Raw genomic sequence first — 55,942 nt, 5'->3', positions numbered from 1 at the left:
GACGGAAAGCTCTGCTCGGCCGGCATCTCGCACTTCTCCCAGCTGGACGACCCGCGCGGCGGCAACTGGCCCGCCACCCAGGTCACGGCGGGTCAGAGCTACAGCTTCCGCTGGCAGTTCACCGCCCGCCACCGCACCACCGATTTCCGGTACTACATCACCAAGAACGGCTGGGACCGGACCAAGCCGCTCACCCGGGCGGCGCTCGACTCCCAGCCCTTCCTGACCGTCCCGTACAACAGCCAGCAGCCGCCGGCCACGCTCTCGCACTCCGGGACCATCCCGGCGGGCAAGACCGGCAAGCACCTCATCCTGGCGGTCTGGACGGTCGCCGACACGGCGAACGCCTTCTACGCCTGCTCGGACGTTCAATTCTGACGCTTAGTCAGTTATGGTCCGGCCCATGAGGGGCGCGGAGACCGTGGCGGAGCTCGTACGGCGCCAATGGGGCGACCACAGGACCGGGCTGAGGGACGAGCACCACACCCTCACCCACCACCAGGTCGCCGCGGGCGCCGCCGCGCGGGCCGCGCTGCTCGTGGACCTGTTGCCTCGGGGTGTGGAGCCGCACCTCGGGGTCCTGCTCGACAACTCACCGGAGTTCCCGCTCTGGCTGAGCGCGGCGGCCCTCGCGGGGGCCGCCGTCGCCGGGATCAACCCCACCCGGCGCGGCGCCGAACTGGCCCGCGACATCGTGCACACCGAGTGCCGGATCCTGGTCACCCGGCGCGCGTACCTTCCCCTGCTCGACGGCATCCCCCTGCCGGGCGTACGTCTGCTGGTGACCGACACGGAGGCCTACCGCGCCCTCCTGGCGCCCTACGACGGTGCCAAGCCGGGCGAGGCCGTGGCCCGCCCGGTCCGGCCCGGCAGCAGGATGCTGCTCTACTTCACCTCCGGCTCGACCGGAGCGCCGAAGGCGGCGATCTGCACCCAGCGGCGGCTGGCGGCCGCCGGCGCCTCCCTCGTCGCCCACTTCGGCGTGCGGCCCGACGACGTCCACTACGTCTGCATGCCGATGTTCCACGGTAACGCGGTGATCGCCGACTGGGCCCCTGCGCTGGCGGCCGGAGCGGGGGTGGCGCTGCGGGCCCGGTTCTCGGCCTCCCGCTTCCTGCCCGACGTACGGCAGTTCGGCGCTACCTACTTCACCTATGTCGGCCGGGCGATCCAGTACCTCCTGGCCACGCCCGCCGGGCCCGACGACCGGGCCCACGGGCTGCGCCTCGGGTTCGGTACGGAGGCGGGGGCCGTGGACGCCGCCCGTTTCGAGGCGCGGTTCGGGGCGCGGCTCGTGGAGGGGTACGGCTCCTCGGAAGGCGGGGCGGCGATCCAGCGGACCCCGGACACCCCGGCGGCGGCCGTCGGGCGCGCCGCGCCCGGAGACGACCTCGCCGTGGTGGACCCGGCGACCGGAGAGGAGTGCGCGCCGGCCGTCCTCTCGCCGTCGGGCGGCCTGCTCAACGCCGGGTCGGCGATCGGCGAACTGGTCAACCGGGGGCCGAGCCCCTTCGAGGGGTACTGGCGCAACCCGGAGGCGGACGCGGCGCGTCGGCGCGGCGGCTGGTACTGGACGGGGGACCTCTTCTACCGGGACGCGCGGGGCTTCCTGTACTTCGCGGGGCGCACGGACGACCGGCTGCGGGTCGACAGCGAGAACCTGGCGGCCGCGATGATCGAGGGCATCCTCTCCCGCTGGGAGCGGGCGGCCGGGGTCGCCGTCTACGCGATACCCGACCCGGTCGCCGGGGACCAGGTGATGGCGGCGATCGCCCTGCGGGGGAGCGGGGCCGGCGCCGTCACCGGCCCCGAGGGCGCGGCCGCCTTCGATCCGGCCGCCTTCGATCCGGCCGCCTTCGATCCGGGCGCCTTCGAGGACTTCCTCGCCGCGCAGCAGGACCTGGGGACGAAGATGCCTCCCCGCTTCGTCCGCGTGGTGCCCCGGCTCCCGCTGACGGCCACGAACAAGATCCACCGCGTGGCCCTGCGCCGGGAGTCGTTCCTCTGCGAGGACCCGGTCTGGTGGCGCCCGTCGCCCGGAGCCCCGTACGAGCGCCTGACCTCCGCCGCCGTGTCGGAGCTCCGCACCCACTACGCCGCCCACGGCCGCCATCTGCCGGACCGCCCCGCAACGTAGGGTTTTCGGGCTCTCTTCGGCTCGTAACGTTCGGTTCACCCTGCAAACGACTTTGCCAGGCTATGGTCTTCCTTGACTCATCGTTGACCAACTGTTGGCATGCGCCGGATGTCGCGAACCGCAGGGAGGGGGCGTATGCGCCGAGGTCCGACGGCCCGGAGCGCCTTCCCGCTCCTCGCGGCCGTCCTGGTCGCCGTCCAGCTCCTCACTTTCGCGGCGTCCTTCGCATATGCGCATACGCCACGTCATGCCATGGCCAATGATCAGGTCGCGCCGGTCATCTCCGAGGCGACGCCGAGCGACACGATCGTCACCTGTCACGACGCCCGTCACCCCGGCGACCCCACCGGCCCCCTGCGCACCCGGGACCGTTCGCGCGCCGCCGACCACGCGGGGATATCCGAGCGGCCCTCGCCGGCGCGACCCGCCTCGGTCGCGCCCGAACCGGCCGCACCCGGAACCCCGCACCCCACCTCGGCGAGGCCGTCGAGAGCCCATGCTCCGGCCGTGCTCCAGGTGTTCCGCTGCTGATCGGCGCAAGCAGCCCCCACACACATCTGCCCGCACCGACGCGTCCCCCACGACGCGCCAGGAGGAATCACCACGTCATGCAGCCCCTCATCGACAACGCCCGCACGTTCGGACAGCGCCCTGAGGAGTTCGCCCGGCTGGCCCAAGGCCAGTCCCCCGAGGTCCTCTTCATCACCTGCGCCGACTCCAGGGTCGTGCCCGCCCTGATCACCGGCGCCCGGCCCGGCCAGCTCTTCGAGCTGCGCACCGCCGGCAACATCGTCCCGCCGTACGGCTCCGCGGCTCCCTCGGGCGAGGCGGCCACCATCGAGTACGCCGTGGAGGTCCTCGGCGTCCGGCACATCGTGGTCTGCGGTCACTCGCACTGCGGCGCCGTCGGCGCGGTCGTGCGCGGCGACGACCTGGACGCCGTCCCCGCCGTACGCGACTGGCTGGCGCACGCCGCCGAGGAGCCGGTGTGCTCCGATCCGGCCGATCCGACGGTCGCGGAGGCCGTCCAGCACCACGTCCTGACGCAGCTGCTGCGGCTGCGCTCCTACCCCTGCGTCGGCAAGCGCCTGGACTCCGGCCGGCTGCGACTGCACGGCTGGTACTACGAGGTCCACACAGGCGCCGTACGCGAGCACCGCGCGGCCACCGACTCGTTCGAAGCGCTGTGAGGGAGGACCGCGTGACCGCCTTCCCCCACCTCCGCCGGGACTTCGCCGCCTCGCTCGTCGTCTTCCTGGTCGCCGTGCCGCTGTGCGTGGGCGTCGCCGTCGCCTCCGGCGTCCCCGCCGAACTCGGGCTCGTCACCGGCATCGTCGGCGGCATCGTCACCGGTCTGATGCCGGGCAGCAGCCTCCAGGTGTCCGGGCCGGCCGCCGGCCTGACCGTGCTGGTCTTCGAAGCGGTCAGCGAGTTCGGCCTGCCCGCCCTCGGTGTGATCGTGCTGGCCGCCGGACTCTTGCAGCTCGCCATGGGCGCCCTCAAGCTGGGGCGCTGGTTCCGCGCGATCTCCGTCTCGGTCGTCGAGGGCATGCTCGCCGGCATCGGCCTGGTGATCATCGCCGGCCAGATGTACGCGGCCGCCGGCCTCAAGGCCCCCGCCTCCGGGCTCGACAAGATCCTGGGTCTGCCGGGCGCGGCCGCCGACGCGGTCGGCAGCCCCGAGGCGCTGGCCTCGCTGGCGCTCGGTGCCGGGACCGTCGCGGTCCTGGTCGGATGGAAGAGGCTGCCGGAGAAGGTCCGGGCCGTGCCGGGCGCGCTCGCCGCCGTCATAGTGGCGACGGTGGCCGCGTCGGCGCTCAGCCTGCCGGTGGCCACCGTCGAGGTGAAGGGCCTGATCGACTCCCTGAGCCTGCCGGGCGCCGACGCCTTCGGCGGCCTGGCCACACCGGCCGTCATCGGTACGGTCCTCGCCTTCACCCTCATCGCCTCCGCCGAGAGCCTCTTCAGCGCGGCCGCGGTGGACCGGCTGCACGACGGACCGCGCACGCGGTACGACAAGGAGCTGATGGCCCAGGGCACGGGCAACGCGATCTGTGGCGTGCTCGGCGCGCTGCCGATGACCGCGGTGATCGTGCGCAGCTCGGCCAACGTCGCGGCGGGCGCCCGGACGAAGGCGTCGCGGGTCCTGCACGGCGTGTGGCTGCTGCTGTTCGCGGCGCTGCTGCCGTCGGCGCTCGCGCTCATCCCGCTGCCCGCCCTCGCCGGGATCCTGGTCCACGCGGGCTGGAAGCTGATCCCCTTCCGCGGGCTCGTCGCGCTGTGGCGGTCGCACCGGGGCGAGGCGGTGATCCTCGTGGTCACGGCCGTGGCGATCGTCGCGGTCAACATGTTCGAGGGTGTGCTCATCGGCCTCGCGCTGTCCGTGGTCAAGACCGCGTGGGAGACCTCGCACATACGACTGGAGGTCATCGACAAGGGCGCCGGACCGATCCAGGCGTACCTGACGGGGAACGCGACCTTCCTGCGGCTGCCGAAGATACTCGACAGCCTGGAGGCGCTGCCCCAGGACCGGCCGGTCGAGCTGGACACGTCCGGCCTGCACCACCTCGACCACGCGTGCCGCACCGCTCTGGAGTCCTGGGCCGAACGCCACAGCACGGCCGGCACGGAACCGGTGAAGGTCACCGCTCTGACGAAGGCCGCCGCCCCCGAGCCGGTCTGAGCCGGAGAACCCACACCACCGCCGGGGGTCCGGGAACCCCGGGCCCCCGGCACCGGCCCGTGCGGAAGGTAGGTCCAGCCCTACCTTCCGGACACCCTTCACCACCATGGCCCGGTCCTCCGCCCGGCCCCTACGGTGGGGCGCATGCAGCCCCGCACCCCCTGGCAGGCCCTGACCCGGCGCCGATACCTCCGTACCGCGTGGCCCTGGCGGTCGGCCGGCTACCTGGCGAGCGGGGTCGCCACCGGTGTCCCCGCCCTCCTCGTGCTGCTCCTGCTCGTCGGTTCCTCCGTCGTCCTCGTCGGCCTCCCGCTGCTCCTCCTCGCCGGCGTCGCCCTCGGCGGCATCGAGCGCCGCCGGCTCCGCCTCGTCGAACTCGACCCCGCCGTCGACCCGCACCGCGTCCCCGACGCCCCCGGTCTGGCCGCCTGGCTCCGGCTGAGGGCGCGGGAACAGGCCACGTGGCGGGAGCTCGCGTACGCCGTGCTGCACGCCACCGTCCTGTGGCCGCTGGACGCGCTCGTCCTCGCGGTGGGCCTCGGCCTGCCCGCGGTCCTGATGAGCACGCCCGTCCAGCTCGCCGTCGACGGAGAAGAGGCCAAGGCCGTCAAGGCGTACCTCGTCACCTCCTATCCGGAGGCGTTCGCCGCCGCCCTCCTCGGCCTCGTCCTCCTCCTCGCCCTCCTCCACCCCCTCGCCGCTCTCGCCGGGGCCCGCGCCGCCCTCAGCCGGGCGCTGCTCGCGCCCCGCGAGACCGAACTGCGGGACCGTATCGGCGAGGTCACCGCCTCCCGGGCCCGGCTCGTCGACGCCTTCGAGGCCGAGCGGCGGCGGATCGAGCGCGATCTCCACGACGGAGCGCAGCAGCGCCTCGTCGCCCTGACCATGACGCTGGGGCTCGCCCGCCTCGACGCCCCGCCCGGACCGCTCGCCGAGCAGCTGGCCCGGGCCCATGCCGAGGCCGGGCACGTCCTCACCGACCTGCGTGAACTCATCCACGGCATCCACCCGCAGGTCCTCGCCGACTACGGCCTCGGCGCCGCCCTCGCCGACGCCGCCGACCGCTGCGCCGTCCCGGTGGACGCGGACATCGACGTGCCCCGCCTGCCCGCACCCGTCGAGAGCGCCGGTTACTTCGTCGTCTGCGAGGCCCTCGCCAACATCGGCAAGCACAGCGGCGCGGGCCGGGCCCGGATCACCGCCCGCTGCGAGCACCGCACGCTGCGGATCGAGGTGGACGACGACGGCCGCGGCGGCGCGGACCCGGCGCACGGCACCGGCCTCACCGGACTGGCCGACCGGCTCGCGGTCCTCGATGGCACACTGACGATCATCAGCCCGCCGGGCGGACCGACCATCCTACGAGTGGAGATCCCGTGCCGACCGCTGCCCGACCCCTCCGCGTCGTCCTCGCCGAGGACAGCGTCCTCCTCCGCGAAGGGCTGATCGGGCTCCTGGCCCGTTTCGGCCACGAGGTCGTCGCCGCCGTCGGCGACGCCGAAGCCCTGCGCGACGCCGTCGCCGCGCACGATCCGGACATCGTCGTCACCGACGTGCGGATGCCGCCCGGCTTCCAGGACGAGGGGCTGCGCGCGGCCGTCGCGCTGCGCGCCGAGCGCCCGGCGCTGCCCGTCCTCGTGCTGAGCCAGTACGTCCAGCGGACCTACGCCGCCGATCTGCTCGACGCGGGCGACGGCACCGGCGTCGGGTACCTGCTGAAGGACCGGGTGGGCCAGGTCGAGGAGTTCCTCGACGCCGTCACCCGGGTCGCGGCCGGGGGGACGGTCGTCGACCCCGAGGTGGTGAGGCAGCTGCTGCGCCGCCACCGCGACCCGCTGGCGGCGCTGACCCCGCGCGAGCGCGAGGTGCTCGCCCTGGTCGCCGAAGGCCACTCGAACGGCGAGACGGCCCGCCGGCTCGTCGTCACCGAGGCCGCCGTCGGCAAGCACATCGGCAACATCCTGGCGAAGCTGAACCTCCCGCCCGCCGAGGACACCCACCGCAGGGTCCTCGCCGTCCTCACGTACCTGCGGGCGTGAGGGGGAGGGAGCGCACGAAGAAGCCCCCCGCTTCCGCGAGGGGCTTCCTCCGTCTGTGCGCCGCCAGGGACTCGAACCCCGGACCCGCTGATTAAGAGTCAGCTGCTCTAACCAACTGAGCTAGCGGCGCCTGCTGACAGAGAAAATACTACCTGGTCCCCAGGGGTGCTCATGACCACGCCGCACCGCAGCCCCTGACGGGACCCGACGGCTCCCGGGGACGCGGGTCGCGCCGGGCCCGGCCCAAGGCCGCACCCGGGGGATCGCTCCCTAGATCGCCAGCGAGAGCACCACCGGAGCCGCTCTTCGGTTCAGCGTGTCGGCCGCCGAGCGCAGCCGGTGGGCGTGCTCGATGGGCAGGGAGAGCGCGAGGCATCCCACGGAGGCGCCCGCCGTCAGCGGAACCGCCGCGCACACCGTGCCCACGGCGTACTCCTGGAGGTCGAGCACCGGAACGGTCGGCGGCTGGCTGTCCAGCTTGGAGAAGAGCACCTTCTCGTTGGTGATCGTCCGGGAGGTCAGCCGGGCGATCTTGTGGCGCGAGAGGTGGTCCCGGCGGCCGTTCTGGTCGAGCTGCGTGAGCAGGCACTTGCCGACCGCGCTGGCGTGCGCGGCCGATCGGAAGTCCACCCACTCGTTGACCTTGGGCGTGCGCGGACCGTCGGCGAACTGGGTGATCTTCACCTCGCCGTCGATGTACCGGCTGATGTAGACCGCGGCGCCGACGGAGTCGCGCAGCTCGGTCAGCGTCTCCTGGAGCTTGCCCTCCAGGGCCTTGCGGCGGGTCATGCCCGAGCCGAGGAGGACGAGCGAGTCGCCGATCACATAGGCGCCGTCGGCGACCTGCTCGACGTACCCCTCGCGGCGCAGCATCAGCAGCAGGGACGTCAGATGGGCGACGGGCAGACCGGTCTCACGCGCGATCTGGACGTCCGTCACCCCGCCACCGTGCCGTGAGACCGTCTCGAGGACGCGCAGGGCGTATTGCACCGAGTGGAACGGCGCGGTGGGCTCGGGCTTCAGCGCCACGGTTTCCCCCTACCAGGTTGTGACCGCAAGCTTCCGTACCACGATAGCCGTCAAGCGCCGTTTGCGGGGCGGCTGTTGGCGAGTTTGATGCGGTGCCCCAGCGCCATGCGCTGGGGCGCACCACCCTGGCATATGTCAGGGGCACACCTAACCGACAGAGGCTCAGGTCAGAGCACCGCACCGAGGAACTCGCGCGTACGTTCGTGTGCCGGTTCCGAGAAGATTTTTTCCGGAGAACCGGACTCGATCACCTTTCCGCCGTCGAACATCAGCACCTGGTCGGAGATGTCCCGGGCGAAGTTCATCTCGTGCGTCACGCAGATCATGGTGATGTCCGTCGTCCGCGCGATGTCCCGCAGGAGGTCGAGCACGCCGGCCACCAGCTCCGGGTCCAGCGCGGAGGTCACCTCGTCGAGCAGCAGCACCTTCGGCTCCATCGCGAGCGCCCGCGCGATCGCCACCCGCTGCTGCTGTCCGCCGGACAGCTGTGCGGGTCTGGCCTCGCACTTGTCGCCCAGACCGACCATGTCGAGCAGCTCCCGGCCGCGCGCCTCGGCCTCCTCCCGGCTCTTGCCGAGGCTCCGGACCGGCGCCTCGGTGATGTTGCGCAACACCGACATATGGGGGAAGAGGTTGAAGTGCTGGAAGACCATGCCGATCTTCTTGCGGACCTCGCGCCGGTGCTTCTCGTCGGCCGGGTACAGCTTGCCGCCGTTCACCCGGATCGTTCCCGCGTCCGGCTTCTCCAAGGTCATCAGGAGCCGCAGGATCGTCGTCTTGCCGGAACCGGAGGGTCCGATCAGCGTGACGTGCTCGCCGGCCCGGACCGAGAAGCAGAGATCGTCGAGGACGGTGTTGTCCCCGAACCGCTTGGTGACGTTCTCGAAGCGGATCAGGTCATGGTCGTGGTCAGTGGGCAAGGCGGCGCTCCAGGGTGCGGACGAGCAGGGAGGCGGGATAGGCGATCAGGACGAATGCCACACCGACGACCGTGAGCGGCTCGGTGTACTGGAAGGTGGCCGCGCTCTCCAGGCGGGACTGCTGGAGGAGTTCCAGCACGCTGATCCCGGCGAGGAGTGGGGTGTCCTTCAGCATCGCGATGACGTAGTTGCCCAGCGCGGGCGCGATCCTGCGCAGCGCCTGCGGCAGGATCACGGTCAGCCAGGTGCGGTGGCGCGGCAGGCTGAGCGCGGTCGCGGCCTCCCACTGGCCGGCCGGTACGGCGTCGATGCCGGCCCGGTACACCTGCGCGGTGTACGTCGAGTAGTGCAGTCCGATCGCGAGCGTGCCGGTGGTCAGGGCGGAGAACTGCACGCCCCACTCCGGCAGGACGAAGAAGAGGAAGAAGAGCTGCACGAGCAGCGGGGTGGTGCGGACGAACTCGGTGACGGCGTGAACCGGCCACCGCACGAACCGGCTGCGGGCCCGGAAGCCCAGCGCCCACACCAGGCCCAGCGTGAACGAGATCAGCGAGCCGAGGACGAGCACCTGGAGGGTGACGAGGAGCCCTTCCCAGAAGCGCGGCATGAAGTCCGCCACCGCGGACCAGTCCCAGTTCACTTGGCCACCACCCCCAGGTTCGCCTTGGTGCGTCGCTCCAGGGCCTTCATGGAGCGGGTGATCACCAGCGCGATCACGAAGTAGACGAGGAGGGTGACGGTGTAGATCCCGCCGCTCTCCTGGGTCGCGAGCCGCACCAGGTACGCCGCGAAGGACACGTCGCCGACGCCGAGCAGCGAGACCAGCGCGGTGCCCTTGAGCAGCTCGACGAGCAGGTTGCAGAAGGACGGGATCATCTCGGGCACGGCCTGCGGGAGCAGGACGAGCCGCAGCCGCTGCCAGGGCGTGAGGCTGAGCGCGATGCCCGCCTCCCGCTGCGCCTTCGGTACGGCGTTCAGCCCGCCGCGCACGATCTCGGCGCCGTAGGCACCGTAGGAGAGTCCGAGCGCGAGGATCGCCGCCCACATCGGGACGAGCTGCCAGCCGATCAGCGGCGGCAGCACGAAGAAGAGCCAGAACATCAGGATCAGGGCGGAGGTGCCGCGGAAGACCTCGGTGTAGAGCCCGGCGAGGAAGCGCACCGCGCGGCTGCGGTGGGTGCGGGCCGTGCCGACGGTGAAGGCGACCAGCGCGGCGAGCGCGGCGGAGGCGATCAGGAGCTGGAGGGTGATCCAGATGCCGGGCAGGACCCAGTTCTGCCAGAGTCCCGCGGTCATCGGCACAGCTCCTCGGCGGTCAGGGTGGTCATCTCGGCCTCGGTGAAGCCGAAGCGCCGCAGGATCCGGAAGAGTTCGCCGCTCCTCTTCATCTTGTGCAGCTCGACGTTGAAGGCGTCCCGCAGGGTGACGTCCGTGGGGCGGAAGGCGAAGCCGCCGCCGTCGATCTTCTTCTCGCCGTCCACGACGGCGGCGAAGGGCTCGGTGGCCTCGGCCTTGGCCGATTTGCGCACCACGGAACGGGCGGTGAGGGCCGTGCCGGCGAACACGTCGACACGGCCGGACTCGACCGCGTTCAGCCCGGCGACCTGGTCCTGGAGGATCACGATGTCCTTCTCCGGGTACCCGGCGGCGACGGCGTAGGCGATCTCGGCGTACCCGCTGCCGGTGGCGAAGCGAGCCTTCGAGCGGACGACGTCCTCGTACGACCGCAGACCCTTCGGGTTGCCCTTGCGGACGATGAAGGAGTCGAGCATCTGGTACTCGGGGTCGGCGAAGATGACCTGTGCGCAGCGCTCCTTGTTGATGTACATCCCGGCCGAGACGACGTCGAACTGCTGGGAGTTGAGCCCGGGGATGAGGGAGGCGAAGTCGGTCGCCACCGGCTGGACGTTCTCGATGCCGAGCCGCCGGAAGATCACCCGGGCCAGCTCGGGGGCCTCACCCGTGAAAGCGCCCTGCTCGTCGACGTAGCCGTAGGGCACCTCGCCGGCGATGCCGAGGCGGACCGTGCGCTGGGATCTGAGACGGCCGAGGGCGTCGCCGGAGGCGACCCGCGCGCAGCCGGCCGCGCCGAGCGCCGCTCCGGCGCCCGCGGCGGTGCCGAGGAGCAGGGTACGGCGTTTCATGCGATATGTCCTGCTGGGTAGACCTATTCGAGCCATGGGCGCGCGGCTACCCGAAGCCGGACATGTCAATCCTGCGGAATAAGCGGAGACAGCCTCCTGTTGTCTCGCTCGTACGTACGTCTTTGCGCAGAAGGGCCGTCAACGGTGAGCGACGCGATTCGGGGCACGGCACACGGGGACTCGCCCGTGCCGCTGTCCGTACTGGACCTGGTGACCGTCGGCAGCGGGCGGACCGCGACGCAGGCCCTCGCCGCCAGCGTCGGGATCAGCAGGCTCGCCGAGCGGCGCGGGTACCACCGCCACTGGGTCGCGGAGCACCACTCCATGCCCGGCGTCGCCTCCTCCTCGCCGGCCGTGATCCTGGCCCACCTCGCCGCGCACACCCGCCGCATCCGTCTCGGTTCGGGTGGCGTGATGCTGCCCAACCACGCCCCGCTGGTCATCGCCGAGCAGTTCGGGACGCTGGAGGCCCTCGCTCCGGGCCGGATCGACCTGGGCCTCGGGCGGGCGCCCGGTACGGACGGGGCCACGGCCGCCGCCCTGCGCCGTACGGACCGGCTGAACGAAGGCGCGGACGACTTCCCGCAACAGCTCGTCGAACTCACCCGGTTCCTGGACGACGACTTCCCCGACGGGCACCCCTACGCCCGGATACACGCCGTGCCCGGCCCCGTGCAGGGCCCGAAGGGGCGTCCGCCGCTCTGGCTGCTCGGCTCCTCGGGCTTCAGCGCGCGGCTCGCCGGCATGCTCGGCCTGCCCTTCGCCTTCGCCCACCACTTCTCCGCGCAGAACACGCTGCCCGCGCTCGACCTCTACCGCGACTCCTTCCGCCCCTCGGAGGTCCTCGACGCGCCGTACGCCCTCATCGGCGTGTCCGCCCTGGCGAACGACGACGCGAAGGAGGCCCGCCGGCAGGTCCTCACCGGCGCGCTGTCGATGCTGCGGCTGCGGACGGGCCGGCCCGGCCTGATCCCGACGCCGGAGGAGGCGGAGGCGTACCGCTTCAGCCCGGCGGAGCGCGAATTCGTCGACGGCTGGCTCGGGAACGTGGTCCACGGCACGGCCGACGAGGTCCGGACGGGTCTGGACGACCTGCGCAAGCGCACCGGCGCCGACGAGCTGATGATCACGGCCAACGCGCACGGCGGGGAGGCCCGGCTGCGGAGCTACGCGTTGATCGCCGACGCCTACGGCATGCCGGACGGAGACGTTCCGGCAGAGTAAAACCTGGATTCCGAGGGCCGGTTGGTCCACACCGGAACAGGCGGGTCCGCCACCCCTAAGTGAACCTTAAACCGCTCGTCACCTGTGGTGGCGAGCGGTTCGGTTCTGTGCTGCACCGCGCTGACAAGGGCTTTCGCGCGCCAATTGGTCTAGTCCTCAATCTGGTTCAGACCATTGACGTGCTGTTCACACGAGGGCTATCACTGCTCCATCTGCTGTACCGCGTACCCCTCGTATCTCCCTCGGAGGCCGCACGTGCACCCCCGCAAGCCATTGATCGCCGCGCTCCTCAGCACGGCCCTCGCCGCCGGAACCCTCGCCGCGACCGTCGGCCTCGGCTCCGCCCAGGCAGCCGACACCGCCACCACCGCCTCCGCCGGCGGCGTGAGAATCGCGTACTACGACCAGTGGAGCGTGTACGGGAACGCCTTCTATCCCAAGCACCTCGACACGCGGGGCATCGCGAGCAACCTGGACATCATCAATTACTCGTTCGGCAACATCCACCCCACCGAACTCACCTGCTTCGAGGCCAACAAAGCCGCCGGTGACGACAACAACCCGAACGCGGGCGACGGTGCGGGCGACTCCTACGCCGACTACCAGAAGTCCTTCAGCGCGGCCGACAGCGTCGACGGCGTGGCCGACAAGTGGGACCAGCCCATCGTGGGCGTCTTCAACCAGTTCAAGGAACTGAAGGCGAAGTACCCCCACCTGAAGATCAACATCTCGCTCGGCGGCTGGACGTACTCCAAGTTCTTCCACGACGCCGCGAAGACGGACGCCAGCCGCAAGAAGCTCGTCTCCTCCTGCATCGACCAGTACCTCAAGGGCAACCTCCCGGTCGAAGGCGGATTCGGCGGCCCCGGCAGCGCCGCGGGCATCTTCGACGGCATCGACATCGACTGGGAGTACCCGGGCTCCTCCGGCGGCCACCTCGGCAACCACTACGGCCCGGAGGACAAGCAGAACTTCACCCTGCTCCTCGCCGAGTTCCGCAAGCAGCTCGACGCGTACGGCACGGCCAACGGCGGCAAGAAGTACCTGCTGACGGCGGCGCTCCCGGCCGGCCAGGACAAGATCAAGTACATCGAGACGGACAAGATCGGCGCGTACCTCGACTACGCCAACATCATGACGTACGACATGCACGGCGCCTGGGACGGCGACGGGCCGACGTACCACCAGTCCCCGCTCCACTCCGGCTCGAACGACCCGACCGACCCCATCGCGCCGGGCACCGAGAAGTACTCGATCGACAACGCGATCGACTCCTGGATCGACGGCAAGCCGGCCTACGGCATCGCGGGCGGCTTCCCCGCGAACAAGCTGACGCTCGGCTACGAGTTCTACTACCGCGGCTGGAAGGGCGTCCCTGCGGGCACCACCAACGGCCTCGCCCAGACCGCCACCGGCGGCTCGGCCGCCCGCCCGCTCAGCCAGCAGGCCGGCATCGCCCACTACAAGGAGCTCGGCGGCATCGTCGACAACGCCGCCACGACCTTCTGGGACGACCAGGCCAAGGCCTCGTACTTCTACAAGGACGGTGAGTTCTTCACCGGCCTGAACCAGAAGTCCGTCCAGGCGCGCGTGGACTACGGCAAGCAGCGCGGCCTGGCCGGCGCGATGATGTACTCGCTCCTCGGCCTGGACGACAACATCACCCTGCTGAAGCAGATCAACTCCGCGCTCGGCGGCACCACCGTCCCGCCGACCACGCCGCCGACGACGACGCCGCCGACCACCACTCCGCCGACGACGCCCCCGACGACGCCGCCCACCGGCAGCTGCACCTCCCCGGCGTACGTGGCCGGCACGGTCTACACCGGCGGCTCGCAGGTCTCGCACAAGGGCCGCACCTGGAAGGCCCAGTGGTGGACGCAGAACGAGGAGCCGGGCACGACCGGCGAGTGGGGCGTCTGGAAGGACCTCGGCGCCTGCTGACCCCCTGAACCGCACGACCCCCTCATGACGGCTGCCCCCGCCCGGATGTCCCTCCGGCCGGGGGCAGCGCCATGCCGCGTCACACCGGCAGCGGTGCCACGCCGATCAGCTCGGCGATACGGTCCGGGGCCACCGCGCGGGAGTAGAGCCAGCCCTGCCCCGTGTCGCAGCCGATCCGGCGCAGCCGGGTCGCCTGCCCGGAGGTCTCCACGCACTCGGCGGTCACCGTCAGGCCGAGCCGGTGCGCCAGCTGCACCAGCGCCTCCACGATCAGCTCGTCCGCCGGGTTGGCGTGCGCCTCGTCCTGGAAACCCCGGACGAACGACCCGTCCAGCTTCAGGACGGACACCGGCAGCCGGCTCAGATACGCCAGGTTCGAATAGCCCGTACCGAAGTCGTCGATGGCGATCCGCACGCCCATGTCGCTCAGCGCCTGGAGTGCCTGGAGCGGCCGGCCCGCCGAGCCCATCACGGCCGACTCGGTCAGCTCCAGTTGCAGCAGATGCGGGGCCAGGCCCGTCTCGGCCAGGATGCCCGCCACGTCCGCCACCAGGTCCGAGTCCCACACCTGCCGGACGGCCACGTTGACGCTGACGAACAGCGGGCGGTCGCGCGGGTGGTCCTGCTGCCACTGCCGGGCCTGGCGGCAGGCCGTGCGCAGCACCCAGCGCCCCAGCTCGACGATCGAACCGTCCTCCTCGGCGATGCCGATGAACCGATTCGGCGGGAGCGAGCCGAACTGCGGGTGGTTCCAGCGCACCAGCGCCTCCACGCCGCGCACCACTCCGTCGGCCATCCCGACCAGCGGCTGGTACTCCAGCGCGAACTCACCGCGCTCGACCGCCGGCCGCAGGGTCGAGGACAGCGCCTGCCTCGTCATCCGGTGCGCGTTGCGCTCGGGGTCGAACAGCGTCCAGCGGGCCTTGCCGTCCGCCTTCGCCCAGTACAGCGTCGTGTCGGCGGCCTGCATCAGACCCGTCGCCGTGGTGCCGCGGGCCCCGCGCTCCACCACCCCGATCGAGGCGGAGACGGAGAGCCGCTGCCCGGCCAGGTCGAAGGGCTGCTGGAGCGCGCACAGCACGGACTGGGCGAGGTCCGCGAGCTGCTCCGTGCCGGTCGACTCCTCGACCAGGATCGCGAACTCGTCGCCGCCGAGCCGCGCCACCAGATGGCCGCCGCTGCGGGTGTAGCCGTCGGCGTCCGCGCACTCCGTCAGGCGGGCGGCGACGGCGGCGAGCAGACGGTCCCCGACCCGGTGGCCCAGGGTGTCGTTGACCGCCTTGAAACCGTCGAGATCCAGGTAGCACAGGCCGATCCGCCCTGTTCCGCCATGCCCGTAGGACTCGTAAGACGATCCGATCGACGGGCGTTCGTCCTCCTGGGCGGCCGCTTCCAGGGCCGCGGTGAGGCGCTCGAAGAAGAGGGCACGGTTGGGCAGTCGCGTCACCGGATCGTGCATCTGGAGGTGGCGCAGCCGGGCCTGGAGTTCCCGCCGGTCGCTGATGTCCGCGATCGAGAGCAGCACACGGCGGCTGTCGGGCACGGGGGAGACCGTGACCTCGGCCCACAGGGAGCGTCCGTCGGGGTGCTTGAGCCGGCGGGTGCAGCGGAAGCGGGAGCGGCGGCCGCGCAGCACCTCGCGGTACGCGTGCCAGGTGCGGCCGTCCGACGCGAGGTCGACGAGGTCGGCGGCGGACTGTTCCCGCAGCGCGTCGGCCTCGGTGCCGAAGAGGGTGCCGAGCGCGTCGTTGGCGGTGACGACGACGCCGTCCTGGTCCACGACGGCCATGGCGAGCTGGGCGGCCCGGAAGGCGGCGCGGTAGTCGCGGAGTTCGGCCGCGATCCAGGGGTCCTGGCACGCCGGGGGCTCGTCGGCCGTCCCGGGGGTCGTGCCCGGTCCTCGGTCGCCCTGGGCCGGGGGCTCAGGATGACGCTCCGTGATCGGATGCGCGGGCTCCCGGGCGGGCGAGAGCTGGGCGTGCACCGGTCCTTCGGGGGTTCCGCTCACCGCTCGCTCCCGTAGCGCAGTTGGGCCGTACAGATGTGGTCGGGATGGTCGGCCAAGGAAAGTGTGCCGATCATAGAGGCAGCCCCGGGGGCCGATCCAGCTCCGTGGTGGCCGTCCCGCTCTCCGGAGGGGGCGGACGGGCGCGCCGCACCTCCCGGCCGATCGTTTCTGCGCGGGTCTGACGCGGGACGTCGACGACGTGACCGAATGTGACTTTCCGTGAGCCGTTGAGAGGGCGTGTCGCGTCGACCCCGCGGTGCCCGCTCACTCGACTGGGGCAGCGGAATAGTGCGAAATGCCGCGAACCATCACAAGGTGGGTGTGGTGTCCCGCATTCCGGAGCCGGAGGTCTACGTGAGGGGTCAGCAGACACCCGGGGGAGTGGAACGTCCCAAGCTGCGTGCCTCGGCGGCGGCGTTCACCTCCCTGATGGCGCTCGCCGCGACCGGGCTCGTGGCGGGCCCCGCCGTGGGCGCGCCCTCGGCGGGCCCCTGCGCCCTGCCCCGTACCGCGGCCCACCACTCCCTCGGCCTGGACACCTGGAACGGCTCCTACCCCCAGCCCACCCGCTCGCTCGACGCGGTCATGATCTTCCTGTCCTTCCCCGACTCGGCGCCTCTCGTCGGCACCGACGAGCTGATCGCCGACCACTTCCCCGGCACGAGCGACTTCTTCCGGCGCGCCTCGTACGGCCGGTTCGCGCTGCACGCCCACCCCCAGCGCGAGTGGATCACCATGCCGCAGCCCTCCACCGCCTACGACATAAAGCGCGACTGGGACGCGGGCCGGCGCACCGCCTACCTGCACGACGCCATCGACGCGGCGAACGAGCGCGTGGACTTCTCGCGCTTCGACATCGTCTATCTGGTGGCCGACCCGGACGCGCCCGGCGTCGACTCGGACGCCACGAAGGTGGTCAACCTCGACCATCCGATCGATGTCGACGGCGCGGAGATCAAGCGGGTCGTCACCGTCTTCGAGCGCCATCCGCCGGACCGCAACGTGCTGGCGCACGAGACCGGCCACGTCTTCGACCTGCCCGACCTCTACCACCGTCCGACGGACGGCAAGGGTGACTGGGACACCCATGTGGGGGACTGGGACGTCATGGGGAGCCAGTTCGGCCTCGCCCCGGACCTCTTCGGCTGGCACAAGTGGAAGCTGGGCTGGCTGGAGCGGCAGCAGGTCGCCTGCGTCCAGGGTCGGGGCTCGCGGCTGCTCAGCCTGGAGCCGCTGGCGGCGGCGCCGGTGGCGGGCGGCACGCTCGGCACCCGGCTCGCGGTGGTGCGCACGGGCCCGGGCACGGCGCTGGCGATCGAGGCGCGCGGCGCCACGGGCAACGACGAGGACACCTGCACGGAGGGGGTGCTGATCTACCGCGTGCGCAACCAGGCGGCGTCCGGGGACGGTCCGATCGAGGTCGTGGACACGCACCCCCGGACCGAGGCGTGCTGGGACCGCTCGGTGTACCCGCCGCTGGCGGACGCGCCGCTGGGCGTCGGGGAGACGTTCACGGTGCCGGGGGAGGGGACGCGGGTGGAGGTGGTGGACCGGACGGGAGCGGGCGTGTGGACGGTGAAGGTGACGGTGCCGGAGCGCCGGACCTGAGGTCCCGGGCACACGAAGAAGCCCCTCGCTCTCGCGAGGGGCTTCTCCCGTCTGTGCGCCGCCAGGGACTCGAACCCCGGACCCGCTGATTAAGAGTCAGCTGCTCTAACCAACTGAGCTAGCGGCGCCTGCTGACGTCGTAGACCTTAGCATCCTGATCGGCGGGAGGAAAAATCGATATCCGCACGTCCGCGGCGGAGGCGGCGCGGACCGCCCGGACGCAGGCCCAGAGCATCACCTCGGGCCCCGGCAGCCAGGGGTGGCGGGTGTCGGGGGCGACGACCCAGCGGGGCCCGGTGCGCTCGAGCGGACAGAGCGGAGGGATGGTCACGGCGTCGCCTGTGCCGTGGCAGAGGGGCGGCGGGACGGAGTCGCCCCACTCCTCCCAGGCGAGCAGGGAGGGTAACCGCTGGGCGGTCCCGGGCGCGGCGAACAGGAGCATCCGGCCCCGGTGGACGGCGACGGGGCCGGTTCCGGGGCCCTCCGACCAGAGCCGGTCGAGCATCCGCCGCCCGAAGATCGTGTCCACGTTGACGACGTCGAAGGCGGTCCCGCAGGGGAGCACGGCGGGGGCGGCGGGCCGCGACTCCCAGAGCGCGAGGGTGGAGCGGGGGTAGGCGGCGGCGGAGGCGAGCCAGTCCGCTCCGGCGGCGGTGACCTGGGTGGTGTGGTGCCGCCCCTCGTCCCGCTCCCGCAGGAACCCGAAGACGTCGGGCCGGTCGGTCCGCCGCTCGTCGGTGTCGCTCTGGGCGGGGCTCAGGGGTGTCTCGTCTCGCAGCCATGCGCTCATGGAGCCAGATCTACCGGGAGTGACCGTTTCGTTTCACAGAGTTGAGCGAAACTCGGACAGCGGGGGTACGGGAGGAGTATCTTTCGCCTCGGCATATGCCAGGGGGGTGGTGACAGGAGCGCGCCGGGGGCGCACGCGGAGGGCGTGCGGGGGAGCCGGACCCTGGCGGCGGGGCGGTCAGTCCTCCTGGGGGCGGCCGCCGTTGCGGATCAGGTCGCGACCGAACTCGATCATCCGGACGGCATAGTCCTCGGTCCACTCCGCCCGCTCGGCGACGTCCGCCGGGGTCAGCCGGTCGAAGCGCCGCGGATCGGCCAGCTGCGCCGCCGCGATGGCCTGGAACTCCGTCGCCCGGTCGGTCGCCGCGCGGAACGCGAGCGTCAGCTCCGTCGCCCGCGCGAGCAGCTGGCGGGGGTCCTCCATCGACTCCAGGTCGAAGAAGTGCTCGGGGTCGGCGGTCGCCTCGGCAGGCTCGAAGACCAGCGGTGCGGGCCGAAGCCGCCGCTGTCCGTTCCGCTCCGCGGATTCCGCCATCGTTCTTCTCCTCCTCGCACGCACGCGGCCCGGACACCCGGGCCGCCGACTTCCATTGTCCCGCCTCGCGCAAGAGGGCGGGTGGCCGTCAGTCGCGCAGACCGCGCAGATACACCGCGAGCCCGCCGAAGAACTCCCGGTCGGCGTCGATCCCGCGCGCGCGGCGGCCGGCCTCCGCCATGTAGGGGAAGCGGTCCGGGGGCAGCTCGGAGATGACCACCGTGCCCGCGCCCGACAGGGAGCCGAGGTGTTCCAGCTGGATCGCCCCGACGACGTACGACAGCAGCCCGCGCAGGGCGACGACGCGCCGGTCGCCCTCGACGCCCGCTTCGGCGAGGAGTCCGAGAACCGTCTCCGACCAGCGCAGCAGTCCCGGCAGCCGGTGCCGGTGGGTGACGGTGAGGGGGACGGCGGCGGGGTGGGCGCGCACGCTGTCGCGCAGCCGCCGGACCATGGCCTCGACCCGCTCGGGCCAAGGCCCGGGAGGGGGCGGGGCGGGGTCGACGGAGCCGAGTACCCGCTCGACGACGAGCCCTTCGAGTTCCTCGCGGTCGGCGACGTACCGGTAGAGCCCCATCGTGCTGAGGGTCAGCTCCTTGGCGACCGTACGCATCGAGAGGCCGGCGAGGCCGTCGCGGTCGATGACGGCGAGGGCGGCGGCGGCCACCTGGTCCTGGGTGAGGGATCGCGGACGTGGCATGACGGTTGACAGCGTACGCCCTACGCCTACGCTGTTAGGAGTACGCCGTACGCCTACGAGAGAGGTGCCCCATGCGCATGCCCGGAGGACCCCTGCGGCCCGGCTCCACCGCCCCCGTCCGCACCCTCGCCCCGCTCCTCGGCCCGCCGGTCGCCGTCCCGGACCCCGAACGGCTCGTCCACCTGCAGTTCCGGCGCTTCGCCGGCTGCCCCGTCTGCCATCTGCACCTGCGGTCGGTGGTCCGCCGGTACGAGGAGATCCAGGCGGCTGGCATCCGGGAGGTCGTCGTCTTCCACTCCCCGGCCGAGGAACTCCGGCCGCACCTGGACGGCCTGCCGTTCCCGGTCGTCGCCGACCCCGACAAGCTGCTCTACACCGCGTTCGGGGTGGAGTCCGCGCCCCGGGCCCTGCTCTCCCCCCGGGCGTGGGGCCCGATGGCCCGGGCCGTCCTCGTCGGCACCTGGGGCCTCCTGCGCGGCCGCGAGAAGCCGCCCGTCCTCCGTCCGCAAGGCGGCCGCCTCGGCCTCCCCGCCGATTTCCTCATCGGCGGCGACGGCCGGATCCTCGCCGCGAAGTACGGCGAACACGTCGACGACCAGTGGACCGTGGACGAACTCCTCACCCTGGCGTCGGCCGCCCCGCGACCCGCCGCCACGGCGTGACGAGGGGGACGGCGATGGACCGTCACGCGATCGACCGCACCGCCGACGCGGAGCGCTACGACAGGGTCAGCGGCGGCTTCGACGCGCCGCTCTTCGACGCGGCGGCGATCGACCCCCGCGCGCACGTCCTCGACATCGGGTGCGGATACGGCTCCACCACCCGGGAGGCCGCCCGCCGCGCCCGTGACGGGCACGCCCTCGGGAACGACGTGGTGGAGCCGATGCTGGAGCGGGCGCGGGGGTTCGCCGAAGCCGAAGGTCTCCGGAACGTCACCTTCGCGGCGGGCGACGCCCAGGTCCACCCCTTCCGGGCAGCCGCCTTCGACGTGGCGATCAGCAGGTTCGGCGTCATGTTCCTCGCCGACCCGGTCGCCGCGTTCGCCCACATCGGCCGCGCGCTGCGGCCGGGCGGACGGCTCGTCTTCACCACCGTCGGCCCACCGGAACGCAACGACCTGCCCACCGTGCTCGCGGCGGCGAGCCCGCGCCGGGCCGCTCCCGCCGGGCCGGCCGTGCGCGACGTGCACGCGCTGGCGGACCCGGACCACCTCACCGGAGTGCTCACCCGCGCCGGGTTCCGGCACGTGACCGTGGACCGGGTCGAGACGACCGTCGCCCTCGGCCCCGGCGCCGAGGCCGCCGCCGACTTCCTGCTGAGCTGGGGAGCGTTCGCGGACATGGTGGACCAGGCGGACCCGGCCGCCCTCGCCGCGGCCCGGGCCGGCCTGACCGGAGCGGCCCGCCGCTTCGAGAACGGGGACGGCGTTGTCGCCCTGCGCAGCTCGGCATGGCTGGCGAGGGCGGTGTCCCCGGGGCTCCGCTGACGCCTCGGCGGACCCTCCGTCAAGCCGGCCGGAGGGGGCTTCCTACGGGCGCCAGGAGACCCGGTGCTCCGCGAGGTGGGCGAGGACCGCGTGGTTCGCCTCCCAGCCGTCCGGGAACTTCATCGTCACGCCCAACTGGACCGGTTCCGTCGACGGGTGGTCGTCGAGGAGCTCCGGGACGCCCGCGCGGCAGACCACCACACAGGCGTGGCGGTGACGGGAGGCCAGCACGCACAGGCGCCCCGTCTCCAGATGGAAGGCCGTGGCGTCCGGACGCCCTGACAAGGGATGGAGCACCACCGTCACGTCGTACTCCCGGCCCTGGAGGCGGTTCGCCGTGTCCACGGTCACGCCCGTGACGCCCAGCTCCGCCAGGGCCGCCCGCACAGCCGCCGCCTGGTCGCGGTGAGCCGTGCCGACCGCGATCCGGTCGGCGGTGAGCGGGACGGGATCGGGGCCCCGCTCCGAGACGGCGGCGCCGCCCCGGTCGAGCAGCCGGCGCACCACCAGTGCCACCGCCCGCACCGCCTCGGGGTCCGTGCGCGGGGTGTTCCGGGCCGGCAGCTCCAGCAGGCCCCAGCCCGACGCGGCGGCCTCGTCCAGGACCCGGTCCGGACCCGAGCCGTCCGACGCCACCCCGAAGGAGAGCCGCCGCTCGCCGTGGTCCGTACCGCTGCGGAACGGCGTGTACGGATAGAAGGCGCCGGAGACCAGCGGGGCCGCCGACGCCGGAAGCCGCCACGACACCGGCAGCCGGTGCTGCGGAAGCTCCGGATTGTGCGCGAGCAGCGTCGAGACCGCGCTCGCCGACGGGTCGTACGAAAGCCCCGCCCACTGCTCCGCGCCGACCACCGAGAACGGGTCCAGCTGTCCCGGGTCCCCCACGAACAGCGCCCGCTCGAAGAGCCCCGCCACGGCGAGCAGGGCGTCCGAGCGCATCTGGTACGCCTCGTCCACGATCGCGTGCGCCCACGGCTCGACGTTCTTCACGTGCGCCCACTTCGCGGCCGTCGACACGACCACGTCCAGACCGGCGAGATCACCCGCCTTCGAGGACGTGCGTACGTTCTCCAGGCCGTCGAGCGCCTTGTCGTAGGGGTCGCTGTCGTTGGAGTGCAGCCGCCCCACCGGAAGGTCCGGCTCCTTCTCCGCGAGCCGCAGGACCAGATCGTCCACCTGCGCGTTCGTCTGCGCGACCACCATCAACGGTCTTCCGGCGGCGGCCAGTTCGAGCGCGGCCCGGACCACGAGCGTCGACTTGCCCGCGCCCGGCGGGGAGTCGACGACCACGCCGCGCGCGTCGCCGTGCAGGGTGTCGGCCAGGATCGCGCCCGTCGCCCGGGCGGCCTCCGCCCCGGGATCGAAGCTCACAGCAGGTCCTCCGTGGTCACGGTGTCGGGCAGTTCGGCGACATCCGAGCGCGGCGGCCCGCCGTGCGTCCAGGGTGTCTCCTCCGGATCCGGCAGCTTCGCGCCCACCCGCTGGTCGTGCTCGAAGAGCGTCCAGGCGATCCGCTCACCCTTCTCCGGCACGGAACCCTCGGCGGGCTCCTTCGACCGCCCCATCCGGTCCGTGATCCGCAGCACCAGCGAGCCGTCCTCCTCGTGGCGCACGAACTCCGCCGTCTGCGGCTTGCCCTCCAGCGAGCGGTACACCTTCGACCGCTCGGCCAGATGCGGCAGGTCGTCCGTGCGGACCGTGAGCAGCGGGCGCGGCGAGGGCCGCTTCGACTCCGACCACGCCATCGTCACGTCCACCACCTCGGCGACGAACGCCTCGCCCGCGAGCCGCCGCCCGGCGAGCACCAGCGGATCGTCGAGGGCCTCCTGCGCCTCCAACTGCCCCTGCGCGGACTCTCGCGCCGCCAGCTTCTGCGCCGCCGTCACCGCGTCGTCCCGGCGGGGCTGCGGCGGCTCGCCGGCCACCACCCGGTCGCGGTGAGCGGTGAACGACCAGCGGTCCCGGGTCCAGCGGTCCGCGACCCGGGACCCCACCGGCAGCTCCCGCGTCAGCTCGATCGCCCGCCACACCGCGTCCCAGGTCGGCCTCAGCTGCGAGGCGATCAGGCGGCGGATCTCCCCCTCGGCCCGGTGCGCCTCGCCCAGCCGCTCGTCGGCGCTCTCGCCGTCCTCGGCCGCCGCCAGCGCCTGCCGTGCCCGGTCGAACCGCTCGACGGCGGGCGCGAGCAGCCGGTTGTCGAAGGCCGGATCGGTCGCGGGCCCGGCCGGCGGACAGAGCAGCTGCCCGTCCCGGTCCCGTCCCAGCTCGGCCCGGAGCGCCGCCTCCGCGCCCGACTCCCCCTCGGGGGGATCGATCCAGGCCAGGAGCGCCCCGAGGTGCTGGTCCTCCAGGGACGACTGGCCCGTCGCCCAGTGCCGGTTCAGCAGGTCCGTCGCGGCCAGCAGCAGCGAAGACCCGGGAACCCGCGCCCGCTCCCCGAAGTGCGTCAGCCAGCGGCCCAGCAGCGGCACGCGCGGCGGCGCCGGATACGGCGTCTCGGGGTCCTGCTCCACGGTCCGGCGGAACCGCGTCGACCGCCCGAGCAGCCGGACGTACTCGACGCCCGCCCGGCTCGGCACGATCAACTGCGGCGCGTCCGCGCACAGTTCGACCTCGACCTTGACCTTCTTGCCGGTCTCCGGATCGGTCTCGCTCTTCTCCGCCGCCTCGACCACACCGGTGAAGGCGTCGACGTACGGCAGGACCTCCCCGGCCAGGTCGGCGAGGAACGCGAACCGCAGATCCCGGTCACGGGGCTGCGCGACCACGAGCAGCCGCGGCTCCTCCGGGTCGGTTCCGACCAGGGCGCCGAGCGGCGCGCCCGCCTCGCCCGCCGTGGTCAGCGGCACGAGGACGAGGGGGCGGTCCGAGACGTGCCGGTGCCGGACCGTGGCCAACGGCTGGGCCCGGCCCGACTCGACCGCCTCGAACCGGGCGAGGGCGGAGATCAGCGACATGCGAGCGCCTCCGCCCGGAGGGCCGCCGCCCGGCGTACCGCGTGCACGGTCGGATCGTCCGGGTCGCCCGCCTCGCCGCGCGCCGCGGCGAGGACCTCCCCGATCGTGGTCAGCCCGCCCAGCTCGCCGCGCACCGACCGGCCCAGCGCCTCCACCGCGCCCGAGAGCCGTGTCCGCTCCCGGCAGTGGAAGGCCAGCTCGCAGGAGGACAGGCACTCCGGGGCGTAGGCGTGCGGCACCGCCTCGACCGACGCCGCCAGCTGCTCCGCCGAACACCCCTCCACATCGAAGGTGACCCCGTCCGGCAGCGCGTCCGCGATCTCCTCGATCCGCGTCAGCCGGGCCAGCTGACGGCGGGTCACCGACAGCTGCTTGCGCACGTCCACCACGGAGGCGGCCGGCAGGTTGGAGAAGTCCTTCGGGCAGACCAGCAGCACCGCGTGCGCCACCGACGCGCCGTCCGTGAGCGCCGCCACCCGCTCCAGGGCCAGGACGTACACCGCGGCCTGGCGGGCGGCCGCGCCGACCTTCGAGGCGTCCGCCGAGCCGTCGATCATCGGGAACGACTTGATCTCCACGACCGTCCACCGGCCGTCGGGGTGCACCACGACCGCGTCCGGCTCCAGATAGGCGGGCGAACCCGCCACGTCGAGGGCCAGCATCGGATGGTCGAGCAGCGCCCACTCCCGGGCCACCGTCGCCTCGCGCAGCGCCAGCGCCGTACGGGCCGCCCGCCCCTGAGGCCCGGCCGCCGCCAGATCGGGCACCCGCACCGCCCCCGGCTCCTCGATGCCGAGCAGCCGCAGCAGCTCACGGCCGCCGTCCGCCTTGACCTTCGCCTCGAAGGCGTTGCCCCGCATGAACGCGAACTGCGACTGCCCGAAGGCGGCCGGCGAGCCGAGCTTCGAGGCCAGCGCGGTCTTGTCGACCCCCGCTCCGTCGAGCAGCGCGCGCCGCCGGCAGCCGGGATTGGCGGCCAGCGCCGCCAGCGCCCGCGCATCCAGCGGACGCGGCACGGCGGCCGCTCCGCGCAGCTCAGCGAGCCGGTGCCGGAGTGTCGTCTGCGGAGGACGGGGAGCTCCGCTGCCCAGGGAATCGCTCACCCGCCGAAGTCTCGCATCCCCCACTGACAAGAGGGGAACGCCCGCCTCCGACGACCGGGCGCAACCGGTCCCGGATCCGGTCCACGAGCCGGGTCGCGGGCGCCGTCAGCAGCAGGCCGAACCCCATCACGGCGGCCCCGGCGACCGCGTCCAGGAAGTAGTGGTTCGCCGTCCCCATGACGACGATCACCGTGAGGAGCGGGTAGGCGGCGCCGAGGGCCTTGGACGCCGGCGTACGCCCGTACCGCCACAGCATCACCCCGCACCACAGCGCCCAGCCGACGTGCAGGCTCGGCATCGCCGCGTACTGGTTCGTCATCGCGCCCATGCCGCGCGGCGCGCTCGCCTCCGCGCCCCACCAGCCGTACGAGCTGAACTGCGCCATGGTGTCGACGAAGCCGTGGCTCGCGTCGAGCAGCCGGGGCGGGCAGGTGGGCAGCAGGGTGAAGCCGACCAGGCCGAGCAGGGTGGAGGTCATCAGCCAGGTGCGGGCCGCCCGGTAGCGGGCGGGGCGGCGGTGGAAGAGCCAGACGAGGACGGCCGGGGTGACGAGGTAGTGCAGGGAGGCGTACGCGAAGTCGGCGGGTATGCCGAGTGCGGGCGTGGCCGTGAAGAGCCGGTTGAGCGGGTGCTCGGCGTTCAGGTACAGCAGCTTCTCGATCCGCAGGATCGCGAGGCCGTGGTCGACGGCGGTCTGCGTGTCCCCGCGGACGAGCAGCCGCCCGCCCGAATACGCGGCGTACACCACGGCGATGAGCAGCAGCTCGCTCCACCAGCGTGGCCGCCGCCCGATGCGGGCTGCCCTCGGATTCATACGCGCGTTCCCCCCTGCGTCTCGGCCTAGGGGACGCGGGAACGGGCCCCGGGGTTGCCCCCACGTCGCCCGCCGTTCACGTGGGCGATGATGGGGGAGCACCCCGCTTGTGAACCCGAGGTACCCCAGGGAGAGCCTTCATGGCACCGCGCATCCTGCTCGCCCGGCACGGCCAGACCGAATGGTCGCTGCTCGGCCGCCACACCGGCAGGACGGACATTCCGCTCCTCGACGAGGGGCGGCGCGGAGCGAAACTGCTCGGGGAGCGGCTGCGCAGGGCGCCCTGGAACGGCCTGCCGGACCTGGAGATACGCACCAGCCCGCTCTCGCGCGCCCGGGAGACCTGCGAGATCGCGGGCTTCGGTGACCGGGCCGAGAACTGGGACGCGCTGATGGAGTGGGACTACGGCGCCTACGAGGGCCTGACCCCGGCCCGGATCCAGGAGCTGCGTCCCGGCTGGCTGATCTGGCGCGACGGCGTCCCCGAGGGGGAGACGCGCGAGCAGGTCTCGGCGCGGGCCGACGAGGTCGTGGGGTGGGCGCGGTCGGCGGACCGTGACGTCCTGGTCTTCGCGCACGGCCACATCCTGCGCACGATCGCCGCGCGCTGGCTGGGCGAGGACATCTCCTTCGGCTCCCGTATCCGCCTCGACCCGACCAGCCTCTCGGTTCTGAGCTGGGCGTACGGCGCTCCGGCGCTGGAACGCTGGAACGACACCGGGCACATGGAGTAGGTCGGGACGAGGGGCGGCCGGCCCCGGCCCCCTGCGCGCCAGTGCCCCGCCGCCCGCCGTCCGCGTCGCCGTGGGCGCCCCGCCCCGGTCCGCCTCCGCGTTCCCCCGGTCCGTCACCGCGTCCCCGGTCCGTCACCGCGCCCCGCGAGCCGAGTGCGGCCGGATGCGAGCCGGGTGCGGACCGGTCGCGGACCGGGTCAGCGGGTGGTGGCCAGGAGCCGCTGGGTCGTCGCCAGCATGCGGCGGATACGGGAGGACTGGACGTCGCCGAGCGCGTCCACCACCCGCCCCGCCTCTGCCGCCGCCTCGTCCCGGCGGCCCGCATGCGCGAGGTCGCTCGCCAGCTGGGCGCGGTAGAGGGCGAGGTTCCGGGCGAAGTGGGGGTTCTGCAGCACCGTCGCGCGGTGGGCGTGGCGGGCCGCGCGGCCCCAGTCGCCCAGCGCCGACCAGCACTGCGCCTCCAGTGCCTCCAGCTCCGGCTCCCCGAAGAACGACATCCACTCCGGATCGCTGTCGGCGGGGCCCTTCCCGAAGTAGGCGTGGGCGCGGCCGAGGGCCTGCTCGCACGCCGACCGGTCGCCCAGTCCGGCCCATGCCCCCGCCTCCCGCAGGGTCAGCAGCGACAGCAGCCGGGCCGAGGAGAGGGGTCGCGCCGCCCGCAGCCCCGCCTGCGCGGCCCGGACCGCCTCGCGGTACCGTCCCGCGTCCCTGGCCAGGAACGACGTGTTGCAGAACGCGTGCGCCTCCAGCGCCGGATCGCCCGCCACGCGCGCGGTGGCGAGCGCCTCGGCGTAGTAGGAGCGGGCGTCGTCCAGGCGGTCCGAGTCGTGCGCCAGCCAGCCGACGGAGATCGCCAGCTCGCCGGCGCCCGCGTGCAGCCGGTCCTCGGTCGACCGGCGGGCCGCCGTGCCCGCGTCGAGCAGGGCGTACGCCGTCCGCAGCGGCTGGGCCGCCGCCTGGTAGAGCCCCTCGGCCCCGTGCCGGTCGTCGAGCAGCCGGATCTGCCGTACGGCGTCCTCGACGGCCCGCACCTCGGCCTCGCCGATCCTGTGGGTACCGCGCGGGGCGGGGATCGCGGCGGCCGTGCCGGCGAATCCCAGCGAGGCGGCCGCCACGGTGGCGGTGCCGCTCGTCATGAATGCGCGACGCAGCACGTCGCTCTCCTCATCGTTCCGGGTCGTGATGGCGGGCGGGGGCGGTGGCCCGGCCGCGACGGCGGACCGCCGGCCGCGCACGGCCTCCCGCGCCGAGAACCCCAGGTCCGCCAAGCTCAGACCGGGGAACATGTGCAGGAACACCCGCTCGTACGCGTAGTTCGGGCAGCGGATCTCTCCCGCCTCCACACGTCCGATGTAGCGGGCGTCGCAGGCCACCTGCTCGCCGATCTCCCGCGCGGCCCTGCGGACCGAGGCGGCGAACTCCGCCGGCGAGTGCCGCCCGCGGAGCCTGCGGAAGGCGAGATTGGGAACTGCCCGTGACATCGCCATGGCCGAGCCCTCTCCTGGTGCTACCGGTGTTCCGGCGGGCATGAACGTACCTGCTGTCACCGCACGCACACGCAGAGTTTGGCTACAAACCGGATATCTCGCTCGCGATCTGCCATGAACTGCCATCCTTTGCGGCGGCGTGCCGCCGTAGCCGTTGACGCGCACGGACGTTGAACCATGCGGAGAGACGGAACGTGTCTTCTCATAGCGAGGAGGGGTCCCCATGGTGGAGATCGGATCGCAGTCGACGGCGCGGCAGCTGCCCGCCCCGAACGCCGGCGCCCCGCATGACGAGCCCTGCGACCTGGTGACCGTGCCCGTCCGGCAGGGCCTGGAGGCCGTCGACATCCTGCGCCGGGGTGGCGCGCCCGTCGTCGGACCGGTGCTGCACGACGGCGCCTGTCACACCCTCGGCTTCCTGGTCCCGCCCGGCACCGCCGAGGGCTGGGACATGCCGGGCAGCGCGTGTACGCAGACCTCCGGTCGCGGCCTGCGCATCCCCGAGCTGCCCGAGCTGCCGGAACCGGCCGCCGGAGGGGCGCCCCGCCCCGCCGGATGGCTGCTGCCGCCCGACGACGGAGGCCAGGTCACCGACCCGGAGGTCCTCCGGGAGGCGTTGGGCCAGGCCGCCCGCCTGATCGAGGCCGCCGACGGCTGCCACTAGCCGCCCTGCCGCCCTCCACCGCCGCACCCCCGCCCGCTCACCCCCGCTCGTCGGGCGGGACGCCCGCGCGGGCGTCGATAATGGGGTCCGTGGCCAGGAACAAGCAGCGAGAACGGGCGGCGGCCGCCGCCGCCGTCGTGGAGACCGTCGACGGCGGTCTCGCCGAGCTCATACCCGACAGGGAGCGGCCCCGCGGCTGGACGCTGCTCATCGACGGCGCCCCGCAGTCGCACGTCGACCTCGACGACCCGGCCCACCTCTCCTTCGAGTACCAGCGGCGCCTCGGCCACATCGCCGACCTCGTCGCCCCGCCCCACCGGCCGGTCCAGGCCGTGCACCTGGGCGGCGGAGCCTTCACGCTCGCCCGCTACATCGCCGCCACCCGGCCCCGCTCCACCCAGCAGATCGTGGAACTCGACGGAGCCCTCGTCCAGCTGGTCCGCCGCGAGCTGCCCCTCGAAGCGGCCGCCCGCGTCCGGGTCCGTTCCACGGACGCCCGGGCCGGGCTCGCGAAAGTGCAGGACGGCTGGGCCGACCTGATCATCGCCGACGTCTTCAGCGGCGCCCGCACCCCCGCGCACCTCACCAGCACGGAGTTCCTCGCCGAGGTCCGCAGAGCGCTCAAGCCCGGTGGGTTCTACGCCGCCAACCTCGCCGACGGGCCGCCCCTGACCCACCTGCGCGGCCAGATCGCCACCGCCGCCGCCGTCTTCCCGGAACTCGCGCTGGCCGCCGACCCGACCGTGCTGCGCGGCCGCCGCTTCGGCAACGCCGTCCTCCTCGCCTCCGACCGGGAGCTGCCGGTGGCCGAGCTGACCCGCCGGGTGGCGACCGACCCGCACGCCGGACGGGTCGAACACGGAAGGGCCCTCGCCGACTTCACCGGGGGAGCGACCCCGGTCACCGACGCCAGCGCCAAGCCCTCGCCCTCCCCGCCGGCCGCCGCCTTCCGCTGAGCCGGGACTTTCGAAACACTCCCTAGCGGTCCTCGATCTCGACCCTCGGCGCCGTGTCGTGCCAGACGCAGAAGACCGACAGCTCGCGGCCGTCCCGGGTGAAGGTGACCCGGATCCACGTCGGCTGCTTCCAGACCTGCATCGTCCAGCCCGAGGACGGCGTCGCCGAGACCAGCTCGGCCGAGGTCTCGCCGAGGTCGAAGACGACCCGCCCGCCGTCCACGGTGTAGCCCTTCACCTCGCCGCCGCCCTCCGGCTGCCGTGAGGCGGAGGGCCTGCTCGAAGGTCCCGGCGAAGGGGTCGCCGAGGGAGCGCCGCCCGTCTTCCTCGGCGGCGAGGGCGTCGGTGTGGGCGTGGCCGTCGGCCGTCGGGTCGACGAGGCCGACGGATCGCCGGCCGCGGCCGGCGGCGCCTGCGTGCTGCCGGCCGGGATGGGCAGCGCGCGCGGCGGGTCGTAGACCGTCCCGGCCAGCACCGTGTGCACCCCCCACCAGGAGAGGGTGACCGCCGCGCCGGTGGCGAGCGACCACGCCAGGGCGTGAACGATTCCTCTGCGCATCCGGGTCATACTGCACCACCGCGCGCACCGTCGTGCCGGAGGGTGGACCTTGTCCCGCGTTCCCCCGTATGGCGTACGGTGCGGCCCATGGCAAGTGTGCTCGTGGTCGAGGACGACCAGTTCGTGCGCTCCGCCCTCATCCGGCACCTGACCGACGCCTCCCACACCGTACGGAGCGTCGGCACGGCCCTGGAGGCGCTGCGCGAGGTCGCCCATTTCCGTTTCGACGTCGTCATCCTGGACCTCGGACTGCCCGATCTGGACGGGTCCGAGGCGCTGAAGATGCTGCGCGGCATCACCGACGTCCCCGTCATCATCGCGACGGCGCGGGACGACGAGGCGGAGATCGTCCGGCTCCTCAACGACGGGGCGGACGACTACCTCACCAAACCGTTCTCCGTGGAGCACCTCTCCGCCCGGATGGCCGCGGTGCTGCGCCGGTCGCGGGCCGCCGCGGGCGAGGCGCCGCCGTCCCGGGTGATCCAGGTCGGCGGCCTGTCGATCGACCCGCTGCGGCGCCAGGCGGAACTCGACGGGGCCCCGCTCGACCTGACCCGGCGGGAGTTCGACCTGCTCGCCTTCCTCGCCGGGCGGCCCGGGGTCGTCGTGCCCCGCAAGGAACTGCTCGCCGAGGTGTGGCAGCAGTCCTACGGGGACGACCAGACCATCGACGTACATTTGTCATGGCTGCGGCGGAAGTTGGGTGAGACGGCCGCCCGTCCCCGCTATCTGCACACCCTGCGCGGCGTGGGCGTGAAGCTTGAGCCGCCCCGGGAGACCCAGCCGTGAGATGGGCACTCGTCAAGGTGTCGCTGGCCGTCACCGCCATGGTCGTCGTCGCCTTCGCCGTACCGCTCGGCCTGGTCGTCAAGGAGATGGCCAGCGACCGGGCCTTCTCCAACGCCGAGCGGCGCGCCGCCGGGCTCGCGCCCGTCCTCGCCATCACCACCGACCGCGAACAGCTGGACCGCGCCGTCGCCACCACCGAGGACGGGGCCGCGGGACGCATGGCGGTCCACGTCCCGGCCGCCGACGCGCCGGGCGCCAAGGCCCTGGAGATCGGGACGCGCCGGGCGAGCGAGGAGGACCTGCGGACCACCCGTGAGCTGGGGCGGGCCACCATCGCCGAGGTCGACGGCGGCTCCGTGCTGCTCCAGCCCACCGCCCTGAGCTCGGGCCGGGTCGCGATCGTCGAACTCTTCGTCCCCGAGGGCGAGGTCAGCAACGGGGTCGCCACCGCCTGGCTGGTCCTGGCCGGTGTCGGCATCGCCCTGATCGTCGGCTCGGTCGCCGTCGCCGACCGCCTGGGCGTCCGGATGGTCCGGCCCGCTCAGCGGCTGGCGGGCGCGGCCCACGACCTCGGCGAGGGCAGGCTCGGCGCGCGCGTCCCCGAGGAGGGGCCGCCGGAGCTCAAGTCGGCGGCGATCGCCTTCAACTCCATGGCCGACCAGGTCGTCCAGCTCCTCGCCAACGAGCGTGAGCTGGCCGCCGACCTCTCCCACCGGCTGCGCACCCCGCTGACCGTGCTGCGGCTCAACGCGGCCTCGCTGGGCTCCGGTCCGGCAGCCGACCAGACGCGGGCCGCCGTCGCGCAGCTCGAGCGCGAGGTCGACACGATCATCCGTACGGCGCGGGACGCCAAGCCCCGGACGCAGGCGACCGGCCCGGGCGCGGGCTGTGACGCGTCCGAGGTCGTCCGGGAGCGGATGGAGTTCTGGTCGGCGCTCGCCGAGGACGAGGACCGCAAGGTGCGGGTCGCGGGCATCGAGCGCCCCGTGCGCATCCCGGTCGCCCGTCCCGAACTCGTCGCCGCGCTGGACGCCTTGCTCGGGAACGTCTTCCGGCACACCCGGGAGGGCACCGCCTTCTCCGTCGACCTCCACAACGGTGACGACGCCGTCATCGTGCTCGTCTCCGACGCCGGGCCGGGCATCGCCGACCCCGCCGCCGCGCTTGCCCGGGGCAACAGCGGCCGGCGCGACGGCTCCACCGGCCTCGGCCTGGACATCGTGCGCCGGATGGCCGAGTCCACGGGCGGGGACGTCCGCATCGGGCACTCGGTCCTCGGCGGCACCGAGGTCCGCGTCTGGATCGGCCTCGACGGCCGCCGCTCGGGCGATACGGGAGGGCGGCGCGTCCAGCGCCTGGGCCGCCGCAAGCGGGGCGGCGGGGGCACCCGCCGGGCACCGGAGTCCTGACCGGCCCGGCGGGGGCAGCCCTTGAGCCCCGCCCGCTCGCCTGTCCGCCCGCCCGCACAGTCCCGGCCCCGCCCCCGTCCACCCTGGGCCGGCCCGCCTCCCTCGCGCCCGAACCTTTCCTCCTCCCGATGGCTTCCTTAAGCGGAGCCTAAGGATCCTCAATCGCCCCGCTCCCGTACGCATTTGTCCGTTTCCCCCTCGCTAGCGTGCTGCCCGCACCCACCTCCACCCCCGGCACACAGAGGCAGGCACGCGATGGGCACCAGTACGCACCGGCGCAGGACGACCGGCAGGACCAAGGCCGTCGGCGCGGTCGTCGCGGCGGCGGTGATCGGCGGCGCGGCCTTCGCGTTCACCGGGACCGCCCAGGCCGCGGCCGTCGGCGCCGCCTACACCAGGACGAGTACCTGGAACGGCGGCTACACCGGCCAGTACGTCATCACCAACGAGACCTCCAGCGTCCGGTCGGGGGGCTGGACGCTGGAGTTCGACCTGCCCGCGGGGACGACCATCGGATCCCTGTGGAACGGCGAACACACCGTCACGGGCCGCCACGTCACCGTGAAGCCGGCGAGCTGGAACAAGGAACTCGCCCCCGGCCAGTCCGTCACCGTCGGCTTCGTGACCTCGGCCTCAGGCGAGGCCGGCGATCCCGCGAACTGCCTCATCGACAAGGCGAGCTGTTCGGTCGGCGGTGCCACCCCGACGCCGAGCGGCCGCCCCACCGAGCAGCCCACGGCCACCACCGCCCCCACCGCCTCCGCGACACCGAGCGCGACCGCGACGCCGAGCGCGCCGGCCACCGCGACCGCGTCCCCGAAGCCCACCGCGACCGCCACCGGCGGCCCGGGCACTCCCGGGGCCGCGGCCCGGTACGCGCCCTACGTCGACACCTCCCTCTACCCCGCGTACGACCTGACGGCCACCGCCGACGCCACCGGCGTCAAGGAGTTCAACCTCGCCTTCATCACCTCCGGTGGGTCCTGCGCGCCGCTGTGGGGCGGGGTCACCGGCCTCGCCGACGACAAGGTCGCCTCCCAGATCGGTGCCCTGCGGGCCAAGGGCGGCGACGTCCGGGTCTCCTTCGGCGGCGCCGCGGGCCACGAGCTCGCCCTGAACTGCTCGACCTCCTCCGCCCTCGCCGCCGCGTACGGCAAGGTCGTGGACCAGTACAAGCTCACCAAGGTCGACTTCGACATCGAGGGCGCCGCCCTGCCGGACGCGGCCGCCAACACGCGCCGCTCGCAGGCGATCGCGCAGCTCCAGAAGTCCCACCCCGGCCTGAACGTGTCCTTCACCCTGCCCGTCATGCCCGAGGGCCTGACCCAGCCGGGCGTGGACCTGCTCGCCGACGCGAAGCGCAACGGCGTCCGCGTCGACGCCGTCAACATCATGGCGATGGACTACGGACCGGCCTACAGCGGCGACATGGGCCAGTACGCCGTCCAGGCGGCGACCGCGACCCAGGCCCAGATCAAGGGCGTCCTCGGCCTCTCCGACGCGGCCGCGTGGAAGGCCGTCGCGGTCACCCCGATGATCGGCGTCAACGACGTGACGACCGAGATCTTCACGGTGGCCGACGCGACCCAGCTGGTCGACTTCGCCAGGTCCAAGGGCATCGGCTGGCTGTCGATGTGGTCCTCCACCCGCGACAAGCAGTGCGCGGCCGGCGCCGTGAATCACGCGGACGCCACCTGCTCCTCGATCCTCCAGCAGCCGCTGGCCTTCACCAAGGCGTTCGCCGCCTACAAGTGAGCCGCTCCGTCCCCCCACCCGCGCGCGTCCCGGCCGGCCCCCACCCACCCCTCCGCCGACCGGGGCGCGCGCCCCTCGTCACCCCTTCACCGCGCCCCGCATGATCCCGCCGACGATCTGCCGCCCGAAGACGACGAGGACCAGCAGCAGCGGCAGCGTCCCCAGCAGCGCGCCCGCCATGATCACGGACTGGTCCGGGATGTATCCGCGCCCGAGCCCGGTCAGCGCCACCTGCACCGTCGGGGAGCCGCTCTGCGTCAGCGCGACGACCGGCCAGAAGAAGTCGTTCCACGTCATCACGAACGTCAGCATGCCCAGCACCGCCATCGCCGGGCGGGCCGCCGGGAACACCACGTGCCACACCACCCGCACCGCACTCGCCCCGTCCACCCGGGCCGCCTCGACCAGCTCCGAGGGCAGGGCCCGGACCAGGTGCTGACGCATGAAGAACACCCCGAACGCGGAGACCAGCGCGGGAAGGACGACGGCCTGCAGCCGGTCCGTCCACGACAGCTCCGCGATCAGCATGAACAGCGGGACGACGGAGAGCTGCGGCGGCACCATCATCGTGCCGATCACCACCGCCAGGAGCGCGTTCCTGAACCGGAAGCGCAGCTTGGCGAAGGCGAAGCCCGCCAGGGTCGACAAGAGGACCGTCCCCGCCGCCACCGACCCCGCGACGATCGTGGTGTTGAGGAGCGCCACGCCCAGGTGCGCGTCCGACCACGCGACCGCGAGGTTCCGCCCGAGGTTGTCGCCGAACCAGAACGGCGGGGGGGTCCGCGCGAGCCGCGTGGAGTCCCGGGAGGCCGCGATCGCCGTCCAGACGAGCGGAAAGAGCGAGCCGGCGGTGAAGACCGCCAGGACGCCGTACGTGAGCGGACCCGCGCCCCGCCCCTCGGGGACGCGCCCCTCACGCGTCACACCGCCCCGCGCTTTCCGGACGCGCCCCTCCCTGATACCGCCACCGCCCCGCGCCCTCATCACACCGCCCCCCGGCGCCACGACCGCCACGCCCGCCGGAGCCGCCCGCGCGGCACCCTTCGGGCCGTCCACGCCACCGCGGCGAGGAGCAGCAGGATCAGGAACATGGCCCAGGCGATCGCCGAGGCCCGCCCCAGGTGGTGGTTCACCCAGCCCTGCTCGTACAGATAGAGCCCCAGTGTCTGGTACTGGTGCTCGGCGCCGCCCGTCGCTCCCGCGCCGCCGTTGAACAGCAGCGGCTCGCCGAAGAGCTGGGTCGCGCCGATGGTCGACACCACCACCGTGAAGAGGATCGTCGGCCGCAGCCCCGGCACGGTGACGTGGAGGAACTGCCGCCAGCGCGAGGCCCCGTCGAGCGCCGCCGACTCGTACAGCTCCGGCGGGATGGTCTGCATCGCCGCCAGGTAGATCAGCGCGTTGTAGCCGGTCCAGCGCCAGATCACGATCGTGGAGACCGCGATCCGCGACGCCCAGGTGCCGTTCTGCCAGTCGACCGGTCCGATCCCGGCCGCCCCCAGGGCCCAGTTCACCAGGCCGTGCTCCCGTCCGAAGAGGAGCGCGAAGACCAGGGTCGCGGCGGCCACCGAGGTGGCGTAGGGGGTGAGGGCCGCGACCCGGAAGAACATCCGGCCGCGCAGCCGGTGGTCGAGCAGCTGGGCGACGCCCAGGGCCATGAGCAGCTGCGGCACGGTCGACAGGACGCCGATGACCGCCGTGTTCCCCAGGGCGTTCCAGAAGAACTCGTCCGTCGCGAGCCGGGCGAAGTTCCGCGCCCCCACCCACCGCGTCTCGCCGGGCGAGGTCAGCTCCACGCGGTGCAGCGAGGCCCAGCCCGTGTAGAGGAGGGGGAAGATCCCGAAGGCCGCGAAGAGCAGGAAGAAGGGGGCGACGAAGGCGTACGGGCTCCAGCGCACGTCCCTGCGGTGGCGGCGGGCCCGCCGCTCGGCCTCCTTCGACGGGACCGGGGGAGGGGGCACGGGAACGGCGACGTCGGCCATCGCTCTCACTCGTCCAGGGCGTTGTCGATCGTCCGCACCGCCGCGTCCCAGGCGTCCCGGGGCGACCGCCCCTTCTGGTCGACCTGGAGCATGCCGATGTCGCCCAGGTTCTGGGCGATGACCGCGTCCTTGGGTCCGGTGACCGCCACGGGCACCCCGCGCGCCGCCTCGGCGAAGATGGCGCCGACGGGAGCACCGCCGAAGTAGGCGTGCGTGGCGCCGGAGACGGCCGGGAGCGCGTGGGCGGCCGAGGCGCTGGGGAAGCTGCCGCGCCGCGCGAAGAGCGTCGCCTGCTGCGCGGGGGCGGTCAGCCAGGCCACCAGCCTCGCCGCCTGGGCACGGTGCCGGCCTACCGACGGGACGACGAGGAAGGAGCCTCCCCAGTTGCCGGGCCGGGGAGCGGCGGCCACGTCCCACCGGCCCCGGCCCGCCGGGCCCGCCTTGTCCTGGATGTAGCCGAGCATCCAGGCCGGGCAGGAGACGGTGGCGAACGCGCCGTTGGCGTACGCCTGGTCCCAGGCGGGCGTGAACTGCTGGAGCCGGGCGGTCAGACCGCCGGTGGCGAAGGCGGCGGCCAGGTCCCAGGCGCGCCGCACGGCGGGGCTGTCCTTGTAGACGATCCGGCCCTTCTCGTCGTAGAACCGGCGCGGGCTGCTGCCGGTGATCGCGGCCAGCACGCCGGAGGCGGAGTCCACGAACGCGGTGCCGGCCGGCGCCTTCGCCCGGAACCGGCGGCCGACGGCGAGGTACCTGCTCCAGTCACCGGCCCACAGCCGGCCGACGGCCGCCCGGTCGGTGGGCAGACCGGCGCGGGCGAAGAGGTCCTTGCGGTAGCAGACTCCCTGCGGGCCGATGTCGGTGCCGAGGGCGACGGTCCGGCCGTCGGCGCTGGTGCCCTGGGCCCATTTCCATGGCAGGAAGGCGTTCTTGTCGACGCCGGGCGTCCGGCCCAGGTCCTCGAGCCGGCCGGCCTGGGTGGCGGTGATCTCGGCGATGTTGTCCACCTCGACGGCCTGGACGTCGGCGAGGCCGGAGTCGGAGACGAGGTGGGTGAGGAGCTGCGGGTAGTAGTTCTCGTTGCGTTCGATCGAGGTCTGCCGGATGGCGATGCCCGGGTGGAGCTTCATGTAGGTGTCGTAGAGCCCGGCTTCCTTCAGGCCGAAGGCTCCGAACACGCCGACGGTGAGGACGGTCCGTCCGGCCGCGTCCGTGCCGTTCCGGTCGCCGCCGCAGCCGGCCGAGGGGCCCGCTCCGAGGAGGAGGACGAGGGCGAGCGCGGTGGCTCTGCGCACGGGATCCCTCCTCTCGGGCCGGGTGCGCCGGTGACGGGGGCGGGCCCTCGGTCGTGTCCGGAAGGGCTCGCCCGGGGCGCTCCGGGCGGACGCCGATACGTTCCGGACCCTCCCGAGGGGGTGGGGCGGGCTTTTCGGAGCGTAGTGCGGCGCCGTCGGCGGGAGGGGCTCAGCTCGCTGGGGGGCGGCGAACTCGGCGTGCCGGGCCACCCGCTCGGTCGAACGCGGCGCGGGGCGCGACGCCGGGACGGGCGCGATGCCGAGCGCACACGGACAAGGCCCCGGTTCCGAAGAACCGGGGCCTTGAGCCGTCAGGGTGAGTAACGGGACTCGAACCCGCGACATCCTGGACCACAACCAGGTGCTCTACCAGCTGAGCTATACCCACCATGACCGGCGGTTTTCCCGAAGGTTTCCCCGACCGGCCGAGAAGAAGTCTACAGGGTCCCGACGGGTGCTCGCGCCCGTATTGACGGCGGGCGCGAGCGGGGGCTCATTCCGCGGGCAGGACGTGGCGCGCGGCGATCTGCTTCGCCGTCTCCGAGTCGGGGCCGGGCTGCGGGACGAAGACCGCCTCGCGGTAGTAGCGCAGCTCGGCGATCGATTCGCGGATGTCGGCGAGCGCACGGTGGTTGCCGCTCTTCTCCGGACTGTTGAAGTACGCCCTCGGGTACCAGCGGCGGGCCAGTTCCTTGATCGAGGAGACATCGACGATCCGGTAGTGGAGGTGGCTCTCCAGGGCGGGCATGTCCCGCGAGAGGAAGCCGCGGTCGGTGGAGACCGAGTTCCCGCAGAGCGGCGCCTTGAGGGGCTCCTTGACGTGCTCGCGGACGTAGGCCAGGACCTGCGCCTCGGCGTCGGCGAGAGTGGTGCCGCCGGGCAGGGCGTCGAGCAGACCGGAGGCCGTGTGCATCCTGCGCACGATGTCCGGCATGGTCTCCAGGGCCGCCTCCGGCGGGCGGATCACGATGTCCACCCCTTCGCCGAGTACGTTCAGGTCCGAGTCGGTGACCAGTGCGGCCACCTCGATGAGTGCGTCGTCCGTCAGCGAGAGCCCGGTCATCTCGCAGTCGATCCACACCATGCGATCGTTCATGCGTCCTACCTTATGGGTTCCGCCGGTGATCGGACCCGGCTCGTGGTCGTCGGACGCCGACGGGCGCCCAGGGGGGTGTCCCCGGGCGCCCGTCGTCCTGCGGTGCGCTGCTTGTGGCGCGCGGTCTACGGAGCGCTCCGCTGGCCGGGCAGTGCCGGGCGGCCCGAGGCGTACAGGTCGGACTGCGGCTTGCCCTGGTCGAGCGGGCCTCCGGGGCGCCGGATCGCGGGGGCGACCTGCGACGGCACGACCGGGTCCATGACGGCCGTCGTCGTCTCACCCTGCGGGCGGCGGGCCCGGTAGGCGGCGCGGTAGGCGGCCGGCGAGGAGCCGAGCTGGCGGCGGAAGTGGCCGCGCAGCGCCACCGGGGAGCGGAAGCCGCAGCGCCCGGCGACCTCGTCGACGGAGTAGTCGGAGGTCTCCAGGAGCCGCTGCGCCTGCAGCACCCGCTGGGTGATCAGCCACTGGAGCGGCGCGGAGCCGGTCAGCGAGCGGAACCGGCGGTCGAACGTACGCCGTGACATGTACGCGCGGGCGGCGAGCGTCTCCACGTCGAACTGCTCGTGGAGGTGCTCCAGCGCCCAGGCGACGACCTCCGCGAGCGGGTCGGCGCCGATCTCCTCGGGTAAAGACCTGTCGAGATAGCGCTCCTGACCGCCGCTGCGCCGCGGCGGGACGACGAGCCGGCGCGCCAGGGCGCCCGCGGCCTCCGCGCCGTGGTCGGTCCGCACGATGTGCAGACAGAGGTCGATCCCGGCGGCGGTCCCCGCCGAGGTCAGTACGTCCCCGTCGTCGACGAAGAGCTCCCGCGGGTCCACGTGGACCGACGGGTAGCGCTTGGCGAGCGTCGGCGCGTACATCCAGTGTGTGGTCGCGGGACGGCCGTCGAGGAGGCCGGCGGCGGCCAGGACGAACGCCCCGGTGCACAGTCCGACGATCCTGGCGCCTTCCTCGTGAGCCCGGCGCAGCGCCTCCAGCGCCTCCGGCGGCGGCGGCGAGGTGATCGACCGCCAGGCCGGTACGACGACGGTTCCGGCCCGGCTGATCGCGTCCAGGCCGTACGGCGCGGTCAGTTCGAGTCCCCCGGTGGTCCGCAGCGGTCCCTCTTCGCCGGCGCACACAAGCAGCCGGTAGCGGGGCACGCCGGCGTCCTGCCGGTCGATTCCGAATACGGAGAGCGGGATGGAGCTCTCGAAGATGGGGCCGCCGCTGAACAGCAGCACCGCGACGACTTCGCGACGGCGGCGCCCGGAAAGCTTCCGTGCGGCCTCCGGTGCGGCGGAGTCCTGGCTCATGACGCTAAGCCCCCCTCGGTGTTCGCGTCTCCCTGGTCCTGTCGCTCCTGCACGTTTCCCCTCGGTTTTGCACGAGACCCCAGTCTTCGATACCCAAGATCGAATCTACTGTGTTCCGTGCCGCCGGCGTGACAAGTTCTCCATCCGGCACATTGTCGACAAGGCAACTTGGCGCGAAGCATTCGATCACGAAGCGTTCCACTCGCGGGCCGCGCAGGGAAGTGCGTCTTCCGTGCATGGCCCGTCCCCGTAGGGTGCGCGGGCCCGCCGCAAGGCTTTCCGTCCTGGTGGAACCGGGGCGGGAGGGCCCTTCGGGCAAGGACTCGCCGACATCGGGAAGTTGGCTGAAATCATACGGGTGTGGGTGTGCGAACCTGTCAGCTCTACGGGGGGTTCGTCAGGTCGGGTCCCTCGGGTCGGTCACTCCTGGCGGTGGCGGCGGCCCCCGGGGGTACGGGGGACGTGGCTCTCGCCCCGCAGTCCGCGCTCGGAGCGGCGCAGCAGCACCCGGCAGACCGCCGTCACGGCGACGAGCCCGAGGGCGGCCCCGGCGGCTCCGCCCAGCGAGGTGCCGTAGACGACGAGGACGACCGGGACGAGCACGCAGCAGAAGGCCGCCCAGCGGACCACGTCGCCCGCGGACTCCCCGCCCGCGCCTCCGACCGTCCCTCCGGTCGCCCCTTCCGTGCCGCCGGCACCGTCCGTGGCATCCGCCGGAGCCGTCGTCGACGGCCGGCTTCCGGCGCGGCGGTGACCGCGCGGCGGGGCGGGGAAGGAGGTCTGGGCGGCGGCGGCCGATGGTGCGGGCACGGGCGGTCTCCCTGCGTCGGTGGGCTGGACCAGTGGCAACGAGGATTGCAACGTTCCGGTCACTGCCCGGCGCGTCCGTTTGGCCCCCGTACGGACACCGGGTCCCCGTATGGACACCTGTAGGACGCAACCGGCATTGCCATGGGGGGACAGGCTCGTGCATGCTCCCTGGGACGCCGTGCGATCGCCGCACGCCGCACGGCGGGCTCTGGGCAGGAGAGGAGTGTCGCCGTACCCTTGGGGGTATGGGGTTGGGAAGATGATTCCCGGACACAGCTCCGCCACCAGCAGCCGTTCTGTCCCTTCCCAGAAGGATCTTCTTCTTCGAGACACCGATGGCCGGTCACGAAATCCCCGAACCCGCGGACCGCAAGCGCGTCGCCGATTCCACGGTCGACCCCTTGGCGGTGGAACAGCCACGTCACTCCTGTGATCCCGCCTTCCGGCACGGAGTGGTCGTCGGTTTCGACGGCTCGACCTCCAGCGAGCGAGCCCTGGCGTACGCCATCGGCATGGCCTGCCGTTCCGGCTCCGGTCTGGTCATCGTGCACGTCGCCAACAGGCTGCCGACCACGGTGTGGGCGGGCTGCGAGCCCCCGGTCTTCGTCGACGTGCCGGACCACCGCACCGAGGTGCTCGGCCTGGAGCTGGCCTGCGCGGACTATCTCGCCGAGGTCCCCTGGATCCTCGTCGAGCGCGGTGGCGACATCTGCCACGAGCTGGAGGAGGTCGGCCGGGAGTACTCCGCCGACGCGATCGTGGTCGGCTCCACGCACGGCATCGTCGGCCGGATCTTCGGATCCGTCGCGGGCCGGCTGGCGCGACGCGCCCAGCGGCCCGTCGTCGTCATCCCGTAGCCACTGCTCCCCCCTCAACTTCCTTGCTGCGGAGATAAATTCGGCCATCCTCAGGTGAATTGTGCGCTTGTGAAGGGTAGATAAGGGTCACCGGAACAAAGCGGCCCAAGCAGCACAACTGCGCATCTGAAGGGAGCCCGCCGTGGACAACGAAGTCGCCGCGGGAAACACCGCCTCCACACTCGGCCAACTCGCACTCGGACTCACCCTGCTGGCCTTCGGCATAGGCGGCACCGGCGTGATCGACAACGTCGCGGCGTCCGACGCCGCGGCCCTCGCCACCTGGGTCGGCGGGGTGGCGCTGTTCCTCGCCGGTCTGCTCGCCCTGCGGGCGGGCAACGGCCGTGACGGCACGGCATGCTCGGCGCTCGGCGCCTTCTGGTTCACCTGGGGGACGGCGGTGGGCGGCGGTGCGTCGGCCGAGGCGACCGGGCTCTTCCTGCTGCTGTGGGCGCTGCTGGCGCTCACGCTGACGATGGCGGCCTCGGGCACCGGTCTGTTCGGTCAGGGGGTCTACGGGCTGCTGTTCGTGGCGCTGCTGCTGCTCGGCGTCGGCGCCCTGGCCGGCAACGGCGGCCTCGCGAAGGCGGGCGGCTGGGTCGCCGCGGTGGCGGGCCTCGCGGCCTGGTACGGCGCCACGGCGGCGGTGGCCCACTGGCCGACCTCGGTACGCCGCCCCTCCCACCGCGAGGCCCCGGCCGCGAGCTGACGGCTCGCCTGCGAACCGAGCCCAGAAAAAGAAGAAGGGGTCTCCGTGCGCGCGTGCGCGCACGGAGACCCCTCCCCGTGTCCGGCCGGGCGTCCGGCCCTCCGGGGACAGGCCGGAATGGGGGCGGACGGGCTTTCCCGGCCGTGGTCGAGTCTCCGGGGGACAGGCCCGGAGGTTGCTACTCGACCGTGACGGACTTGGCCAGGTTGCGCGGCTTGTCGATGTCGCGGCCCATGGCGAGGGCGGTGTGGTAGGCGAGGAGCTGGAGCGGGATGCCCATGAGGATCGGGTCGAGCTCGTCCTCGTTCTTCGGCACGACGATGGTGTGGTCGGCCTTCTCCTGCGGCTGGTGCGCGACGGCGAGGATGCGGCCGCTGCGGGCCTTGATCTCCTCCAGTGCGGCGCGGTTCTTCTCGAGCAGGTCGTCGTCGGGGACGATCGCGACGGTCGGCAGAGCGGGCTCGATCAGGGCGAGCGGGCCGTGCTTCAGCTCGGAGGCGGGGTAGGCCTCGGCGTGGATGTAGGAGATCTCCTTGAGCTTCAGGGAGGCCTCCAGGGCGACGGGGTAGCCCCGGACGCGGCCGATGAACATCATCGACTGGGCGCCGGCGTACTCCTCGGCGAGCTGCTTGATGTCGTCCTCGGTCTTCAGGATCTCGCTGATCTGCTCGGGGAGCTTGCGCAGGCCCTCGATGATCCGCTTGCCGTCGGTGACCGACAGGTCGCGGATGCGGCCCAGGTGGAGGGCGAGCAGTGCGAAGGCGACGACGGTGTTGGTGAAGCACTTGGTGGAGACGACGCAGACCTCGGGGCCGGCGTGGACGTACACGCCGCCGTCGGCCTCGCGGGCGATGGCGGAGCCGACGACGTTGACGACGCCGAGGACGCGGGCGCCCTTGCGCTTGAGCTCCTGGACGGCCGCGAGGACGTCGTACGTCTCTCCGGACTGGGAGACGGCGATGTAGAGGGTGTCGGGGTCCACGACCGGGTTGCGGTAGCGGAACTCCGAGGCCGGCTCGGCGTCGGCGGGGATGCGGGCCATGGACTCGATGAGGCCGGCGCCGATGAGGCCGGCGTGGTACGAGGTGCCGCAGCCGAGGATCTTGATGCGGCGGATGGTGCGGGCCTCGCGGGCGTCGAGGTTGAGGCCGCCGAGGTGGACGGTGGAGAAGCGGTCGTCGATCCGGCCGCGCAGCACGCGGTCGACCGCGTCGGGCTGCTCGGAGATCTCCTTGTGCATGTAGGTGTCGTGGCCGCCCATGTCGTAGGAGGCGGCCTCCCACTCCACGGTCTCCGGGGTGGCGGTGGTGGTCGCGCCGGAGGTGGTGTACGTGCGGAAGTCGTCGGCCTTGAGGGTGGCCATCTCGCCGTCGTCGAGGGTGACGACCTGGCGGGTGTGGGCGATCAGGGCGGCGACGTCGGAGGCGACGAACATCTCCTTCTCGCCGATGCCGAGGACGACGGGGGAGCCGTTGCGGGCCACCACGATGCGGTCGCCGAAGTCGGCGTGCATGACGGCGATGCCGTACGTGCCCTCGATGACCTTGAGGGCCTCGCGGACCTTCTCCTCCAGGGAGGTGGCCTGGGAGCGGGCGATCAGGTGGGTGATGACCTCGGTGTCGGTCTCGGAGGCGAAGACGACGCCGTCGGCGACCAGCTTGGCGCGCAGCTCGGAGGCGTTGTCGACGATGCCGTTGTGGACGACGGCGACCTTGTTCTCGGGGTCGAGGTGGGGGTGCGAGTTGACGTCGCTGGGCGCGCCGTGGGTGGCCCAGCGGGTGTGGGCGATGCCGGTGGTGCCGGTGAAGCGCTTGGGGACGCGGGCCTCCAGGTCCCGGACCCGGCCCTTGGCCTTGACCATCTTCAGGCCGCTGGCCTTCGGGCTGCTGATGACGATGCCGGCGGAGTCGTACCCCCGGTACTCCAGCCGCTGCAGTCCTTCGAGGAGCAGCGGGGCCACGTCACGCTTTCCGATGTAACCGACGATTCCGCACATAAAGGTTTCAGCCCTCCGAGTCAGTGGGTGTGCTCAGCCGTAGACGATGCGGCGCAGCTGCCGGAGCGAGAGCTCCGGTGGTGCCACGGCGCGGTGCGGCAGTTCGGCCGCGATGCGTTCGAAGATCTCCGCGTTGACCGCGCCACCGGACTGGAGTTCGCGGTGGCGGCGGCGGACGTAGTCCTCGGTCGACTCGTCGAAGTACGCCAGCACGTCGAGGATCACCCGGGCCGCCTCACCGCGCTGGAGCGCGGTGCTGCGCACCAGGTGGTCGATGAGGTCGTCGTGCGACGGGCGGCGTTCGAGCACCCGTGAATACTGAAGGGTCCGGGCCTCGCTTTGCAAGAAACCTGCCCGGAATCGGGCAGGCTGGTCCATGATCGACGTCTCTCGCGACGAAATTGGTCTACACCTTGACCCCGGATGGGGTGCACGGTACGCATGGTGACCGATCGGATACGCATGCCCACCGTCGTGAAGCCCGTCGAAAGGGACCCTCCCTATGAGACAGCGCAGAACGTTCCCGCGAGTGCTCGGTGCCCTGCTGATCGTCGCCGCGGCCGGCCTCTCCTGTGCCGGAGCCGCCGCCTCCGCCCCTCCTCCCGGCCCCGCCCTCACCCGGCCGCTCGGGCAGATCGTGCCCGCCCCCGCGTCCGTGAAGCCGGCCGGAGCCCCCTACGCCATCACCGCCGCCACCCGCATCCGGGTGGACGGCGACTCCCGCGAGTCCCGCGCCATCGGCGACTACCTCGCCGGGGTGCTCCGCCCCTCCACCGGCCACCCGCTGCCCGTCGTCGACGAGGACCGGGCGCGCGGCGGCATCCTGCTGCGCCTGTCACCCCGCGACCGGGCGCTCGGGGAGGAGGGCTACCGGCTCCGGTCCGCCCCCGACGGCATCACGCTCACCGCCCACCGCCCCGCCGGGCTCTTCCGCGGCGTGCAGACCCTGCGCCAGCAGCTGCCCGCCGCCGTGGAGCGGAGGACCGTCCAGGCCGGGCCCTGGCGGGTGGCCGGCGGCACCATCACCGACACCCCTCGCTACGCCTACCGCGGCGCGATGCTCGACGTCTCCCGCCACTTCCTCACCGTCGACCAGGTCAAGCGCTACATCGACCAGCTCGCCCTCTACAAGGTCAACAAGCTGCACCTGCACCTCTCCGACGACCAGGGCTGGCGCATCGCCATCGACTCCTGGCCCCGGCTCGCCACCTACGGCGGCTCCACCGAGGTCGGCGGCGGCCCCGGCGGCCACTACACCAAGGACGACTACAAGGAGATCGTCCGCTACGCCGCCTCCCGCTACCAGGAGGTCGTCCCCGAGATCGACCTGCCCGGACACACCAACGCCGCACTCGCCTCGTACGCCGAACTCAACTGCGACGGCGTCGCCCCGCCGCTCTACACCGGGACCGCTGTCGGCTTCAGCTCGCTGTGCGTGGCGAAGCCGGTCACCTACGACTTCGTGGACGACGTGATCCGGGAGCTGGCCGCGCTGACCCCCGGGGCGTACCTGCACATCGGGGGCGACGAGGCGCACTCCACTCCGCACGAGGACTACGTCGCCTTCATGGACAGGGTCCAGCCGATCGTCGCCCGGTACGGCAAGACCGTCGTCGGCTGGCACCAGCTGACCGGGGCCACCCCCGCGAAGGGCGCGCTCGCACAGTACTGGGGTCTCGACCGGACCTCTGACGCGGAGAAGGCGCAGGTCGCGAAGGCCGCGCAGAACGGCACGGGGCTCATCCTGTCGCCGGCCGACCGGGTCTACCTCGACATGAAGTACACCAAGGACACCCCGCTCGGGCTGAGCTGGGCGGGCTACGTCGAGGTGCAGCGGTCCTACGACTGGGACCCCGCGGCCTATCTGCCCGGAGCGCCGGCGTCCGCGGTGAAGGGCGTCGAGGCGCCCCTGTGGACGGAGACCATCTCGGAGAACGCGCACATCGACCGGATGGCCTTCCCGCGCCTCCCCGGGGTGGCGGAACTCGGCTGGTCGCCGGCGGCCACGCACGACTGGGAGACGTACAGAACGCGCCTCGCCGCCCAGGGGCCGCGGTTCGAGGCGCTCGGCATCGACTTCTACCGCTCGCCGCAGGTCCCCTGGCCCGCGTCGTAGCGGAGGAGTGACGGGAGGAAGGAAGAAGAGGAGCCGGCGTCCGGGGGGACCGTACCCCCGGACGCCGGCCGGTCCGTGCCGGGTCCGCCGTCCTGGAGAGGGTCCGGAAGGTATCCGCGTCCGCCCGAAGGGCGACCGGGCGTGACCGTTCCGGACCCTCCCTAGCGGGCGAACCGGGCGATCGGGTTCACCAGGTCGCCGACGAGCTGGAGCGCCGCGGACGGGTCCGCGAGGTCGACCATCTGCCGGTTGTCGCGCAGCTGGAGACGGTTGAGCGCGGAGAGCGCGAACGTCTCGGCGAACATGTCGTACTGCGCGAACCGGTCCGCCAGCTCCGGCTTCGACTCCTGGTAGCCGCGCACGCACTCCGCGACCGTCCGCCAGAAGTCGTCCTCGTCCAGGGTGCCCTCGGCCGCCAGCGTCGCCGCGAGGAAGCGGAAGAAGCAGTCGAAGACGTCGGTGAAGACGGACAGCAGCTTCATGTCCTCGGGGACCTCCGCCCGGATCCGCTCCACCGCCGGCGGCAGGACCGCCCCGGGATCCATGACGCAGATCTCCTCGGCGATGTCCTTGAAGACCGTCCGGACGACCGCGCCCCGCTCGTCGAGGACGAGGATCACGTTCTCACCGTGCGGCATGTAGACCAGGTCGTAGGCGTAGAAGCAGTGCAGGATCGGCAGCAGGTAGGCGTCGAGGTAGCCGCGCAGCCACGCGGTCGGCGCCAGGCCCGAGTCCTTGATGAGCGCGCCCGCGAAGGACGCCCCCTCGTGGTCGACGTGGACCAGCGATGCCATCGTCGCCAGGCGCTCGCCCGGGGCCAGGGACGCCACCGGCGACTCGCGCCAGAGCGCGGCCAGCATCTTGCGGTAGGGCGAGTAGCGGTCGGTCGCCGCCTCGTACTCCAGGTGCCGGTAGCCCACGGCGGCCCGCTCGCGGATGATCGAGAACCGGGCGGCCCGCAGCACCGGGTCGGCCTCGATCAGACCGGCCAGCCAGTCGTTGATCGCCGGAGTGGCCTCCATGTACGCGGCCGAGAGCCCCCGCATGAAGCCCATGTTCAGGACCGACAGGGCCGTCTTCACGTAGTGCTTGGACGGGTCGGCCGTGTTGAAGAAGGTACGGATCGACTGCTGCGCGAGATAGGCGTCGTCGCCCTCGCCGAGATAGACCAGGCGCTCCTGGGCTATCTCGGCGGCGAAGGTGACCGACAGCTTGTTCCACCACTGCCAGGGGTGGGCCGGCATCAGGAGGTAGTCGGCCATGTCCAGGCCCCGCGCGGCGAGGGCCGCCGCGAAGCCGTCGACCGCCCGGTCGCCGAGTTCGGCGCGGATGAAGGTGTCGTACTCGATGTCCGCGCCGGCCGTGAAGGCGGCACGGTCGCGGCGGGCGGCGAGCCAGACGAGGTGGATGGGGGCGGCGGCCTCGGGGGCGTACGCACGGAACTCGTCCACGCCGAAGCCGAGCCGGCCGTTGTTGGCGACGAAGCAGGGGTGGCCCTCCGTCATGCCGGTCTCGATGGCCTGGAAGTCGGCGCGGGCCAGCTCGGCGGCGGTGATCCTCGGCTTGGTCGCCTTGAAGGCCGTCCCGGCCAGGGTGGAGGAGATCTCCTCCAGGTAGACCGGCAGGATCTCGTCGCTCAGGCCGAGCGACCCGCGCAGTTCGGTGATGAACCGCAGGGCGTCCAGCGGGAGCTGCTCGTCGCCGCGGTGGCAGCTGATGGAGTCCGGGTAGACCTGCCAGTGGTCGAGAGCGAAACGGTCCGCGGTGAAGCGGTACTCGGTCGCGCCGTCGTCGCTGAGGACCTTGTAGCGGCTCTCTCCCAGCTCCTGCGGTTCGAGCAGCCGCTCGTGGGCGAACTCCGCGAGGCCCTTGCGGATCAGCGCGCGGTTGGCGTCGGCCCAGAGGGCGGGGGTCAGGTGGTCGACGGCGTTCATATCGCGGCTCCCGTGGCGGCTTCGAACTGTTCGCGGGTGCAGAAGCTCAGCAGGGCCCGCTTCTCCGGCTTCGAGATCTCCAGCTCGGGCACGAAGCCGACCGCCTCGTTGAGGGCGTGGACGGCCGTGTTGCGGACGTCCGGCTCGACGACGACACGTGCGGTGGCCGGGTCGGCGAACAGTTCGCGCATGACCGCGGTGATGACGGTGCGCGTGAAGCCGTGCACGGGAGTGTCCGTGGGCGCGACGAGGAAGTGCATGCCGACGTCACCCGGCCGCGGCTCGTAGAGCCCGACCAGCTCCAGCTGCGACGGGTCGTAGCGTTCCATCAGGATGGCGGGGACCTCGTCGACCAGACCGATGAACGCCTCGTGGTACGGGTTCGCGGCGAACGCCGTGTACTCGCGCTCGACGTCCTCGAGGTCCGCGTCCTGCATCATCCAGAAGGCGGCCTTGGGGTGGGTGACCCAGGGGTGGATCAGCTCCGCGTCCTTGGCCGGATCGAGGGGACGGAATCGGATGTTCATACCGCGAACTCCTGGAAGGCGATGGTCTTCTCGACGGGGTAGTGGTCCGTACCCAGCATCGCACCGATGATGTAGGCGTTGCGGTACGCACCCATGCCCAGGTCGGGCGAGGTGATGGAGTGCGTGTGCACGGCGGAGTTCTGCAGGAACACCTCGCGGCCCGCCGTGTCGATCGAGTAGTCGCGGGCGACGTCGAAGCGGCCCTGACCGTCCCAGCGCAGGCGGTCGCGGATGGGCTCCAGGAAGGCGGGGACGGTGTACTTGTAGCCGGTGGCGAGGATCAGGCCGTCGGTCTCGACCGTGAAGTCCTTCCCCTGCTCCTCCTGGTGGAAGCCGAGCGTGTACGTGCCGCTGGTGTCGTCGTACGCGGCGGAGTGCAGAGCCGAGTTGGTGAGCAGCCGCGTGGGGACGGGGCCGGCCAGGTTCTTCTGGTAGAGCAGGTCGAAGATGGCGTCGATCAGCTCGCCGTCGATGCCCTTGAAGAGGCCCTTCTGCTGGGTCTCCAGGCGGTAGCGGGTCTGCTCGGGCAGCGCGTGGAAGTAGTCCACGTACTCCGGCGAGGTCATCTCCAGGGTGAGCTTGGTGTACTCCAGCGGGAAGAACCGCGGGGAGCGCGTCACCCAGTTCAGGCGGTAGCCGTGGACGTCGATCTCGGACAGGAGGTCGTAGTAGATCTCCGCCGCGCTCTGGCCGCTGCCGACCAGGGTGATCGACTTCTTCTTCTGCAGCGCCTCCTTGTTCGGGACGTAGCGCGAGTTGTGGATGAGGTCGCCCCCGAGGCCACGGCAGGGCTCCGGGACGTGCGGCGGGGTGCCGGTGCCGAGCACGATCCGCCGGGCGCGGAAGGTCTCGCCGCCCTCGGTCGCGACGACGTACTCCCGCGCGCTCTCGTCGTACGAGACGGAGCTGACGGTCGTGGAGAAGCGGATGCTGCTCAGCTTGTCGGCGGCCCAGCGGCAGTAGTCGTTGTACTCCGTGCGCAGCGGATAGAAGTTCTCGCGGATGTAGAAGGAGTAGAGCCGGCCCTTCTCCTTCAGGTAGTTGAGGAAGGAGTACGGGGAGGTCGGGTCGGCCATCGTGACGAGGTCCGACATGAACGGCGTCTGGAGGTGGGAGCCCTCCAGGAACATGCCCGAGTGCCATTCGAAGCCGGGCTTGGACTCCAGGAAGAGACCGTTCAGGTGGTCGATCGGCTCGGTCAGGCAGGCCAGGCCGAGGTTGAACGGACCGAGCCCGATGCCGATGAAATCAAGAGGCTGCGTGGACAAGGTTCTCTCCCAGGTACTGCTCGGCGTGGCCGGCTATCAGATCGAGGACGGCGGCGATGTCGGCCACGGTCGTCTCGGGGTTGAGCAGGGTGAACTTCAGGTACTGGCGGCCGTCGACCTTGGTTCCGGCGACGACGGCCTCGCCCGACGCGAAGAGCGCCTTGCGGGCGTAGAGGTTGGCGCGGTCGATCTCCGCGGGGGAGGTGACCGCCTCGGGGACGTAGCGGTAGACGAGGGTGGAGAGCTGCGGGCGGACGACCACGTCGTAGCGCGGGTCCGCCGCGAGCAGCTCGAAGCCGGCCGCCGCCAGGTCGCAGACCTCGTCGAAGAGTTCGCCGACACCGTCGGCGCCCATCACGCGCAGCGTCATCCAGAGCTTGAGCGCGTCGAAGCGGCGGGTGGTCTGGAGCGACTTGTCGACCTGGTTCGGGATCTTCTCGGCGACCGTCCGCAGCGGGTTGAGGTAGTCCGCGTGGTAGGTCGCGTGGCGCAGGGTGGCGCCGTCGCGGACCAGGAGGGCGGAGGAGCTCACCGGCTGGAAGAAGGACTTGTGGTAGTCGACGGTGACCGAGTCGGCCCGCTCGATGCCGTCCAGGAGGTGACGGCGGGTGAGGGAGGCGAGGAGGCCGCAGCCGTAGGCGGCGTCGACGTGCATCCAGGCGCCGTACTCGTCGGCCAGCGCGGCGATCTCGGGCAGCGGGTCGATGGAGCCGAAGTCGGTGGTGCCGGCAGTGGCGACGACGGCCATCGGGACCAGACCCTCGGCGCGGCAGGCCTCCAGCTCGGCGGCGAGGACGACGGACTGCATGCGCCGCTCGCGGTCGACGGGGATGGAGACCACGGCGTCGCGGCCGAGACCGAGGAGGGTGGCCGACTTCTGGACGCTGAAGTGGCTGCACTCGGAGGAGAAGACCCGCAGCTTGGACAGGTCGGCGGTCTTGGCCTCCTCGCGGGCGAGCAGCAGCGCCTGGAGGTTGGACTGCGTGCCCCCGCTGGTGAAGACGCCGTCGGCGGCCGGGCCGAGGCCGATGCGGCCGGTCGTCCAGTCGATGAGCTTGCGCTCGATGAGGGTGCCGCCGGCGCTCTGGTCCCAGGTGTCCAGGGAGGAGTTGACCGCCGAGAGGACGGCCTCGCCGAGGACGGCGGGGATCACGACCGGGCAGTTGAGGTGGCCCAGGTAGCGCGGGTGGTGGAAGTAGACGGCGTCGCGGAGGTAGACGCTCTCCAGCTCGTCGAGTGCGGCGGAGGTGTCGCCGAGCGGCTTGTCGAGGTCGACGGCGTCGACGACGGGTGCCAGCTCGGCGGGGGTGACGCCGCTGAACGGGCGTCGCGTCGTGGCGAGTTTGTCGGCCACCCGCTCGACCCCTTCGGTGACGGAGCGTCGGTAGCTCTCCGCCGTGGCGTCGTTGAGCAGGTGCGAGCGCATTGCAGGTCCTCCCGGATACGGGACTCGGTCGGCCTCCTCCGGACAGGAAAGGGGCGAGGGGGCGACGTTTAACTTAGGTTAGCCTAACCTAAGTTTCCACCGCAACATCCCTCGCCCCTCGGGCTACCGCGTGAACTGCGGTTATGCCTCTTCCGGCGTCTCCGGCGTCTCCGGCGCCTCGCGCAGGGCATCCTCGGACAGCCCTTCGCGCCAGTACCCGACGAACGTCACACGCCCGCGGTCGAGCTGACGATCCCGCACGAAGTGACGGCGCAACGCCTTCACCGCGCCTGACTCGCCCGCGATCCAGACGTACGGAGCCTCGCCGGGCAGCTCGGCGCCGCGCACCGCCTCCACGGCCGACGGCGCCCCCTCCTCGCGCACCAGCCAGGTGACGGTGGCGTCGGCCTTCGTCACCAGCTCCGCCCGGTCGCCGGAGTACGGCACCTCCAGATACACCTGGGCCCGCGTCCCGGCCGGCAGCCACTCCAGGATCGCGGAGGCGGCCGGCAGGGCCGTCTCGTCCGCCCAGATCAGCACGGAGTCGGCGTCCTCGGGCGGCTGGAACCGCACCGCGGTGTTCTCGGCGACCGCCGGGCCGAGCACCACGACCCGGTCACCGGCCTTGGCCTGCTGTGCCCAGCGGCAGGCGGGGCCGCCGTCCTCGTGCAGGGCGAAGTCGATGTCGACCTCGTCCGGTTCGGCCCGCTGCTCGCGCACGGTGTACGAGCGCATCACGGCCCGCTCGTCGTGCGGCATCGCGCGCCAGGCGCCCAGGATCGCGTACATGTCCGGGTCGTCCAGCGGGGGCAGGACCGGCGCGTCCTGGCCCGGGTGCGGCAGGAAGAGGGAGAGCGACTGGTCCCGCCCCCCGGAGGCGAAGGACGTCAGCTCCTCCCCGGTGAAGGTGATCCGGACCAGCGACGGGCCGAGCCGCCTCGTCCGGTCGACCTGGAGGGAGAAGAATCGGAACGGAGCGGTCTCGGCGGTCGTCATCGGGTCAGGACACCTTCTTCGCGTTCTCCAGGGCCTTGGCGAGGTCCTCCAGGAGCGGGGCGCACTTGGCGTAGGAGTAGACGGGCTCGGTCACGCGGGGGAAGACCTGGCCGGCCTTGACGGCGGGCAGCGCGGCCCAGGTCGGCTTGGCCTTCAGGGCCTCGGGCTGAAGGGCCGAGGTGCGGTTGTCGAGCAGGATGACGTCGGCCTTGTACTTGTCGACGTTCTCCCAGCTCAGGCCCTCGAACCAGCCGCCCTGGTCCAGCTTGTCCGGGACGATCAGGTTAACGCCCAGCTCCTTGAAGTAGACCGTGTCGGTCGGGCGGACCGGGGTGGAGACGTAGAAGAGATCGGGGGAGCCGGAGCCGACGAGGACCTTGATGTCCTTCTTGCCCTTGGCGGCCTGGCGGACGCGCTCGGCGGCGGCCTCGAAACGGGCCTTGTCGGCGAGGATCTGCTTGGTCTTCACGTCGGCGCCGAGCGAGGCGGCGAGGTCGGCGTGGCGCTGGAGCACGGCCGGCATCGACTTGTCGGAGGCCCAGAGGGCGACGCTCGGGGCGATCTTGAGGATCTTGTCCTTCTGCTCGGCCGGGACGTACCAGAGGTCGTTCTTCTCCCACATGTCCGTGATGAGGAGGTCCGGGTTGAGCTTGAGATACTCCTCGATCTTGAACTCGCCCCAGACGTTGCCGATGACCTTGACCTTGGTGATGTCGAGGTCGCCCGCCTGGACGTCCGGCTTCCGCTCCTTGGTCTTCGGGTCCTCGACGTAGGTCGGGCCGAAGACTCCCTTGACCTCGATGCCGAAGTCCTTCAGCGCGGCGGCCATGCCGGTGAAGGCCACGATGTTCTTCGGGGTGGACTTCGCCTCGACGGCCGTACCGCGGTCGTCGGTGAACTTCCACGGGCCGGCCTTCTCCGAAGCGCCGGAGGGGGCGCCGCCCTTGGTCTCGCTGCCGCAGGCGGCGAGCGCGGCGCCGAGCCCGAGGGCGCCGCCCGCGGCGAGCAGACCGCGACGGGTGAGATGGGTGGCTCGGGCGTTGCTGGGCATGGCGAAGTCGCTTTCGGTACGTGCCGCGTGGGTTCGGCCTGGGTGGATCGAAGGTAGGTTAGCCTAACCTCAGGTCGATCAGTAGGGGTGGCCCCCGGGTCGTACGTCACACGGCTCCGCCCGCCATGTCCCGGTATTTCTAGGTGTTTCGGGCGTCGCACTCGAACCACACCGTCTTACCGCCCGTCGAGGGCTCCACTCCCCAGCGGTCCGTCACGGCTTCGACGAGTGCGAGCCCCCGCCCGCCCTCCGCGAACGGCTCCGCCGCCTTGGCGTGGAGCGGCCCGGGCACGGCGTCGGCGACCTCCACGCGCAGTCCGTGCGGCTCACGCAGGATCAGTACGGAACAGCTCCGCCCCGGGACGTGCCGGACGACGTTGGCGACGAGTTCGCCGAGCGCGAGCTCGCCTGCGTCGGCGAGGGGGTCGAGTCCCCAACGGGTCAGGAAGATGCGCAGGATGCGACGCATGTGGCCCGCGGAGTGCTCACCTACGGTGAAGCCCATGCGGTAACTCGACGGAACTTCCGCCGGATAGAGGTCGGTTGCGTGATTCATGCCACCAGGATGGAGCCGGGTGGTTACGCTCGGCTACGAGTCGAAACGAACGCAGCGATGCGTGAGCTTGGGGGTGACCTCGTCGTGGTCAACATCCGCAGCCTCGATCCCAGCGCCTCTCCGCTGGACTACTACGGAGCCGAGCTTCGCCGCCTGAGAGAGGAGGCGAACCTCAACCAGGCGCAGTTGGGGGACATCGTCTTCTGCACGGCGTCGCTGATCGGCCAGATCGAGACGGCGAAGAAGGTCCCGACCCGGCGGTTCTCGGAACAGCTGGACGCGGCGCTGATGACGGGCGGGGTGTTCTCGCGGCTGGTGGGGCTGGTGCTGAAGAGCCAGCTGCCGAACTGGTTCCAGCCGTACGCGGAGATGGAGGCGAAGGCGACGTACATCTCGACGTACCAGGCGCAGCTGGTGTACGGGTTGTTGCAGACGGAGGAGTACGCGCGGGCGGTTCTCGGCGCTCGTACCGAGGACGACCTCGACGCCAAGGTCGCTGCCCGGATCGAGCGCCAGCGCATCCTGGACCGGGAGATCCCGCCGTTGATCTGGGTGGTGATGAGCGAGGCGGTGCTGCATCAGGAGATCGGCGGACGCGCGGTCATGCGGAACCAACTCGCGCACTTGTTGGCCGTGCAGGATCGGGAGTGGGTGAAGGTTCAGGTCCTGCCGTTCACGGCCGGGGCGCATGCCGGGCTGATGGGTTCGTTCAACCTGCTGCGCTTCGAGGAGAATCCCGACGTCGTCTATACGGAGGACTTCATCCAGGGGCACATGACGGCCAATCCAGCCGCTATCAGGGAGGGTTCGCTCCGTTACGATCACCTTCAGGCTGCCGCGCTCTCCGTGGAGGATTCGGTCGCACTGATCGCCCGCGTAATGGAGGAACGCTATGGGGACCAACCAGAACCTGACGGGCGCGCGCTGGCGTAAGTCTTCGTTCAGCGGCGACACGGGGGGCGACTGCGTCGAGTGCGCCCCCCTCGGCTCCGCCGCCTGGCGCAAGTCCTCGTACAGCGGCGACACCGGCGGTGAGTGCGTCGAGGTCGCCGATCTCGTAGCCCACGTCGCCGTCCGGGACTCCAAGAACCCCGAAGGCCCCGCCTTCCTGGCCTCGCCGGCCGCGTTCGCCGCGTTCGTGAGCGCTACGGCTCAGGGGCGCCTCGGCTGAGGGCCCGTCCGGCTTCTGGCCTCGGGCTGTCGGGGGCGCGGACCCGGTGAGCCTCTGGGGCGGCCGCCCTCTCTCCGAGTGTGGCGTCCTGCGCCGCCGCCTCAAGGGCGCTCCTTCGTCGCGTCGCTGCGCGATGGGCTGCGCCCACCCTTGACCCGTCGACTTCGGACGCCTTTTCACACTCGGAGGGCGGCCGGGGGGCGTGGCCACGCCGGGGCATGGTTCGTGCCTGGGCCGGGTTCGGCGCGTACGGGTCCGTGGGTGGGATTGCGCGGTAGTCGAATGGGGTGGCCCGGCTGCGCTTGGCGGGTGGCGGGTGGCGGGTGGCGGGTGGCGGCTGGTGGGACTGCATGCCCCGCTGGTGACGGCCGGTGGGGGACGGGGCTC

At 72.2% G+C, this 55,942-nt stretch carries 53 protein-coding genes and 3 tRNA genes (1 of these 56 cut by a window edge); 23 read left to right on the top strand and 33 right to left on the bottom strand.

Annotated elements, in window-relative coordinates:
- The 7 genes from AB0K65_RS10050 to AB0K65_RS10020 form a co-directional block, all read left to right on the top strand.
- A protein-coding gene (locus tag AB0K65_RS10050; protein WP_365715303.1) for a lytic polysaccharide monooxygenase crosses the window boundary here: on the top strand, positions 1 to 378 show its 3' portion. 213 nt of this gene lie to the left of the window's left edge; only the last 378 of its 591 coding nucleotides appear in the window; the start codon falls outside the window, past its left edge; its stop codon occupies positions 376 to 378.
- A 25-nt stretch (positions 379 to 403) separates the two neighbouring features.
- Entirely contained in the window at positions 404 to 2,137 is a 1,734-nt protein-coding gene (locus AB0K65_RS10045; RefSeq protein ID WP_365715302.1) for an AMP-binding protein, read from the top strand.
- Between the two features lie 135 nt (positions 2,138 to 2,272).
- Positions 2,273 to 2,668 carry a hypothetical protein gene (locus AB0K65_RS10040; RefSeq protein WP_365715301.1) on the top strand — a complete coding sequence of 132 codons (396 nt, stop codon included), beginning with the start codon at positions 2,273 to 2,275 and terminating at the stop codon, positions 2,666 to 2,668.
- A gap of 77 nt (positions 2,669 to 2,745) precedes the next feature.
- Complete coding sequence (locus tag AB0K65_RS10035) at positions 2,746 to 3,327, top strand: carbonic anhydrase (RefSeq protein ID WP_365715300.1); 582 nt, start codon at positions 2,746 to 2,748, stop codon at positions 3,325 to 3,327.
- 11 nt (positions 3,328 to 3,338) lie between these two features.
- Entirely contained in the window at positions 3,339 to 4,820 is a 1,482-nt protein-coding gene (locus AB0K65_RS10030; RefSeq protein WP_365715299.1) for a SulP family inorganic anion transporter, read from the top strand.
- Between the two features lie 144 nt (positions 4,821 to 4,964).
- Positions 4,965 to 6,266, top strand: a complete 1,302-nt coding sequence (locus tag AB0K65_RS10025; RefSeq protein WP_365715298.1) for a sensor domain-containing protein — start codon at positions 4,965 to 4,967, stop codon at positions 6,264 to 6,266.
- Entirely contained in the window at positions 6,197 to 6,859 is a 663-nt protein-coding gene (locus tag AB0K65_RS10020) for a response regulator transcription factor (RefSeq protein ID WP_365715297.1), read from the top strand. Before AB0K65_RS10025 ends, AB0K65_RS10020 begins: the two co-directional genes overlap by 70 nt.
- Positions 6,860 to 6,915: 56 nt before the next feature.
- Here the strand turns inward: AB0K65_RS10020 and AB0K65_RS10015 are convergent.
- The 6 genes from AB0K65_RS10015 to ehuB form a co-directional block, all read right to left on the bottom strand.
- Positions 6,916 to 6,989 (bottom strand) — tRNA-Lys (locus AB0K65_RS10015).
- Between the two features lie 140 nt (positions 6,990 to 7,129).
- Positions 7,130 to 7,888, bottom strand: coding sequence for an IclR family transcriptional regulator C-terminal domain-containing protein (locus AB0K65_RS10010; protein WP_365715296.1), 759 nt, complete (start codon positions 7,886 to 7,888; stop codon positions 7,130 to 7,132).
- Positions 7,889 to 8,055: 167 nt separating this feature from the next.
- Positions 8,056 to 8,808, bottom strand: a complete 753-nt coding sequence (gene ehuA, locus AB0K65_RS10005) for an ectoine/hydroxyectoine ABC transporter ATP-binding protein EhuA (protein WP_365715295.1) — start codon at positions 8,806 to 8,808, stop codon at positions 8,056 to 8,058.
- On the bottom strand, positions 8,798 to 9,448 hold the full coding sequence (gene ehuD, locus AB0K65_RS10000) for an ectoine/hydroxyectoine ABC transporter permease subunit EhuD (RefSeq protein WP_365715294.1): 651 nt from the start codon (positions 9,446 to 9,448) through the stop codon (positions 8,798 to 8,800). The genes ehuA and ehuD overlap by 11 nt, the downstream gene beginning before the upstream one ends.
- Positions 9,445 to 10,104 carry an ectoine/hydroxyectoine ABC transporter permease subunit EhuC gene (ehuC, locus tag AB0K65_RS09995; protein WP_365715293.1) on the bottom strand — a complete coding sequence of 220 codons (660 nt, stop codon included), beginning with the start codon at positions 10,102 to 10,104 and terminating at the stop codon, positions 9,445 to 9,447. Before ehuC ends, ehuD begins: the two co-directional genes overlap by 4 nt.
- Positions 10,101 to 10,952: an ectoine/hydroxyectoine ABC transporter substrate-binding protein EhuB gene (gene ehuB / locus AB0K65_RS09990; protein WP_365715292.1), complete on the bottom strand. Its 852-nt coding sequence runs from the start codon at positions 10,950 to 10,952 to the stop codon at positions 10,101 to 10,103. Before ehuB ends, ehuC begins: the two co-directional genes overlap by 4 nt.
- Before the next feature lie 144 nt (positions 10,953 to 11,096).
- Between ehuB and AB0K65_RS09985 the strand changes: the two genes are divergently transcribed.
- Together AB0K65_RS09985 and AB0K65_RS09980 are read left to right on the top strand one after the other, a co-directional pair.
- Positions 11,097 to 12,176, top strand: coding sequence for an LLM class flavin-dependent oxidoreductase (locus AB0K65_RS09985; RefSeq protein WP_365715291.1), 1,080 nt, complete (start codon positions 11,097 to 11,099; stop codon positions 12,174 to 12,176).
- A gap of 255 nt (positions 12,177 to 12,431) precedes the next feature.
- On the top strand, positions 12,432 to 14,120 hold the full coding sequence (locus tag AB0K65_RS09980) for a glycosyl hydrolase family 18 protein (RefSeq protein ID WP_365715290.1): 1,689 nt from the start codon (positions 12,432 to 12,434) through the stop codon (positions 14,118 to 14,120).
- 79 nt (positions 14,121 to 14,199) lie between these two features.
- On the opposite strand, the gene AB0K65_RS09975 is transcribed toward AB0K65_RS09980, so the two are convergent.
- Entirely contained in the window at positions 14,200 to 15,963 is a 1,764-nt protein-coding gene (locus tag AB0K65_RS09975; RefSeq protein WP_365715423.1) for an EAL domain-containing protein, read from the bottom strand.
- A gap of 519 nt (positions 15,964 to 16,482) precedes the next feature.
- Here AB0K65_RS09975 and AB0K65_RS09970 point away from each other — a divergent pair.
- Positions 16,483 to 17,736, top strand: coding sequence for a M6 family metalloprotease domain-containing protein (locus AB0K65_RS09970; protein WP_365715422.1), 1,254 nt, complete (start codon positions 16,483 to 16,485; stop codon positions 17,734 to 17,736).
- Between the two features lie 54 nt (positions 17,737 to 17,790).
- Here the strand turns inward: AB0K65_RS09970 and AB0K65_RS09965 are convergent.
- The 4 genes from AB0K65_RS09965 to AB0K65_RS09950 form a co-directional block, all read right to left on the bottom strand.
- Positions 17,791 to 17,864 (bottom strand) — tRNA-Lys (locus AB0K65_RS09965).
- Positions 17,855 to 18,526, bottom strand: a complete 672-nt coding sequence (locus tag AB0K65_RS09960; RefSeq protein WP_365715289.1) for a bifunctional DNA primase/polymerase — start codon at positions 18,524 to 18,526, stop codon at positions 17,855 to 17,857. Before AB0K65_RS09960 ends, AB0K65_RS09965 begins: the two co-directional genes overlap by 10 nt.
- A gap of 177 nt (positions 18,527 to 18,703) precedes the next feature.
- Positions 18,704 to 19,060, bottom strand: coding sequence for a hypothetical protein (locus tag AB0K65_RS09955; RefSeq protein ID WP_365715288.1), 357 nt, complete (start codon positions 19,058 to 19,060; stop codon positions 18,704 to 18,706).
- A gap of 88 nt (positions 19,061 to 19,148) precedes the next feature.
- Positions 19,149 to 19,760 carry a TetR/AcrR family transcriptional regulator gene (locus AB0K65_RS09950; protein WP_365715287.1) on the bottom strand — a complete coding sequence of 204 codons (612 nt, stop codon included), beginning with the start codon at positions 19,758 to 19,760 and terminating at the stop codon, positions 19,149 to 19,151.
- Between the two features lie 77 nt (positions 19,761 to 19,837).
- Here AB0K65_RS09950 and AB0K65_RS09945 point away from each other — a divergent pair, with 77 nt between their 5' ends.
- Together AB0K65_RS09945 and AB0K65_RS09940 are read left to right on the top strand one after the other, a co-directional pair.
- Positions 19,838 to 20,422, top strand: a complete 585-nt coding sequence (locus AB0K65_RS09945) for a peroxiredoxin-like family protein (RefSeq protein WP_365715286.1) — start codon at positions 19,838 to 19,840, stop codon at positions 20,420 to 20,422.
- A 14-nt stretch (positions 20,423 to 20,436) separates the two neighbouring features.
- Positions 20,437 to 21,246: a class I SAM-dependent methyltransferase gene (locus AB0K65_RS09940; protein ID WP_365715285.1), complete on the top strand. Its 810-nt coding sequence runs from the start codon at positions 20,437 to 20,439 to the stop codon at positions 21,244 to 21,246.
- A gap of 42 nt (positions 21,247 to 21,288) precedes the next feature.
- Here AB0K65_RS09940 and AB0K65_RS09935 read toward each other — a convergent pair whose 3' ends face one another.
- Genes AB0K65_RS09935 through AB0K65_RS09920 form a run of 4 tightly spaced genes read right to left on the bottom strand, consistent with a single transcriptional unit; the run spans position 21,289 to position 26,120 of the window.
- On the bottom strand, positions 21,289 to 22,617 hold the full coding sequence (locus tag AB0K65_RS09935; protein ID WP_365715284.1) for an AAA family ATPase: 1,329 nt from the start codon (positions 22,615 to 22,617) through the stop codon (positions 21,289 to 21,291).
- Positions 22,614 to 24,203, bottom strand: coding sequence for a hypothetical protein (locus tag AB0K65_RS09930; protein ID WP_365715283.1), 1,590 nt, complete (start codon positions 24,201 to 24,203; stop codon positions 22,614 to 22,616). The genes AB0K65_RS09935 and AB0K65_RS09930 overlap by 4 nt, the downstream gene beginning before the upstream one ends.
- Positions 24,194 to 25,306, bottom strand: a complete 1,113-nt coding sequence (locus AB0K65_RS09925; protein ID WP_365715282.1) for a hypothetical protein — start codon at positions 25,304 to 25,306, stop codon at positions 24,194 to 24,196. The genes AB0K65_RS09930 and AB0K65_RS09925 overlap by 10 nt, the downstream gene beginning before the upstream one ends.
- On the bottom strand, positions 25,239 to 26,120 hold the full coding sequence (locus AB0K65_RS09920; RefSeq protein ID WP_365715281.1) for a phosphatase PAP2 family protein: 882 nt from the start codon (positions 26,118 to 26,120) through the stop codon (positions 25,239 to 25,241). Before AB0K65_RS09920 ends, AB0K65_RS09925 begins: the two co-directional genes overlap by 68 nt.
- 140 nt (positions 26,121 to 26,260) lie before the next feature.
- Between AB0K65_RS09920 and AB0K65_RS09915 the strand changes: the two genes are divergently transcribed.
- Complete coding sequence (locus AB0K65_RS09915; RefSeq protein ID WP_365715280.1) at positions 26,261 to 26,854, top strand: histidine phosphatase family protein; 594 nt, start codon at positions 26,261 to 26,263, stop codon at positions 26,852 to 26,854.
- A 197-nt stretch (positions 26,855 to 27,051) separates the two neighbouring features.
- Here AB0K65_RS09915 and AB0K65_RS09910 read toward each other — a convergent pair whose 3' ends face one another.
- On the bottom strand, positions 27,052 to 28,341 hold the full coding sequence (locus AB0K65_RS09910) for a tetratricopeptide repeat protein (RefSeq protein ID WP_365715279.1): 1,290 nt from the start codon (positions 28,339 to 28,341) through the stop codon (positions 27,052 to 27,054).
- A 223-nt stretch (positions 28,342 to 28,564) separates the two neighbouring features.
- On the opposite strand from AB0K65_RS09910, the gene AB0K65_RS09905 reads away from it, so the two are divergent.
- Positions 28,565 to 29,005, top strand: coding sequence for a hypothetical protein (locus AB0K65_RS09905; protein ID WP_365715277.1), 441 nt, complete (start codon positions 28,565 to 28,567; stop codon positions 29,003 to 29,005).
- Between the two features lie 80 nt (positions 29,006 to 29,085).
- Positions 29,086 to 29,961 (top strand): fused MFS/spermidine synthase, encoded by an 876-nt coding sequence (locus AB0K65_RS09900; RefSeq protein WP_365715276.1) that lies wholly within the window; start codon positions 29,086 to 29,088, stop codon positions 29,959 to 29,961.
- Between the two features lie 22 nt (positions 29,962 to 29,983).
- Here the strand turns inward: AB0K65_RS09900 and AB0K65_RS09895 are convergent, their stop codons facing one another.
- Entirely contained in the window at positions 29,984 to 30,529 is a 546-nt protein-coding gene (locus tag AB0K65_RS09895; protein ID WP_365715275.1) for a hypothetical protein, read from the bottom strand.
- 78 nt (positions 30,530 to 30,607) lie between these two features.
- Here AB0K65_RS09895 and AB0K65_RS09890 point away from each other — a divergent pair, with 78 nt between their 5' ends.
- The 3 genes from AB0K65_RS09890 to AB0K65_RS09880 all read left to right on the top strand — a co-directional run bounded on the left by AB0K65_RS09890 (position 30,608) and on the right by AB0K65_RS09880 (position 34,473).
- On the top strand, positions 30,608 to 31,309 hold the full coding sequence (locus AB0K65_RS09890; RefSeq protein WP_365715274.1) for a response regulator transcription factor: 702 nt from the start codon (positions 30,608 to 30,610) through the stop codon (positions 31,307 to 31,309).
- Positions 31,306 to 32,718 carry a HAMP domain-containing sensor histidine kinase gene (locus AB0K65_RS09885; protein ID WP_365715273.1) on the top strand — a complete coding sequence of 471 codons (1,413 nt, stop codon included), beginning with the start codon at positions 31,306 to 31,308 and terminating at the stop codon, positions 32,716 to 32,718. Before AB0K65_RS09890 ends, AB0K65_RS09885 begins: the two co-directional genes overlap by 4 nt.
- A gap of 255 nt (positions 32,719 to 32,973) precedes the next feature.
- On the top strand, positions 32,974 to 34,473 hold the full coding sequence (locus AB0K65_RS09880) for a cellulose binding domain-containing protein (protein ID WP_365715272.1): 1,500 nt from the start codon (positions 32,974 to 32,976) through the stop codon (positions 34,471 to 34,473).
- A gap of 78 nt (positions 34,474 to 34,551) precedes the next feature.
- Here the strand turns inward: AB0K65_RS09880 and AB0K65_RS09875 are convergent, their stop codons facing one another.
- From AB0K65_RS09875 to AB0K65_RS09845, 7 genes are all read right to left on the bottom strand, one after another.
- Positions 34,552 to 35,397 (bottom strand): carbohydrate ABC transporter permease, encoded by an 846-nt coding sequence (locus AB0K65_RS09875; protein WP_365715271.1) that lies wholly within the window; start codon positions 35,395 to 35,397, stop codon positions 34,552 to 34,554.
- A gap of 59 nt (positions 35,398 to 35,456) precedes the next feature.
- On the bottom strand, positions 35,457 to 36,455 hold the full coding sequence (locus tag AB0K65_RS09870) for a sugar ABC transporter permease (protein WP_365715270.1): 999 nt from the start codon (positions 36,453 to 36,455) through the stop codon (positions 35,457 to 35,459).
- A gap of 5 nt (positions 36,456 to 36,460) precedes the next feature.
- A complete protein-coding gene (locus AB0K65_RS09865) occupies positions 36,461 to 37,747 on the bottom strand; it encodes an ABC transporter substrate-binding protein (protein ID WP_365715269.1) in 1,287 nt (428 codons plus the stop codon).
- A gap of 315 nt (positions 37,748 to 38,062) precedes the next feature.
- Positions 38,063 to 38,135 (bottom strand) — tRNA-His (locus AB0K65_RS09860).
- Positions 38,136 to 38,240: 105 nt separating this feature from the next.
- A complete protein-coding gene (gene orn / locus AB0K65_RS09855; protein WP_365715268.1) occupies positions 38,241 to 38,843 on the bottom strand; it encodes an oligoribonuclease in 603 nt (200 codons plus the stop codon).
- 125 nt (positions 38,844 to 38,968) lie between these two features.
- Positions 38,969 to 40,138, bottom strand: coding sequence for a helix-turn-helix domain-containing protein (locus tag AB0K65_RS09850; RefSeq protein ID WP_365715267.1), 1,170 nt, complete (start codon positions 40,136 to 40,138; stop codon positions 38,969 to 38,971).
- Between the two features lie 420 nt (positions 40,139 to 40,558).
- Positions 40,559 to 40,768 (bottom strand): hypothetical protein, encoded by a 210-nt coding sequence (locus AB0K65_RS09845; protein WP_365715421.1) that lies wholly within the window; start codon positions 40,766 to 40,768, stop codon positions 40,559 to 40,561.
- Between the two features lie 515 nt (positions 40,769 to 41,283).
- On the opposite strand from AB0K65_RS09845, the gene AB0K65_RS09840 reads away from it, so the two are divergent.
- Positions 41,284 to 41,805, top strand: coding sequence for a universal stress protein (locus AB0K65_RS09840; protein ID WP_365715266.1), 522 nt, complete (start codon positions 41,284 to 41,286; stop codon positions 41,803 to 41,805).
- Between the two features lie 142 nt (positions 41,806 to 41,947).
- Positions 41,948 to 42,514: a GPR1/FUN34/YaaH family transporter gene (locus AB0K65_RS09835; protein WP_365715265.1), complete on the top strand. Its 567-nt coding sequence runs from the start codon at positions 41,948 to 41,950 to the stop codon at positions 42,512 to 42,514.
- Between the two features lie 178 nt (positions 42,515 to 42,692).
- On the opposite strand, the gene glmS is transcribed toward AB0K65_RS09835, so the two are convergent.
- Complete coding sequence (gene glmS, locus AB0K65_RS09830) at positions 42,693 to 44,510, bottom strand: glutamine--fructose-6-phosphate transaminase (isomerizing) (RefSeq protein ID WP_365715264.1); 1,818 nt, start codon at positions 44,508 to 44,510, stop codon at positions 42,693 to 42,695.
- A gap of 33 nt (positions 44,511 to 44,543) precedes the next feature.
- Positions 44,544 to 44,819 carry a hypothetical protein gene (locus tag AB0K65_RS09825; protein ID WP_365715263.1) on the bottom strand — a complete coding sequence of 92 codons (276 nt, stop codon included), beginning with the start codon at positions 44,817 to 44,819 and terminating at the stop codon, positions 44,544 to 44,546.
- Between the two features lie 193 nt (positions 44,820 to 45,012).
- Here AB0K65_RS09825 and AB0K65_RS09820 point away from each other — a divergent pair, with 193 nt between their 5' ends.
- A complete protein-coding gene (locus tag AB0K65_RS09820) occupies positions 45,013 to 46,626 on the top strand; it encodes a beta-N-acetylhexosaminidase (protein ID WP_365715262.1) in 1,614 nt (537 codons plus the stop codon).
- A 161-nt stretch (positions 46,627 to 46,787) separates the two neighbouring features.
- Here the strand turns inward: AB0K65_RS09820 and AB0K65_RS09815 are convergent, their stop codons facing one another.
- The 7 genes from AB0K65_RS09815 to AB0K65_RS09785 all read right to left on the bottom strand — a co-directional run bounded on the left by AB0K65_RS09815 (position 46,788) and on the right by AB0K65_RS09785 (position 54,384).
- A complete protein-coding gene (locus AB0K65_RS09815; RefSeq protein ID WP_365715261.1) occupies positions 46,788 to 48,560 on the bottom strand; it encodes an IucA/IucC family siderophore biosynthesis protein in 1,773 nt (590 codons plus the stop codon).
- Positions 48,557 to 49,087, bottom strand: a complete 531-nt coding sequence (locus AB0K65_RS09810; RefSeq protein ID WP_365715260.1) for a GNAT family N-acetyltransferase — start codon at positions 49,085 to 49,087, stop codon at positions 48,557 to 48,559. Before AB0K65_RS09810 ends, AB0K65_RS09815 begins: the two co-directional genes overlap by 4 nt.
- Positions 49,084 to 50,355 (bottom strand): lysine N(6)-hydroxylase/L-ornithine N(5)-oxygenase family protein, encoded by a 1,272-nt coding sequence (locus AB0K65_RS09805; protein WP_365715259.1) that lies wholly within the window; start codon positions 50,353 to 50,355, stop codon positions 49,084 to 49,086. The genes AB0K65_RS09810 and AB0K65_RS09805 overlap by 4 nt, the downstream gene beginning before the upstream one ends.
- Complete coding sequence (locus AB0K65_RS09800) at positions 50,336 to 51,781, bottom strand: aspartate aminotransferase family protein (protein WP_365715258.1); 1,446 nt, start codon at positions 51,779 to 51,781, stop codon at positions 50,336 to 50,338. Before AB0K65_RS09800 ends, AB0K65_RS09805 begins: the two co-directional genes overlap by 20 nt.
- 141 nt (positions 51,782 to 51,922) lie before the next feature.
- Complete coding sequence (locus AB0K65_RS09795) at positions 51,923 to 52,777, bottom strand: siderophore-interacting protein (RefSeq protein ID WP_365715257.1); 855 nt, start codon at positions 52,775 to 52,777, stop codon at positions 51,923 to 51,925.
- 4 nt (positions 52,778 to 52,781) lie between these two features.
- The gene (locus AB0K65_RS09790; protein WP_365715256.1) at positions 52,782 to 53,828 is read right to left on the bottom strand and encodes an ABC transporter substrate-binding protein; all 1,047 of its coding nucleotides are present in this window, start codon (positions 53,826 to 53,828) and stop codon (positions 52,782 to 52,784) included.
- Positions 53,829 to 53,967: 139 nt separating this feature from the next.
- A complete protein-coding gene (locus tag AB0K65_RS09785) occupies positions 53,968 to 54,384 on the bottom strand; it encodes an ATP-binding protein (protein ID WP_365715255.1) in 417 nt (138 codons plus the stop codon).
- An 84-nt stretch (positions 54,385 to 54,468) separates the two neighbouring features.
- Between AB0K65_RS09785 and AB0K65_RS09780 the strand changes: the two genes are divergently transcribed.
- Positions 54,469 to 55,317: a helix-turn-helix transcriptional regulator gene (locus AB0K65_RS09780; RefSeq protein ID WP_365715420.1), complete on the top strand. Its 849-nt coding sequence runs from the start codon at positions 54,469 to 54,471 to the stop codon at positions 55,315 to 55,317.
- Positions 55,277 to 55,555: a DUF397 domain-containing protein gene (locus AB0K65_RS09775; protein ID WP_365715254.1), complete on the top strand. Its 279-nt coding sequence runs from the start codon at positions 55,277 to 55,279 to the stop codon at positions 55,553 to 55,555. Before AB0K65_RS09780 ends, AB0K65_RS09775 begins: the two co-directional genes overlap by 41 nt.
- Positions 55,556 to 55,942: the final 387 nt, after the last annotated feature.

Origin of the sequence: Streptomyces sp. NPDC053755, assembly GCF_040677675.1 — a bacterium.
Taxonomy (GTDB): domain Bacteria; phylum Actinomycetota; class Actinomycetes; order Streptomycetales; family Streptomycetaceae; genus Streptomyces.
Note: the sequence above shows the minus strand (reverse complement) of the source record. Positions and strands in the feature narration are given on the sequence as shown.

Coding starts and splice junctions, on each gene's coding strand:
- AB0K65_RS10045 (WP_365715302.1), top strand. CDS start 404: ATGAGGGGCGCGGAGACCGTGGCGGAGCTCGTACGGCGCCAATGGGGC.
- AB0K65_RS10040 (WP_365715301.1), top strand. CDS start 2,273: ATGCGCCGAGGTCCGACGGCCCGGAGCGCCTTCCCGCTCCTCGCGGCC.
- AB0K65_RS10035 (WP_365715300.1), top strand. CDS start 2,746: ATGCAGCCCCTCATCGACAACGCCCGCACGTTCGGACAGCGCCCTGAG.
- AB0K65_RS10025 (WP_365715298.1), top strand. CDS start 4,965: ATGCAGCCCCGCACCCCCTGGCAGGCCCTGACCCGGCGCCGATACCTC.
- ehuC (WP_365715293.1), bottom strand. CDS start 10,104: ATGACCGCGGGACTCTGGCAGAACTGGGTCCTGCCCGGCATCTGGATC.
- ehuB (WP_365715292.1), bottom strand. CDS start 10,952: ATGAAACGCCGTACCCTGCTCCTCGGCACCGCCGCGGGCGCCGGAGCG.
- AB0K65_RS09960 (WP_365715289.1), bottom strand. CDS start 18,526: ATGAGCGCATGGCTGCGAGACGAGACACCCCTGAGCCCCGCCCAGAGC.
- AB0K65_RS09955 (WP_365715288.1), bottom strand. CDS start 19,060: ATGGCGGAATCCGCGGAGCGGAACGGACAGCGGCGGCTTCGGCCCGCA.
- AB0K65_RS09950 (WP_365715287.1), bottom strand. CDS start 19,760: ATGCCACGTCCGCGATCCCTCACCCAGGACCAGGTGGCCGCCGCCGCC.
- AB0K65_RS09945 (WP_365715286.1), top strand. CDS start 19,838: ATGCCCGGAGGACCCCTGCGGCCCGGCTCCACCGCCCCCGTCCGCACC.
- AB0K65_RS09940 (WP_365715285.1), top strand. CDS start 20,437: ATGGACCGTCACGCGATCGACCGCACCGCCGACGCGGAGCGCTACGAC.
- AB0K65_RS09930 (WP_365715283.1), bottom strand. CDS start 24,203: ATGTCGCTGATCTCCGCCCTCGCCCGGTTCGAGGCGGTCGAGTCGGGC.
- AB0K65_RS09920 (WP_365715281.1), bottom strand. CDS start 26,120: ATGAATCCGAGGGCAGCCCGCATCGGGCGGCGGCCACGCTGGTGGAGC.
- AB0K65_RS09915 (WP_365715280.1), top strand. CDS start 26,261: ATGGCACCGCGCATCCTGCTCGCCCGGCACGGCCAGACCGAATGGTCG.
- AB0K65_RS09910 (WP_365715279.1), bottom strand. CDS start 28,341: ATGGCGATGTCACGGGCAGTTCCCAATCTCGCCTTCCGCAGGCTCCGC.
- AB0K65_RS09905 (WP_365715277.1), top strand. CDS start 28,565: ATGGTGGAGATCGGATCGCAGTCGACGGCGCGGCAGCTGCCCGCCCCG.
- AB0K65_RS09900 (WP_365715276.1), top strand. CDS start 29,086: ATGGGGTCCGTGGCCAGGAACAAGCAGCGAGAACGGGCGGCGGCCGCC.
- AB0K65_RS09895 (WP_365715275.1), bottom strand. CDS start 30,529: ATGACCCGGATGCGCAGAGGAATCGTTCACGCCCTGGCGTGGTCGCTC.
- AB0K65_RS09890 (WP_365715274.1), top strand. CDS start 30,608: ATGGCAAGTGTGCTCGTGGTCGAGGACGACCAGTTCGTGCGCTCCGCC.
- AB0K65_RS09880 (WP_365715272.1), top strand. CDS start 32,974: ATGGGCACCAGTACGCACCGGCGCAGGACGACCGGCAGGACCAAGGCC.
- AB0K65_RS09870 (WP_365715270.1), bottom strand. CDS start 36,455: ATGGCCGACGTCGCCGTTCCCGTGCCCCCTCCCCCGGTCCCGTCGAAG.
- orn (WP_365715268.1), bottom strand. CDS start 38,843: ATGAACGATCGCATGGTGTGGATCGACTGCGAGATGACCGGGCTCTCG.
- AB0K65_RS09850 (WP_365715267.1), bottom strand. CDS start 40,138: ATGAGCCAGGACTCCGCCGCACCGGAGGCCGCACGGAAGCTTTCCGGG.
- AB0K65_RS09840 (WP_365715266.1), top strand. CDS start 41,284: ATGGCCGGTCACGAAATCCCCGAACCCGCGGACCGCAAGCGCGTCGCC.
- glmS (WP_365715264.1), bottom strand. CDS start 44,510: ATGTGCGGAATCGTCGGTTACATCGGAAAGCGTGACGTGGCCCCGCTG.
- AB0K65_RS09820 (WP_365715262.1), top strand. CDS start 45,013: ATGAGACAGCGCAGAACGTTCCCGCGAGTGCTCGGTGCCCTGCTGATC.
- AB0K65_RS09815 (WP_365715261.1), bottom strand. CDS start 48,560: ATGAACGCCGTCGACCACCTGACCCCCGCCCTCTGGGCCGACGCCAAC.
- AB0K65_RS09810 (WP_365715260.1), bottom strand. CDS start 49,087: ATGAACATCCGATTCCGTCCCCTCGATCCGGCCAAGGACGCGGAGCTG.
- AB0K65_RS09800 (WP_365715258.1), bottom strand. CDS start 51,781: ATGCGCTCGCACCTGCTCAACGACGCCACGGCGGAGAGCTACCGACGC.
- AB0K65_RS09795 (WP_365715257.1), bottom strand. CDS start 52,777: ATGACGACCGCCGAGACCGCTCCGTTCCGATTCTTCTCCCTCCAGGTC.
- AB0K65_RS09790 (WP_365715256.1), bottom strand. CDS start 53,828: ATGCCCAGCAACGCCCGAGCCACCCATCTCACCCGTCGCGGTCTGCTC.
- AB0K65_RS09785 (WP_365715255.1), bottom strand. CDS start 54,384: ATGAATCACGCAACCGACCTCTATCCGGCGGAAGTTCCGTCGAGTTAC.
- AB0K65_RS09775 (WP_365715254.1), top strand. CDS start 55,277: ATGGGGACCAACCAGAACCTGACGGGCGCGCGCTGGCGTAAGTCTTCG.